The sequence below is a fragment of the Pseudomonas sp. URIL14HWK12:I12 genome (assembly GCF_003097135.1).
In the GTDB taxonomy this organism is placed as follows: Bacteria; Pseudomonadota; Gammaproteobacteria; order Pseudomonadales; family Pseudomonadaceae; genus Aquipseudomonas.
Genome location: NZ_QEQL01000007.1, coordinates 111,798 through 166,149, shown reverse-complemented (window position 1 = coordinate 166,149; position 54,352 = coordinate 111,798). Strand labels below are relative to the sequence as shown.

Annotated in this window: 59 protein-coding genes and 1 other RNA gene (2 of these 60 only partly in view); 36 read left to right on the top strand and 24 right to left on the bottom strand. The window is 63.8% G+C overall.

The annotated features are described in order from the left end of the window. From hflK to F474_RS20030, 6 genes are all read left to right on the top strand, one after another. Window positions 1-719: the end of a protease modulator HflK gene (gene hflK / locus F474_RS20055; protein ID WP_097088090.1), read on the top strand. 1,210 nt of this gene lie to the left of the window's left edge; only the last 719 of its 1,929 coding nucleotides appear in the window; its start codon lies off the left edge, out of view; its stop codon occupies window positions 717-719. A gap of 12 nt (window positions 720-731) precedes the next feature. Next, a complete protein-coding gene (gene hflC / locus F474_RS20050; protein ID WP_097088092.1) occupies window positions 732-1,760 on the top strand; it encodes a protease modulator HflC in 1,029 nt (342 codons plus the stop codon). Continuing rightward, window positions 1,757-2,794: an SPFH domain-containing protein gene (locus F474_RS20045; protein ID WP_097088095.1), complete on the top strand. Its 1,038-nt coding sequence runs from the start codon at window positions 1,757-1,759 to the stop codon at window positions 2,792-2,794. The genes hflC and F474_RS20045 overlap by 4 nt, the downstream gene beginning before the upstream one ends. Next, the gene (locus tag F474_RS20040) at window positions 2,791-4,686 is read left to right on the top strand and encodes a heavy metal translocating P-type ATPase (RefSeq protein WP_097088097.1); all 1,896 of its coding nucleotides are present in this window, start codon (window positions 2,791-2,793) and stop codon (window positions 4,684-4,686) included. Before F474_RS20045 ends, F474_RS20040 begins: the two co-directional genes overlap by 4 nt. A 97-nt stretch (window positions 4,687-4,783) precedes the next feature. After that, complete coding sequence (locus F474_RS20035) at window positions 4,784-5,437, top strand: hypothetical protein (protein WP_256577824.1); 654 nt, start codon at window positions 4,784-4,786, stop codon at window positions 5,435-5,437. A gap of 1 nt (window position 5,438) precedes the next feature. Continuing rightward, window positions 5,439-6,098: a hypothetical protein gene (locus tag F474_RS20030; RefSeq protein ID WP_097088099.1), complete on the top strand. Its 660-nt coding sequence runs from the start codon at window positions 5,439-5,441 to the stop codon at window positions 6,096-6,098. On the opposite strand, the gene F474_RS20025 is transcribed toward F474_RS20030, so the two are convergent. Together F474_RS20025 and F474_RS20020 are read right to left on the bottom strand one after the other, a co-directional pair. Then, on the bottom strand, window positions 6,059-7,111 hold the full coding sequence (locus F474_RS20025) for a DUF1176 domain-containing protein (RefSeq protein WP_097088101.1): 1,053 nt from the start codon (window positions 7,109-7,111) through the stop codon (window positions 6,059-6,061). The genes F474_RS20030 and F474_RS20025 overlap by 40 nt on opposite strands. Window positions 7,112-7,249: 138 nt before the next feature. After that, the gene (locus F474_RS20020; RefSeq protein WP_097088103.1) at window positions 7,250-8,743 is read right to left on the bottom strand and encodes a YifB family Mg chelatase-like AAA ATPase; all 1,494 of its coding nucleotides are present in this window, start codon (window positions 8,741-8,743) and stop codon (window positions 7,250-7,252) included. Window positions 8,744-9,030: 287 nt separating this feature from the next. On the opposite strand from F474_RS20020, the gene F474_RS20015 reads away from it, so the two are divergent. Together F474_RS20015 and F474_RS20010 are read left to right on the top strand one after the other, a co-directional pair. Then, a complete protein-coding gene (locus tag F474_RS20015) occupies window positions 9,031-10,170 on the top strand; it encodes a mandelate racemase/muconate lactonizing enzyme family protein (RefSeq protein ID WP_097088105.1) in 1,140 nt (379 codons plus the stop codon). A gap of 40 nt (window positions 10,171-10,210) precedes the next feature. Next, window positions 10,211-11,494: an MFS transporter gene (locus tag F474_RS20010; RefSeq protein ID WP_097088107.1), complete on the top strand. Its 1,284-nt coding sequence runs from the start codon at window positions 10,211-10,213 to the stop codon at window positions 11,492-11,494. Between the two features lies 1 nt (window position 11,495). On the opposite strand, the gene F474_RS20005 is transcribed toward F474_RS20010, so the two are convergent. Next, complete coding sequence (locus tag F474_RS20005) at window positions 11,496-12,422, bottom strand: LysR substrate-binding domain-containing protein (protein ID WP_097088109.1); 927 nt, start codon at window positions 12,420-12,422, stop codon at window positions 11,496-11,498. Between the two features lie 71 nt (window positions 12,423-12,493). After that, on the bottom strand, window positions 12,494-12,754 hold the full coding sequence (locus F474_RS20000; RefSeq protein ID WP_097088111.1) for an accessory factor UbiK family protein: 261 nt from the start codon (window positions 12,752-12,754) through the stop codon (window positions 12,494-12,496). Between the two features lie 409 nt (window positions 12,755-13,163). Between F474_RS20000 and glnK the strand changes: the two genes are divergently transcribed. From glnK to sutA, 4 genes are all read left to right on the top strand, one after another. Next, window positions 13,164-13,502, top strand: coding sequence for a P-II family nitrogen regulator (glnK, locus tag F474_RS19995; RefSeq protein WP_097088114.1), 339 nt, complete (start codon window positions 13,164-13,166; stop codon window positions 13,500-13,502). Between the two features lie 48 nt (window positions 13,503-13,550). After that, window positions 13,551-14,885, top strand: coding sequence for an ammonium transporter (locus tag F474_RS19990; protein ID WP_097088116.1), 1,335 nt, complete (start codon window positions 13,551-13,553; stop codon window positions 14,883-14,885). A 213-nt stretch (window positions 14,886-15,098) separates the two neighbouring features. Beyond that, window positions 15,099-15,521, top strand: coding sequence for a secondary thiamine-phosphate synthase enzyme YjbQ (locus F474_RS19985; RefSeq protein WP_097088118.1), 423 nt, complete (start codon window positions 15,099-15,101; stop codon window positions 15,519-15,521). Between the two features lie 78 nt (window positions 15,522-15,599). Further along, window positions 15,600-15,938: a transcriptional regulator SutA gene (sutA, locus tag F474_RS19980; RefSeq protein ID WP_097088120.1), complete on the top strand. Its 339-nt coding sequence runs from the start codon at window positions 15,600-15,602 to the stop codon at window positions 15,936-15,938. 58 nt (window positions 15,939-15,996) lie between these two features. Here the strand turns inward: sutA and F474_RS19975 are convergent, their stop codons facing one another. The 6 genes from F474_RS19975 to F474_RS19950 are packed head-to-tail and all read right to left on the bottom strand — an operon-like array spanning window position 15,997 to window position 20,583. Next, on the bottom strand, window positions 15,997-16,698 hold the full coding sequence (locus F474_RS19975; RefSeq protein ID WP_097088122.1) for an HAD family hydrolase: 702 nt from the start codon (window positions 16,696-16,698) through the stop codon (window positions 15,997-15,999). Next, window positions 16,695-17,597 carry a tyrosine recombinase XerC gene (gene xerC, locus F474_RS19970; RefSeq protein WP_097088125.1) on the bottom strand — a complete coding sequence of 301 codons (903 nt, stop codon included), beginning with the start codon at window positions 17,595-17,597 and terminating at the stop codon, window positions 16,695-16,697. Before xerC ends, F474_RS19975 begins: the two co-directional genes overlap by 4 nt. Window positions 17,598-17,599: 2 nt before the next feature. After that, window positions 17,600-18,328: a DUF484 family protein gene (locus F474_RS19965; RefSeq protein WP_097088128.1), complete on the bottom strand. Its 729-nt coding sequence runs from the start codon at window positions 18,326-18,328 to the stop codon at window positions 17,600-17,602. Window positions 18,329-18,341: 13 nt separating this feature from the next. Next, on the bottom strand, window positions 18,342-19,172 hold the full coding sequence (gene dapF / locus F474_RS19960) for a diaminopimelate epimerase (protein WP_097088130.1): 831 nt from the start codon (window positions 19,170-19,172) through the stop codon (window positions 18,342-18,344). Between the two features lie 4 nt (window positions 19,173-19,176). After that, window positions 19,177-20,424, bottom strand: a complete 1,248-nt coding sequence (gene lysA, locus F474_RS19955; RefSeq protein ID WP_097088132.1) for a diaminopimelate decarboxylase — start codon at window positions 20,422-20,424, stop codon at window positions 19,177-19,179. A 9-nt stretch (window positions 20,425-20,433) separates the two neighbouring features. Further along, the gene (locus F474_RS19950; protein WP_097088134.1) at window positions 20,434-20,583 is read right to left on the bottom strand and encodes a lipoprotein; all 150 of its coding nucleotides are present in this window, start codon (window positions 20,581-20,583) and stop codon (window positions 20,434-20,436) included. 182 nt (window positions 20,584-20,765) lie between these two features. Between F474_RS19950 and cyaY the strand changes: the two genes are divergently transcribed. Next, complete coding sequence (gene cyaY / locus F474_RS19945; RefSeq protein ID WP_097088136.1) at window positions 20,766-21,098, top strand: iron donor protein CyaY; 333 nt, start codon at window positions 20,766-20,768, stop codon at window positions 21,096-21,098. Beyond that, complete coding sequence (locus F474_RS19940; RefSeq protein WP_097088138.1) at window positions 21,099-21,311, top strand: DUF1289 domain-containing protein; 213 nt, start codon at window positions 21,099-21,101, stop codon at window positions 21,309-21,311. Here the strand turns inward: F474_RS19940 and F474_RS19935 are convergent. From F474_RS19935 to argH, 4 genes are all read right to left on the bottom strand, one after another. Next, entirely contained in the window at window positions 21,295-24,135 is a 2,841-nt protein-coding gene (locus tag F474_RS19935) for a class I adenylate cyclase (protein WP_097088141.1), read from the bottom strand. The two genes, F474_RS19940 and F474_RS19935, sit on opposite strands and share 17 nt — an antisense overlap. Before the next feature lie 77 nt (window positions 24,136-24,212). After that, window positions 24,213-24,458 carry a TIGR02647 family protein gene (locus F474_RS19930; protein WP_097088144.1) on the bottom strand — a complete coding sequence of 82 codons (246 nt, stop codon included), beginning with the start codon at window positions 24,456-24,458 and terminating at the stop codon, window positions 24,213-24,215. 41 nt (window positions 24,459-24,499) lie between these two features. After that, window positions 24,500-24,766, bottom strand: coding sequence for a hypothetical protein (locus F474_RS19925; protein ID WP_097088146.1), 267 nt, complete (start codon window positions 24,764-24,766; stop codon window positions 24,500-24,502). A gap of 48 nt (window positions 24,767-24,814) precedes the next feature. Continuing rightward, complete coding sequence (gene argH / locus F474_RS19920; protein ID WP_097088149.1) at window positions 24,815-26,215, bottom strand: argininosuccinate lyase; 1,401 nt, start codon at window positions 26,213-26,215, stop codon at window positions 24,815-24,817. Window positions 26,216-26,329: 114 nt separating this feature from the next. Between argH and F474_RS19915 the strand changes: the two genes are divergently transcribed. The 8 genes from F474_RS19915 to rsd all read left to right on the top strand — a co-directional run bounded on the left by F474_RS19915 (window position 26,330) and on the right by rsd (window position 33,465). Further along, window positions 26,330-27,394, top strand: coding sequence for a sensor histidine kinase (locus F474_RS19915; RefSeq protein WP_097088152.1), 1,065 nt, complete (start codon window positions 26,330-26,332; stop codon window positions 27,392-27,394). After that, window positions 27,391-28,137, top strand: a complete 747-nt coding sequence (locus F474_RS19910; RefSeq protein ID WP_097088155.1) for a LytTR family DNA-binding domain-containing protein — start codon at window positions 27,391-27,393, stop codon at window positions 28,135-28,137. The genes F474_RS19915 and F474_RS19910 overlap by 4 nt, the downstream gene beginning before the upstream one ends. Before the next feature lie 87 nt (window positions 28,138-28,224). Next, complete coding sequence (gene hemC / locus F474_RS19905; RefSeq protein WP_097088159.1) at window positions 28,225-29,163, top strand: hydroxymethylbilane synthase; 939 nt, start codon at window positions 28,225-28,227, stop codon at window positions 29,161-29,163. Next, window positions 29,163-29,921 (top strand): uroporphyrinogen-III synthase, encoded by a 759-nt coding sequence (locus F474_RS19900; RefSeq protein WP_097088162.1) that lies wholly within the window; start codon window positions 29,163-29,165, stop codon window positions 29,919-29,921. Before hemC ends, F474_RS19900 begins: the two co-directional genes overlap by 1 nt. A gap of 14 nt (window positions 29,922-29,935) precedes the next feature. Continuing rightward, complete coding sequence (locus F474_RS19895) at window positions 29,936-31,030, top strand: uroporphyrinogen-III C-methyltransferase (protein ID WP_097088165.1); 1,095 nt, start codon at window positions 29,936-29,938, stop codon at window positions 31,028-31,030. Next, entirely contained in the window at window positions 31,027-32,253 is a 1,227-nt protein-coding gene (locus F474_RS19890; protein ID WP_097088168.1) for a heme biosynthesis HemY N-terminal domain-containing protein, read from the top strand. Before F474_RS19895 ends, F474_RS19890 begins: the two co-directional genes overlap by 4 nt. An 89-nt stretch (window positions 32,254-32,342) precedes the next feature. Continuing rightward, a complete protein-coding gene (locus F474_RS19885) occupies window positions 32,343-32,831 on the top strand; it encodes a disulfide bond formation protein B (protein ID WP_097088170.1) in 489 nt (162 codons plus the stop codon). A 160-nt stretch (window positions 32,832-32,991) separates the two neighbouring features. Next, window positions 32,992-33,465, top strand: coding sequence for a sigma D regulator (rsd, locus tag F474_RS19880; RefSeq protein ID WP_097088471.1), 474 nt, complete (start codon window positions 32,992-32,994; stop codon window positions 33,463-33,465). 9 nt (window positions 33,466-33,474) lie between these two features. On the opposite strand, the gene F474_RS19875 is transcribed toward rsd, so the two are convergent. Further along, a complete protein-coding gene (locus tag F474_RS19875; protein WP_097088172.1) occupies window positions 33,475-34,134 on the bottom strand; it encodes an FKBP-type peptidyl-prolyl cis-trans isomerase in 660 nt (219 codons plus the stop codon). Between the two features lie 188 nt (window positions 34,135-34,322). Between F474_RS19875 and F474_RS19870 the strand changes: the two genes are divergently transcribed. After that, on the top strand, window positions 34,323-35,108 hold the full coding sequence (locus tag F474_RS19870) for an AlgP family protein (protein WP_097088174.1): 786 nt from the start codon (window positions 34,323-34,325) through the stop codon (window positions 35,106-35,108). Here F474_RS19870 and F474_RS19865 read toward each other — a convergent pair. Next, a complete protein-coding gene (locus tag F474_RS19865; protein ID WP_097088176.1) occupies window positions 35,105-35,548 on the bottom strand; it encodes a TIGR02444 family protein in 444 nt (147 codons plus the stop codon). The genes F474_RS19870 and F474_RS19865 overlap by 4 nt on opposite strands. A 50-nt stretch (window positions 35,549-35,598) precedes the next feature. Between F474_RS19865 and F474_RS19860 the strand changes: the two genes are divergently transcribed. Together F474_RS19860 and F474_RS19855 are read left to right on the top strand one after the other, a co-directional pair. Next, complete coding sequence (locus tag F474_RS19860) at window positions 35,599-37,509, top strand: ATP-binding cassette domain-containing protein (protein WP_097088178.1); 1,911 nt, start codon at window positions 35,599-35,601, stop codon at window positions 37,507-37,509. 20 nt (window positions 37,510-37,529) lie between these two features. After that, window positions 37,530-38,162, top strand: coding sequence for a LysE family transporter (locus tag F474_RS19855; protein WP_097088181.1), 633 nt, complete (start codon window positions 37,530-37,532; stop codon window positions 38,160-38,162). Here the strand turns inward: F474_RS19855 and elbB are convergent, their stop codons facing one another. Beyond that, window positions 38,163-38,825 (bottom strand): isoprenoid biosynthesis glyoxalase ElbB, encoded by a 663-nt coding sequence (elbB, locus tag F474_RS19850; RefSeq protein ID WP_097088183.1) that lies wholly within the window; start codon window positions 38,823-38,825, stop codon window positions 38,163-38,165. Between the two features lie 61 nt (window positions 38,826-38,886). Next, on the bottom strand, window positions 38,887-39,471 hold the full coding sequence (locus F474_RS19845) for a DedA family protein (protein WP_097088186.1): 585 nt from the start codon (window positions 39,469-39,471) through the stop codon (window positions 38,887-38,889). 263 nt (window positions 39,472-39,734) lie between these two features. Between F474_RS19845 and ppk1 the strand changes: the two genes are divergently transcribed. After that, window positions 39,735-41,939 (top strand): polyphosphate kinase 1, encoded by a 2,205-nt coding sequence (gene ppk1, locus F474_RS19840; protein ID WP_097088189.1) that lies wholly within the window; start codon window positions 39,735-39,737, stop codon window positions 41,937-41,939. A 57-nt stretch (window positions 41,940-41,996) separates the two neighbouring features. Here the strand turns inward: ppk1 and ppx are convergent, their stop codons facing one another. Next, on the bottom strand, window positions 41,997-43,499 hold the full coding sequence (gene ppx / locus F474_RS19835; protein WP_097088191.1) for an exopolyphosphatase: 1,503 nt from the start codon (window positions 43,497-43,499) through the stop codon (window positions 41,997-41,999). A gap of 193 nt (window positions 43,500-43,692) precedes the next feature. Between ppx and trxA the strand changes: the two genes are divergently transcribed. The 6 genes from trxA to F474_RS19805 all read left to right on the top strand — a co-directional run bounded on the left by trxA (window position 43,693) and on the right by F474_RS19805 (window position 49,318). Continuing rightward, entirely contained in the window at window positions 43,693-44,019 is a 327-nt protein-coding gene (trxA, locus tag F474_RS19830) for a thioredoxin TrxA (protein WP_165830351.1), read from the top strand. Between the two features lie 234 nt (window positions 44,020-44,253). Continuing rightward, the gene (rho, locus tag F474_RS19825) at window positions 44,254-45,513 is read left to right on the top strand and encodes a transcription termination factor Rho (RefSeq protein WP_097088194.1); all 1,260 of its coding nucleotides are present in this window, start codon (window positions 44,254-44,256) and stop codon (window positions 45,511-45,513) included. Window positions 45,514-45,617: 104 nt separating this feature from the next. Continuing rightward, window positions 45,618-47,084 (top strand): 4-hydroxy-3-polyprenylbenzoate decarboxylase, encoded by a 1,467-nt coding sequence (ubiD, locus tag F474_RS19820; RefSeq protein ID WP_097088198.1) that lies wholly within the window; start codon window positions 45,618-45,620, stop codon window positions 47,082-47,084. Next, the gene (locus F474_RS19815; protein ID WP_097088201.1) at window positions 47,084-48,052 is read left to right on the top strand and encodes a CDP-6-deoxy-delta-3,4-glucoseen reductase; all 969 of its coding nucleotides are present in this window, start codon (window positions 47,084-47,086) and stop codon (window positions 48,050-48,052) included. The genes ubiD and F474_RS19815 overlap by 1 nt, the downstream gene beginning before the upstream one ends. Before the next feature lie 127 nt (window positions 48,053-48,179). Continuing rightward, a complete protein-coding gene (locus F474_RS19810; protein WP_097088204.1) occupies window positions 48,180-48,830 on the top strand; it encodes a gamma-glutamylcyclotransferase in 651 nt (216 codons plus the stop codon). A 77-nt stretch (window positions 48,831-48,907) separates the two neighbouring features. Beyond that, complete coding sequence (locus F474_RS19805; RefSeq protein WP_097088206.1) at window positions 48,908-49,318, top strand: flagellar basal body-associated protein FliL; 411 nt, start codon at window positions 48,908-48,910, stop codon at window positions 49,316-49,318. A gap of 14 nt (window positions 49,319-49,332) precedes the next feature. Here F474_RS19805 and F474_RS19800 read toward each other — a convergent pair whose 3' ends face one another. Then, entirely contained in the window at window positions 49,333-49,782 is a 450-nt protein-coding gene (locus F474_RS19800) for an EVE domain-containing protein (protein ID WP_097088209.1), read from the bottom strand. Window positions 49,783-49,978: 196 nt separating this feature from the next. Between F474_RS19800 and F474_RS22725 the strand changes: the two genes are divergently transcribed. Beyond that, on the top strand, window positions 49,979-50,119 hold the full coding sequence (locus F474_RS22725) for a hypothetical protein (protein ID WP_165830350.1): 141 nt from the start codon (window positions 49,979-49,981) through the stop codon (window positions 50,117-50,119). A 23-nt stretch (window positions 50,120-50,142) separates the two neighbouring features. On the opposite strand, the gene F474_RS19795 is transcribed toward F474_RS22725, so the two are convergent. The 4 genes from F474_RS19795 to F474_RS19780 all read right to left on the bottom strand — a co-directional run bounded on the left by F474_RS19795 (window position 50,143) and on the right by F474_RS19780 (window position 51,510). Next, window positions 50,143-50,745 carry a 5-formyltetrahydrofolate cyclo-ligase gene (locus tag F474_RS19795; protein WP_097088210.1) on the bottom strand — a complete coding sequence of 201 codons (603 nt, stop codon included), beginning with the start codon at window positions 50,743-50,745 and terminating at the stop codon, window positions 50,143-50,145. A gap of 32 nt (window positions 50,746-50,777) precedes the next feature. After that, a non-coding RNA gene (gene ssrS / locus F474_RS19790) (6S RNA) lies at window positions 50,778-50,955 on the bottom strand. A 31-nt stretch (window positions 50,956-50,986) separates the two neighbouring features. Continuing rightward, window positions 50,987-51,304: a cell division protein ZapA gene (locus F474_RS19785; RefSeq protein ID WP_097088212.1), complete on the bottom strand. Its 318-nt coding sequence runs from the start codon at window positions 51,302-51,304 to the stop codon at window positions 50,987-50,989. Continuing rightward, the gene (locus tag F474_RS19780; RefSeq protein ID WP_097088215.1) at window positions 51,301-51,510 is read right to left on the bottom strand and encodes a TIGR02449 family protein; all 210 of its coding nucleotides are present in this window, start codon (window positions 51,508-51,510) and stop codon (window positions 51,301-51,303) included. Before F474_RS19780 ends, F474_RS19785 begins: the two co-directional genes overlap by 4 nt. 161 nt (window positions 51,511-51,671) lie before the next feature. Here F474_RS19780 and F474_RS19775 point away from each other — a divergent pair, with 161 nt between their 5' ends. The 3 genes in view from F474_RS19775 to ubiH are tightly spaced (at most 24 nt apart) and all read left to right on the top strand, a layout consistent with a single transcriptional unit that may run on beyond the window. Beyond that, window positions 51,672-52,226 (top strand): YecA family protein, encoded by a 555-nt coding sequence (locus tag F474_RS19775; protein ID WP_097088217.1) that lies wholly within the window; start codon window positions 51,672-51,674, stop codon window positions 52,224-52,226. Between the two features lie 24 nt (window positions 52,227-52,250). Further along, window positions 52,251-53,579 (top strand): Xaa-Pro aminopeptidase, encoded by a 1,329-nt coding sequence (pepP, locus tag F474_RS19770; RefSeq protein ID WP_097088218.1) that lies wholly within the window; start codon window positions 52,251-52,253, stop codon window positions 53,577-53,579. Further along, window positions 53,576-54,352 carry the 5' portion of a 2-octaprenyl-6-methoxyphenyl hydroxylase gene (ubiH, locus tag F474_RS19765; RefSeq protein ID WP_097088220.1) on the top strand. Its footprint extends 420 nt past the window's final position, so the window shows 777 of its 1,197 coding nt (coding positions 1-777); its start codon is at window positions 53,576-53,578; its stop codon lies off the right edge, out of view. Before pepP ends, ubiH begins: the two co-directional genes overlap by 4 nt.

Here is a 54,352-nt window from a genome sequence, read left to right as displayed (position 1 = left end):
ACAACACCCAGGTGATTGCCAGCAGCAGCGGTGCGCAGCAGAACTTCCAAGTGGTGAACATGGACGTGCGCTTCATCTATCGCATCGGGCTAAGCGATGCCGATGCCCTGGCTGCGACCTACCACAGCGCCGACGTACCGCAGCTGATCCGCGACACCGCCAGCCGCGTGCTGGTGCACAGCCTGGCCTCCAGCACGCTGGATGGCCTGCTCGGGGAGGATCGCCAAGGGCTGTCGGCGCGCATCGGTGAGGCGGTGCAGGCTGACCTGCGCAAGCTCGGCAGTGGCGTGGAAGTGCTCGCTACCGTGGTGGAAGCCATCCACCCACCGGCCGGGGCCGCCAATGCCTACCATGCGGTGCAGGCTGCCCAAATCAGCGCCCAGGCGCTGGTGGCCCGTGAGCGGGGTGCCGCTGCCGAGCAGATGAGCCAGGCGCAACTGGTCGCCTTCGACGTCAGCACCCAGGCTGAAGCTTCGGCCCGTGAGAACCATGCCGCCGCCCAGGCCGCCGACCGCACCTTCGAGGCCGAGCGCCAGGCATACGCAAGCGCTGGCCAAGCGTTCATCTTCGAGCGCTACCTGGCGCAGCTGAGCCAGGGCCTGGCCCAGGGCCAGCTGCTGATACTCGATCACCGCCTCGGAGGCGGCACTGCGCCGACCCTCGACCTGCGCACCTTCTTCGCCCCGGTGGACGCCACGCCATCGCGCGCCGTTCGTTAAGGAGTGGCTGACTTGAGCAACCCGACCCACACCCACGATGACCACCACGGCCATCATCATTCCCACCACGGCCATCACCATCACCACCACCACGGCGCACCCGCGCACGCCGGGCCCTTGCCCTGGGGCCGTTTCGCCATCGCCTTCGCGCTGGTCGCGTTCGCCGCCATCGCTGCGAGCCTGGTGCAGGTGCGCTCTGGCGAAGCGATGGTGGTGACTCGCTTCGGCAACCCGCAGCGGGTGCTGTTGGAGCCGGGCCTGGCCTGGCGCCTGCCCACGCCGCTGGAGGCCGCGGTGCCGGTGGACCTGCGCCTGCGCAGTACCTCCAGCGGCTTGCAGGACGTCGGCACCCGCGATGGCCTGCGCATCATCGTGCAGGCCTATGTGGCCTGGCAGGTACCGGCCGACCAGGACGCAGTGCAGCGCTTCATGCGCGCCGTGCAGAACCAGCCTGACGAGGCCGCGCGGCAGATCCGCACCTTCGTCGGCTCTGCCCTGGAAACCACCGCCGCAAGCTTCGACCTTGCCAGCCTGGTGAACACCGACGCCAGCCAGGTGCAGATCAACGCCTTCGAAACCCGCCTGCGTGACCAGATCGAAAAAGCCCTGTTCGACACCTACGGCGTGCGCGTGCTGCAAGTGGGGGTCGAGCGCCTGACCCTGCCCTCGGTGACCCTCAACGCTACGGTTGATCGCATGCGCGCCGAGCGTGAAACCATCGCCACCGAACGCACCGCCGAAGGCAAGCGCCAGGCCGCACAGATTCGCTCACAGGCAGAGCGCGACGCGCGCGTGCTGGAAGCGGACGCCTCGGTGCAGGCCGCCGACATCCAGGCCCAGGCCAAGGTGCAGGCCGCGCAGATCTACGGCAAGGCCTACGCCAGCGCGCCACAGCTTTACAACTTGCTGCGTTCGCTGGATACCCTCGGCACCATCATCACCCCCAGCAGCCGCCTGGTGCTGCGCACCGACGCCGCGCCGTTCCGTGCGCTGGTCGAAGGGCCGGCGGCTGGCGACGGCAAGGCGCCTGTGCAGCCATGAGCGAGCTTCGTGAGCGGGGCACAGGCCCCTGGCAGCAAGCGACCCGGCTGGCGTTCATCGGCCTGTACCTGGTGACGTTGCTGGCGGCGCTGGCCTGGCTGTTCTCCAACGTGCGCCAGGTCGCGCCACAGGACCGCGCGGTGGTGCTGCGTTTCGGCGCCATCGAGCGGGTGGCTGGCGCAGGCCTGCTGATGGCCTGGCCGCAGCCGGTGGAGCAAGTGATCACGGTGCCCGGCCCCGAGCGAGTGCTGCAACTGCACGTGCAGGGCCTGCAACGCAGCAACGCCGCCCGCGATGCCGAGCTCAAGGCCAGCTACGTGACCCCGGTAAGCGATGCGCTGGCCGGTTCGGGGTACCTGCTCACCGGCGATGCTGGCGTGGTGCAACTGGACTTGCAGGTGTTCTACCGGGTCACCGACCCGCGGGCCTGGGTGCTGCAGGGTGATCATGTGCTGCCGGCGCTGGACCGTGTGATCACCCGTAGCGCCATCGGCCTTGCCGCGGCCCGCGACCTGGACACCATTCTGGTGGCCCGGCCGGAAATGCTCAGCCAAGGCAACCAGGCCGCCGAGCGCCGCGAACGCCTGCGCGCAGACCTGGTGCAGAGCGCCAACCAGCGCCTGCGCGAGCTGGAGGCCACCGGCCAGGGCCTGGGTGTGACACTGGAGCGGGTGGATGTGCAATCCAGCCTGCCGGCCGACGCCGTGAGTGCGTTCAACGCTGTGCTGACCGCTACGCAGGAGGCAGACAAAGCGCTCGCCACCGCCCGCAACGATGCCCAGAAAACCTTGCAAGCCGCCACCCAGAAGGCCGACCGCCTGCTGGCAGTGGCCCATGCCCAGGCCAGCGAACAGGTGGCCCAGGCGCAGGCCGCCACTGCCACCATCACAGGCCTTGCCCACAGCGACGACCCCGGCCTTGCGCTGCGCCTTTACCGGGAGCGCTTGCCGGCGATTCTCGGCAAGGCCGGCTCGGTCACCACCGTCGACCCCCATGACGACAGCCGCTTGATCCTTCAGGGAGCCGACCGATGAGCGCCCACGTACATGCCGCGCCCCTGCTCAGCCAGGGCGAGCAACGCCGCGCTGCGCGGCAACTGACCCTGGCCATGCTCGCGTTGGGCCTGCTGTTGCTGGGCCTGGGCTGGCGTGCCTGGGCCGCTGACCAGGCGCAGGTCGGTGATTGCCTGCTGGGGCTGGCCTCGCTGCTGGTGGCGGTGCCGGTGCTGCGCTCTGCCTGGTTCAGCCTGCGCCACCCCAGCCTGCATGGCATCACCGATCAGCTCATCGCGCTGGCGATGATCGGCGCCTGGGCCAGCGGAGACCTGCTCACGGCCGCATTGCTGCCGATCATCATGATCTTCGGCCATGTGCTCGAAGAGCGCAGTGTCATCGGCTCGCAACAGGCCATCGAGGCCCTGGGCCAGCTCACTCGCAGCCAGGCACGGCTGTTGGCCGACGGTGGCATCCGTGAGGTAGACAACAGCACCTTGCAGGCCGGCGACCAGGTCGAGGTCCGAGCAGGTGATCAGGTCCCTGCCGATGGTGTGGTGCGCAGCGGCCAGGCCAGCCTCGACACCGCCACCCTAACGGGCGAGTCGGTGCCGCAACGTGTGCGCGAAGGCGAACGGGTGCTGGCCGGCAGCATCAACCTCGATGGCCTGCTGCGCGTAGAGGTCACGCGCACTGGCAGTGATTCGACGCTGGGCAAGGTCATCGCCCTGATGCAGAGCGCCGAGCGCGCCAAGCCGCCGATCACCCGTTTGCTCGAGCGCCATGCCGGGGCGTATCAAGTGTTGGTGCTGCTGGTGGCGGCGGTGACCTGGTTCGTCACCCAGGACGCCCAGGCCATGCTCGCGGTGCTGGTGGCAGCCTGCCCCTGCGCGTTGGTGCTTTCGGCACCGGCCACCGCTATTGCCGGGGTCGCCGTGGCCGCGCGCCACGGCATTCTGATTCGCGGCTCGGCCTTCCTCGAAGAGCTGGCCGACCTTACCAGCGTCGTGCTGGACAAGACCGGCACGCTCACCCACGGCACCCTGCGCCTGCAAGGCATTGAGGCACAACAGGGCGATACCGGCGCCTTGCACCAGCTCGCGGCAAGCCTTGGCCACGCCAGCAGCCACCCGGTCAGCCGTGCGTTGGCGAGCCTGGTGCCCCATGACCGGCTGCTGGTGCTGGAAGGTATCGAGGAGCGCCAGGGGCTTGGCGTGGTCGCCAGCACCGAGCAGGGTATAGCCGCCTTGGGCCGCCCCGAGCTGTTTGAGGCGTTGGGCGTGACCACCGCGCCCGTCCCCGAGCATGATGGCCCCCTTGCAGGGCTGGCCCTGGGCGGCCGCTTTCTTGGCTGGCTGCTGCTGGCCGACACGCCCAAGGCTGAGGCGGCACAGGCACTGGCGCAGCTCACCGCATTGGGCCTGGGCCGGCAGTTACTGCTGACCGGCGACCGCCAGAGCGTGGCCGACCGTGTCGCTGCGCAGGTAGGCATCCAGGCCGTGCAGGCCCAGGCGCTGCCCGAAGACAAGCTCAACCGTGTGCTGGCCGAGATCGACCAGGGCTTTCGCCCAATGGTGGTCGGTGATGGCATCAACGATTCGCTTGCCCTCAAGGCGGGCGTGGTGGGGGTGGCCATGGGCGCCGGCGGCGCCGACATCGCCCTGGCCTCGGCCGATATCGTGCTGATCGGTAGCGACCTGCGGCGGCTCGGTACCTGCGTACGCCTGAGCCGCCAGTGCCGGCGCACCCTGCACGCCAACGTGATCATCGGCATCGGCTGGACATTGGCCATCGTCGCCTTCGCGGCCTTCGGCTGGCTCGGGGCGGCAGGGGCGATGATTGCCGCCGTGCTGCACAACCTGAGCACCTTGCTGGTGCTGGGCAATGCCGGGCGCCTGCTGCGCTTCGAGGAGCCTTTGGGCGAAGGCTTGTGAGCACCGTGGATATTGTTGTGAGTATCGGCCCGGTAGCTGCCGGGCCAGCAGGCAGGGCCGGATAATCACGGGTTTAAAGCCCATCCGAGGATGCCCCATGACCACCCCGCAGCAGCCTGACCCGCTTTCCGGCCTGGCTTCAACGCTCAGTGCCGAATACGACCAGTCCCGGGAGGCCCAGCACGACCGCGTGCTTGCCGAGCTCAAGCAGGTCGTCGAGCAGGTGCCCGAGCAGACCGAGCTGACCAACTCGCGGCGCTTTCTGATCGTTGGCCCACTGCTGATTGCGTTCTCGTTGGCCGGCGCGTTCGTGAGCATGCAACAGGGTAAAACCGGGATGACGATCGGTGCCGTGGTGTTGGCATTGTTGTTTGCTTTCCTCACCTGGCAGCACCGTGACGCCGGCAAGCACCCCTTCCTGCGCCTGACCCGTCGCCAGCTGTTCCACGATCTGCTCAGCGCGCCGGTGGAGTTGGCCGATGTGATCGACATCGGCGTTCACGAAGGCGGCTGGTTGCTGGTGCAGAATCTCGCCCTCGACCCAGCAGCCCCCCTGCCGACCCATCGCCCCTGCAAAGTGCTGTTCGGCAACCAGGCCATGGCGCTCAGAAAGCCCAGGCCGCACATCCTGATCCAGTCCGCTGGGCTGATGGTTGGCGGCCAGAAGCTCCAACCCGAAGATGCAGGCGCCTTGCTCAATGCCTATGTGATGGCCGCCAAGGCGCAGCGCCAACTCGACGCGATGCGCTGAGGTGGATGACCTCACGCGAGAGGCGCATCTGGAGAGCCTGCAGGCGGCAGCCGAAGGCCCACAGCACAGCTGCGAGTTGCGCGAACGCTGCCGTGTGCAGGCCTGTTTGCTGGGGCTGGCCGCTGTTGTGCCGTTTGCAACCGGTGCATGGCTGCTCTGGGCCAACCACGTCTTTGCGCACTCCATCCTGGTGTGGGGCCCGGCCTGGTTGCTGATCGCCGCCGCAGGCGCGGGCCTGGCCATCGCCTGGGCACTGGGGCGGCGGCACGGCAGCGTGGTGCTGGCGCTGACGCCTGACACCATAGCGTTTGCCAACTCCCCGGCACCGGCCCCGCTGCACAGCTTCAGCGAGCTTTTTGTGGACCAGCGCCACCTGCACAGCACCCTGGCCTTCACCGTCTACGCGCCCACGGGCGCGCCTGCACTGCGGCCGCGGTGCTACAGGTCGCTGGCCGCGCCGCACGCCTGGCCCATTGCAGGCGGCCTGCAGATCAAGCTGTGGTATGTGTGCCTGACGCTCGATGGCGAGCCGCTGGATCACCAGCAGGTCGCCTATCTCATCCATGACTACATCGAGGCGGCCCAGGCCAGGCGTACCCTGGGCCAGTTGTTTCCAGGCGTTCAGCGGCTTGGCGAGGTGCGCCACAGCACCGGCCAATAGGCCTCGGCCAGGCCCATGCAGGCGCTCATCTGGCGAGCATCGGCCAGCGCGAAGCCGCTACCGTCGAAGCGCCAGCGAATCGAGGTGCCGCACCCGCCCATGCCCATGGCCATGAACTCGCTGGTGAGCTCGCCGCGTGCGGGATCGAAGCTGAAATCACCGCCTGGTTCGTCGTCTGCCACCGGGGTGGGCTGCGGAAGGTCGACCTTGCGTGCCTGCTCCGGATGCTCCAGCGGCGCCAGGTAGAGGCTGTAGGTGCAGTTGTAGGCGGCGCAGCCGGTCTTGATCAGTACCAACGCCTGGCTGGCGTTCAGGGCGTAGGCCTGTGCCTGGGCTGGGGTGCCCTCGTCCAGGGTGTTTTCCCAGTCTGCGCGAGTCGCGGCGATGACTGTTTCGCCGAGGCGCTGGGCCGTAGCGGCGTTCAGGGCAGGGGCGGGGTGCCACGCCGGCAGCGAGGGCGCCGCCGGTGCCGCCGGTACGTCGCTGGTGGGCTTATCGCCCGGGCGCAGCAGCGCCGTTTGCGTGCCCACCCGGCCTTGCACGGCGTCCATCTGCAGCAAGGCGGCGCTCATTCCGCTGAGTGAAGCCAATGCTTGGCCGTCTTGGGTGCGAAGCACCAGGTTGTGCCCGTCACGCAGCTCCCTGATCAGCGCCATCGCCTGCGAACCGGTGGCAGCGAACTGTTCGGGCACGTCGCCTTCATGCAGTTCGCCTGGGCCGAACGCGGTGTTGAGCGGTTTGCCGTCCAGCAGCGGTTGGGCCTTGGCCGCCCCCGTGTCGAATACCCCGATGCGCAATGCACCCTCAGGCCCTGCCTCGCGGCTGATGCGCAGGCTGAAGGTCGCATGGCCCGTGTCATCGCGCTGCTGCACAGCGCCGATGGCGGTGCAGGTGCGGGTGTTGTCGCAGCCGATGAGCCAATCCTTGTAGGTGCTGTACAGCGGTGGCTCGTTGGCGGCAACGGCGGTGTTGGCGGCCAGGGCCAGCAGAAGGGCGAATGGTATGCGAGGCATTGGGGCAGGCCTGTGTCGGGAAAGGCCGTTATTAGGTCAGGGCAGCGCTGCGTTGCCTATGGCCAAGGTCGAGGGGCACAAGCGAATCCACACTGCGCACAACCCCTCTGCCACTGTGGGCGCTGCTTGCACAGGCTGCTAGCCGGCTGCGGGCCGGTATTGCAGAGCCTCGGCGACGTGGGCGCGGGCAATCGAAGCCTCGCCGTCCAGGTCGGCCAAGGTACGGGCCACCTTCAGCAAGCGATGGGCTGCGCGCAGTGACAGCGTAAGCCGCTCGCACGCTGCTTCCAGCCAGTGTTCGTCGGCCTGTCGCAGTTGGCAGTGCTTGCGTAGCCCGGGCAGGTCGAGAAAGGCGTTGGCGCAGCCCTGGCGTTGCAGTTGCAGCTCTCGCGCGTCGCACACCCGCCTGGCGGCCTGGGCTGTGCTTTCGCCGTCGCCCGAGGTGGGGTTGAGGCTGGTGGTTTCGCGGGCGACGGTCAGGTGCAGGTCGATGCGGTCGAGCAAGGGGCCGGAGAGTTTGTTGCGATAGCGCTCGATCTGGTCGGGGCTACAGCGGCAGCGGCCGGTGGTATCGCCCAGGTAGCCGCACGGGCACGGGTTCATCGCTGCCACCAGCTGAAAGCGCGCAGGAAAGCGGGTTTTGTCTCGCGCGCGGGCGATGATGATCTCGCCAGACTCCAATGGCTCGCGCAGCACCTCCAGAACCTTGCGGTCGAACTCGGGGAGTTCATCGAGAAACAGCACGCCATGGTGGGCGAGGGTGATCTCGCCGGGTTGCGGCCGGCTGCCGCCGCCCACCAGGGCGGCGCCGGAGGCCGAGTGGTGAGGGTGGCGAAACGGCCGCTGGGGCCAGCTGCTCAACGGCACGTAGCTGGTGACCGACTGGATTGCCGCGACTTCCAGCGCCTCGTGCTCGGCCAAGGGCGGCAGCAGGCCCGGCAAACGGCTGGCCAGCAGTGTTTTGCCCGTGCCCGGCGGCCCGCTGAACAACAGGTTGTGCGACCCCGCCGCCGCCACTACCAAGGCACGCTTGGCGGCCGGCTGGCCTTGCACTTCGTTCAGGTCAGGGTAGGGGCGGGGCAACAGCAGCAGCCCATCGGAACGGAACAAGGGCAGCTCCTGCTTGCCATTGAAATGCGCCACCAGCTCGATCAGGTGCTCGCTGGCGAGGACTTTCAACCCGTTGGCCAGTGAGGCCTCTTCGGCGTTTTCACGGGGCACCACCAGCGTCCGCCCGGCATCCCGCGCGGCCAGTGCCGCCGGCAACACGCCCTGCACTGCGCGGATGGCGCCCGACAGCGCAAGCTCGCCCAGGCATTCGATGTCGGCCAGTGCCGCGAGTGGGATCTGCCCGCTGCTGGCCAGGATGCCCAGCGCGATGGCCAGGTCGAAGCGGCCGCCGTCTTTGGGCAGGTCTGCCGGGGCCAGGTTGAGGGTGATGCGCTGGGCGGGGAAAGACAGGCCTGCGTTGATGATCGCGCTGCGCACGCGGTCTTTGCTTTCCTTGACTGAGGTTTCCGGCAGGCCCACCAGCGTGAGAGAGGGCAGGCCATTGGACAGGTGTGCCTCGACCAGCACCGAAGGGGCGCTGACGCCGACCTGGGCGCGGCTGTGGGCGATGGCGAGGGGCATCCGTGCCTCCTGGGTTAGCGGTTGTGCGGTGCAACGTTAGCCCAGCGGCGGCGACGCTGCCGCAGTGGAATGTCAGGGGATGTTTCCCTGTGCCCAGCGTTCTTTTCCGTGAGAGGCACCAGGTGCTCAGGGCGAATTCACGTTGGCCGGTGTTCGGCTGACCTGGTTGGGCCATGCCTGGCCTGTGGCTTTCGGCTCGGGAAAAGATCAGTTCGGTATTGGCCAAATCAGCACTTGTACGATAACGTATGAGAATTGATTTCCAATTATTTCAAGAACAATCTTCCATGAAAATCACTGCCATTGAGTTATTGCGGCTGCGCGTTCCCTTCAGCGCCGGAACCGACACCCGCGAGCATCCCGCTATCGCTAGGGCCGATGACCGATTCAACGCTGCTTCCCCCCGGCACAGCGCGATGGAAAGCCTGATCGTGCAAGTGCACACCGACTGCGGCCTGACAGGCTGGGGCGAGGCTTTCGGCCATGGCTCCAACCCGGTCACCTTCGCAGCGTTGCAGCAAGTGATCGCGCCCATGTTCATCGGCCTGGACCTCGCCGACCGTGAAGCAGCCCTGGAGGCTGCGCGCAAGGCGGTGCACGGCTTCGGCAGCACCGGGCCTATGGTGTATGGCTTGTCGGGAATCGACATCGCCCTCTGGGACCTTGCCGCCCAAGCCGCCGGGCAACCCCTGTGGCAGTTCCTGGGGGGTGAGCTGCGCGAGCTGGAGTTGTACGCCAGCCTGGTCAGCTACGGTAACGACCCGGCTGCGGTGGGCTATCACGTAGGGCGTGCCAGGCAGGCGGGTTTCACCAAGGTGAAGTTGCATGAAACCCAGTACCCGGCCGTGCTGGCTGCCCGGCAGGCGTTGCCGGCCAGCGAAGGGCAACTGATGGTGGATGTGAATTGCCCTTGGGGCGAAAGCGAAGCCTGCCAGGTGGCCAGGGACTGGCGTGAGCTTGGCCTCGCCTGGTTGGAAGAGCCGGTGTGGCCGCCTGACGATGCACATGCGCTGGCACGGGTTCGCCGGCAAGGCACGCGGCTCTCGGCAGGCGAGAACGCCGCCGGGGTAGAGGGCATTCAGGCGCTGCTCGACCACCAGGCGGTCGATGTCATCCAGCCCAGTGTGGCCAAGGTGGGCGGGATCACCGCAATGCTGGAGGTGTTCAAGCGCGCCCAACGCACGGGCACCAACGTGGTGCCGCACTGTTTCTACTTCGGCCCGGGCCTGCTGGCCGTGGCACACCTGTGCACCTTGCTGCCTGCCGATGTGCCGGTGGAGGTGCCGTTCATAGAGTTTGAAGCACTGCTGTATCCAGAACTTGCCTTCACGCCGCGCCTTCGGCTGCCCGAGCGCCCCGGATTGGGGTTCGCGCCGGATGCACAGGTTCTGCAGCGCTATCGCATCGACCACGCCCGGGTAGGCTGACTGCCCGGGCCGCCAACTCCAATAACAAAGGCCCACGCTTATGTTCACTCACTATCGCTGGCGCATCGCTGCACTGCTATTTGGTGCGGGAATGCTCAACTACCTGGACCGCGCCGCCTTGTCAGTCGTAGCACCGATGGTCAAGCAAGACCTGGGGATCGACGATCTGCACATGGGCTTTATCTTTTCCAGTTTCTTCATCGGCTATTGCGCGCTGTGTTTCATTGGCGGGTGGGCGGCCGACCGATTCGGCCCGCGGCGTGTTTTCACCTGGGCAGCCGGTACCTGGTCGCTGTTCTGTGGCTTGACTGCGACCATCACCGGCTACGCCCAGTTGCTGGTCTACCGCGTGATGTTCGGAATGGGTGAAGGCCCGATGGGCACTACGACCAACAAGGCCATCACCCACTGGTTTCCTCGGGAGGAGGCGGGCCGGGCCATCGGCCTGACCAACTGCGGCCAGCCACTGGGCGCTGCGCTGGCGGCGCCTGTGGTTGGGCTGGTCGCGTTGCAATACGGCTGGCGCGTGTCGTTCGTCGTGATCGCGGCGCTGGGCCTGGTGTGGCTTGCCGCCTGGTTGCGCTGGTTTCGCGACCACCCGGCCGATCACCCTTCGGTCAGCGCCGCCGAACGTGAGTTGATCGAGAACAGCAGGGCGCGTGCCGTGACCGAGGAGGCTGAAGACACCGACCGGGGCCTGGCCCATTACATCTTCTCGGTGCCGGTTCTGGCAGTGGCGATGGCGTTTTTCTGCTTCAACTACGTGCTGTATTTCTTTCTCACATGGCTACCCAGTTATCTCATGGACGCCCAGCATCTGGACGTGAAAAGCATGAGCATCGTCGGCACCATTCCTTGGCTGGGGGCGGCGGTGGGCTTTCTGGGCGGCGGTATCGTGACCGACTGGCTGGGCCGGCGGCTCAATAATGTGATCGTCGCGCGCAAGGTGATGCTGACGCTAGGGCTCGGGGTTGCCGCGTTATGCGTACTGCTGGTCAATCAGGTGTCGAGCCTGAGCGCTGCGGTGGCGTGTATCACCGTATCGAGCGTGTTCCTGTTCGTTACCCCACAGATCTGCTGGGCGTTGATTCAGGACATCGTGCCGAAGAACCGTGTGGGTGGCACAGGTGGTTTCGTGCACTTGCTCGCGAATCTGGCCGGCATCGCCTCGCCCTCGATCACCGGGATGCTTGTGCAACTGGGCGGTGGCTATGCCTCGGCGTTCCTGGCTGCTGCGCTGGTGGCCGGCGTCGGCATGCTGGTGGTGCTGCTGGCAGTGCGCGCCCGCGGGCGGGCGATGCCGGCGCCTGCCGCGCAGCATTGATTCACGGCGCGGTGAGGTCGCTCCCGCGGTCTCCCATGTAGAACTCCAGCCGCGACCTTAGCCAGCGTTCGGCCGGGTCGCTGTCGGTGATGCTGAGCCATACCATCGACAGCTCCAGTGGCGGGGTGTCGAACGGCAGTGGCTCCACATACAGGTTGCCCCAACCCAACATTGCAGTGGCTGCGTAGTCGGGGCAGCCGGCGAGCAGGTCGGTGCCGGCAAGGATGGCCGGCAGTGAACTGAACTGCGGCACCGAAAGCACCACGTGGCGGGAGCGGCCAATCTCATCGAGCCATTCGTCGGCGATGCCGCGGGTATTGGCTGTGTGCGACACCACCACGTGCGGCCGTGAACAGTACTCGTCGAGGGTCAAGGGCGCATCGGACGAGTCAGCGCGCAGTACGCGCGCGTACATACGCCGCAGCAGTTTGCGCTTGGCGTTGGCTGGCAGGCCACGAGTTTGCGAGATGCCCACGGTGATGTCGCCGGAGGCCAGCAGATCCGGGATGCGCCAATAGTCGACGTGCTGCACCACTACCACCACGTTCGGTGCTTCGGCGCGCAAGGCCCGCAACAACGGTGGCAGCAGGCCGAACTCCACATCATCCGACAGCCCGATGCGAAACGTCATGGTGCTTTCAAGCGGTTCGAAGTCGTGGGAGAGGCTTAGCGCAACGGACATGGCGTCCAGTGCAGGGGAGAGGTGCTTGATGATCTCGCCGGCCCGCGCGGTGGGCTCCATGCGGTGCCCCACGCGCACGAACAGCGGGTCGTTGAACAGGTTACGCAGCCGATTGAGCGCAGCGCTCACCGTGGGCTGGCCGAGGAAGAGCTTTTCGGCGACGCGGGTGACGTTGCGCTCCAGCATCAGGGTTTCGAACACCACCATCAGGTTGATGTCGGCCTTGCGCAACTCGTTGCGGTTCATCCTAGCTCCGGTAAACACCCTGAAACAGGCGTGAGTGTAGGGAGCGCATGGCCCGCCCGTCCAGCGCGCCTTTAGTCGGGGCGTTGCGCCTGCGCCGCCTCAAGCTCGGCGAGCCGGGCTTCGAGTGCCTCGACCTTGGCGCGAGTACGGGCAAGTACCGTCATCTGGCTGTCGAATTCGTCGCGGCTGACCAGTTCAAGCTTGCTGAATGCGCTCTGCAGCAGTGCGTGCAACTGGCTTTCGATTTCCGCACGCGGTGCGCTGGCGTCACCGCCGAGCAGGCGTGCGGCTTGCCCCGCGAGGGAATCCAGAAAAGCTTTAGGGGCGAGCATGGTGTTTGTCCTCACGATTGAGCGCAGCAGTCTAGCATGGGTAGAACGAGCCCCCGCTTATCGGCATTGCACCGTTTTTGGGCGCAGCGCTCAGCCGCCTCGCACCAGGCTTGTGCGCCGCGGCCAAGGGCGGCTCTGGCCTGGCGTAACGCTAGGCCGGCAAAGGCCCCTGCAATGCGGTTTTTAGGGAACTGGCAAGCTTTCTGCTTATGCCTGCCTGACCCTGCACTGAAGCAGCCTCACAAGGGAACGCAGTGCGCAGGCGGAGCGAATACTGTTTCGTCAGAAGCGGTCGCTGGCAAAGGCTTCAGGGTGAAGCCGCTTAAGCGTTACAAAGCCAGGCACTGCGCTTAGACTTGAGCCGGGTTTGTTTTCCTGGGGCAAGTCCACCAATTCGGGAGAGAGTTTCATGAAGCTAGTCACTGCCATCATCAAGCCGTTCAAGCTCGACGACGTTCGCGAGTCGCTGTCTGAAATCGGCGTGCAGGGCATCACCGTCACTGAGGTTAAAGGCTTCGGCCGCCAGAAGGGCCATACCGAGCTGTATCGCGGTGCAGAGTACGTGGTCGACTTCCTGCCCAAGGTGAAAATCGACGTTGCCATCGGCGATGACCAGCTCGATCGCGTGATCGAGGCCATCACCAAGGCCGCCAACACCGGCAAGATCGGCGACGGCAAGATCTTCGTGGTGCCGCTGGAACAGGCGATCCGTATCCGTACCGGCGAAATCGGTACCGACGCGATCTGACCTCGACCGCCGACACACACAACTAAAAAAGCCCCAGGAGTAAACAACATGACTCTGCGTCGAATCGCAGGGCTAGGCGCCCTGTTGTCTGCAGTTTTACCAGGCATCGCCCTGGCCGACGAGGCCGCGGCACCGGTGCTCAATTCCGGCGATACCGCCTGGATGCTCACCTCCACCGCGCTCGTGCTGTTCATGACGATCCCGGGGCTGGCACTGTTCTACGGCGGCATGGTTCGCTCCAAGAACATTCTCTCGGTGATGATGCAGTGCTTCGCCATCACCGGCCTGATCTCGATCCTGTGGTTCGTTTACGGCTATTCGATGGCCTTCGACACCACCGGCATGGAGCAGGGCGTAGTCAACTTCAATTCCTTCGTCGGCGGCATGGCCAAGGCCTTCCTGGCTGGCGTTACCCCGGCGAGCATCACCGGCCCTGCGGCGCTGTTCCCTGAAGCGGTGTTCGTGACCTTCCAGATGACCTTCGCCATCATCACTCCAGCCCTTATCGTGGGCGCCTTTGCAGAGCGCATGAAGTTCTCGGCGATGCTGGTGTTCATGGGCGTGTGGTTCACCCTGGTCTACGCACCGATCGCGCACATGGTCTGGAGCGGTAACGGCGGCCTGCTGTGGGACTGGGGCGTACTGGACTTCGCCGGCGGTACCGTCGTGCACATCAACGCCGGTGTCGCCGGCCTGGTGGCGTGCCTGGTACTGGGCAAGCGCAAAGGCTACCCAACCACCCCGATGGCGCCCCATAACCTGGGTTACACCCTGATCGGCGCGGCCATGCTGTGGGTTGGCTGGTTCGGCTTCAACGCAGGCTCTGCTGCTGCCGCCAACGGCACCGCCGGCATGGCAATGCTGGTTACCCAGATCGCGACCGCCGCTGCCGCCTTGGGCTGGATGTTCGCCGAATGGGTCGCCCACGGTAAGCCAAGCGCACTGGGCATCGCCTCTGGTGTAGTTGCGGGCCTGGTAGCCATCACCCCAGCCGCCGGTACCGTCGGCCCTGTCGGTGCCCTGGTCATCGGCCTTGCGGCAGGCGTGGTGTGCTTCTTCTGCGCAACCACCCTCAAACGCAAGCTGGGCTATGACGACTCCCTGGACGCCTTCGGCGTACACGGCATCGGCGGTATCCTGGGTGCGCTGCTGACCGGCGTGTTCGCTGCACCTTCGCTGGGCGGTTTCGGTACCGTTACCGATGTCGCTGCACAGCTTTGGGTGCAAGCCAAGGGTGTCGGTTTCACCGTGATCTACACCGCCATCGTCACCTTCGTCATCTTGAAGGTGCTGGACCTGGTAATGGGCCTGCGCGTCAGCGAAGAAGACGAGTCGGTTGGCCTGGACCTGGCCGAGCACAACGAGCGCGGTTACAACCTGTAACCAACCGTTTGCGAAAAAATGCCCGGCTTGCCGGGCATTTTTTTGTCTGCGATGTGTCGATGAGGGTGTAGGGGGTGCCCTGAAACGCCCATATGGCAAGGGTTTCAGTGATTTTCAGGGTGCCTGTGCCTGTAGGATTTTTTGCCAAGCGTTCAAGCACTTTGCTTTTTTTCACAGCGCGCTAGAATGCGCCCCGAGCAACGGGAGAAAGCCATGTGGCATCAATCGACGATTACCCTCAAGCCACGCTCTCGGGGCTTTCATCTGGTAACCGACGAATTGCTGGCGGGCATGCCTGAACTGTCGCGCTGCCGTGTCGGTCTGCTACATCTGTGGCTGCAGCACACCTCGGCTTCATTGACGGTGAACGAAAACGCCGACCCGGCAGTGCGCCGGGATTTCGAGCGCTTCTTCAACCGCCTGGTGCCGCAGGGCCAGCCTGGTTATGAGCATAACGATGAGGGCGACGATGACCTCCCGGCGCACTTCAAGGCCAGCCTGCTGGGCTGCGAACTTACGCTGCCCGTGCGCGAAGGTCGCCTGGCAATGGGCACCTGGCAAGGGGTGTATCTGGGTGAGCACCGTGACCACGGTGGGGCTCGGCGGGTGATCGCGACCCTGAACGGCGAAGGTTAAAATTTTTGAACCGGCAGGCCTCACAAAGGCCTGCCAGAGCTATAAACACTCGGCTTTGGCGAGTCATGAGGTAGGACAATGAGCGACGACGATCTGGAACAAGACGATCTGGAAGTGGGTGACGAGGACGATACCGAGGAAGGTGGCCTGGAGGCTGGCGCCGAGGACGTTCCTGCCGAGGACGACAGCAGCGATGACGGCGATGCGCCGGCGCCTGCCGGTGGCAAGGGCAAAAAGGCCCAGGTCACTGTCGACGAGCTGCCGAGCCTTGAGGCCAAGCAGAAAGAGCGCGATGCCTTGGCCCGCGCCATGGAAGAGTTCCTTGCCCGAGGCGGCAAGGTGCAGGAGGTAGAGCCCAACGTGGTTTCCGACCCGCCCAAGAAGCCTGATAACAAATACGGCAGCCGCCCTATCTAAGGCGCTGCCTCGCCCTTGAAAAGCCCGTCGTCGTCGCGGGCTTTTTCTTGGGTGGTGGTCAGCCCTGCTGCCAGCGTTCCAGCAACGCCGGTAGCTCGGCCAGGCTGGCGATCTGTGCGTCAGGCAGAGCGCCGGCTTCCCATGGCAGGCGCCGCGGGTTGTACCACACTGCCCGCAGGCCAGCTTGCTGGGCTCCCGCAATGTCGTCGCAAGGGTTGTCGCCTACATGCACCGCGTGGCATGCATGGGTGCCTGCACGGCGCAAGGCTTCCTCGAAGGGGGCAGGGTCGGGTTTGCCGACCCCGACGTCCTCGGCGCACAGCGCGAAACTGAAATAATCCGCCACACCCAGCCGGCGTACGTCTGCGTTGCCGTTGGTGAGGGCGGCCAACCGGTAGCGGTTGGCGAGCTGCTCAAGGGTCGGGTACACCTCAGGGAAAAAGTCGACCTGGTGCCGCGCATGCAAAAAGGTTTCGAACGCGCTGTGCGCCAGTGTTTCGGCTTCGGCCTGAAGGTAGCCTGCCTCCAGCAGGCCATGGAACAGCACGCGCCGGCGTAATTCGCTGATGCGGTGTTTCAGGCTTGGCTCTGCGCTGACCAGCCGTTGCCGAATCGCGAACAGCGCTTCTGGGGGGAAGGCCCCGATCCGCGGCGCGTGCTCAGCCAGCCACTGGCGCAGCACCCGTTCGGCGTTCTCGATCACCGGCGCGGTGTCCCACAGCGTGTCATCCAGGTCGAACGTGACCAGCTCGATGTTCATCCGTCTTGCTCCTTGGTGCCGCGGCGTGCCCTGGGGTGCGCTTTATCGTAGACCGAAGCCAGGTGCTGGAAGTCCAGGTGCGTGTAGATCTGTGTGGTGGTGATGTCGGCGTGGCCGAGCATCTCCTGAACGGCACGCAGGTCCTGGGAGGACTCCAGCAGATGGCTTGCGAAGGAATGGCGCAGCATGTGCGGGTGCAGGTGCTGGCCAAGTTCGCTGATGCCGGCCTTCTGCAGCATCGCCTGAATGCCGCGCGGCCCCAGCCGCCGGCCCTGCTGGCTGACGAAAAGCGCACCGTCGGCGGGCCGTGCCATGCCGCGGTAAGCTAGCCAGCGGCGGATCGCTTCCTGCGCCTTGCGCCCCACCGGTACAACCCGTTGTTTGCTGCCCTTGCCCAGCACCTGCACCAGGCCGGCGTTCAAGTCCAGAGCGTCTAGGTCGAGCCCTGAAAGCTCTGACAGCCGCAGCCCCGAGGAATAGAACAACTCGAGCACGGCGTGGTTGCGCCGGCCCAGGAAATCTTCCTCCACGGCACCCTCGAGCAATTGCTGTGCGCGGTCGGTATCGAGCACCTTGGGCAATTTGCGTTCAGCCTTCGGTGCGCTCAGCCCCATCGCCGGGTTGTGCTCGCACAGCCCCTCGCGATTCAGCCAGCGGTAGAGGCTGCGGACTGACGACAGTAGCCGCGCCAAGCTGCGCGGGGCTTGCCCCTGCTGGTGCAGTTTGGCGACCAGCCGTCGCAGTTGCGCGGTGGTCAGGGCTTGCCACTGCGTGACCCCAGCCGGCTCGCACAGGGTGATCAGCTTGCCGAGGTCGCGGCGATAGGCGTCCAGCGTGCTGGGCGAGCTTTGCCGCTCGGTGCGCAGGTAGTTGCAGTAAGCATCCAGCTGCGCCTGCATGGTCAGCGCACCGAGCGCAGGGTATGGGTGAAGTGCGGCAGCACCCGGCCTAGCACTTCGGCGATGTAGTTGAGGAACAACGTGCCCACCGAGCTTTTGTAGTGGTTCGGGTCGGCGCTGCCGATGGCCAGTACGCCATGCAGACCTTGATGCGACAGCGGCGCCAGGGCCGTGGAGCCGATTTCGGTGGCCGGTTTTTCGCCGAACAGGAAGGCCAACTCATGAGGCCGCAGCGAACCGCTGACCGGTTTCCCTTCGTTGAGCAGCCCGCCAATGGCCTGCTGGGCCTCTGCCAGCGGTACCGAGCGGCCGACCGGCGTGGGCAGCTCACTGAACAGGATCAGGCTGACGAAGGGCACCTTGAAGTCTTGGCGCAGGCTGTCGTCCACACTCATCACGACCTCTTCGAGGCTGGTGGCGTCGAGCAAGGCGAGGATCAGCCGGCGGGTCTTGTCGAACAGCCGGTCGTTGTCACGGGCAACGTCCATCAGCTGCGCCATGCGCTGGCGCAGCTCAGTGTTGCGCTCGCGCAGCAGTTTGAGCTGATGCTCGACCAGCGACACGGTATCGCCACGGCGGTGGGGGATGCGCAGGTCGGCCAGCAGCTCTTCGCGGCCGACGAAAAAATCCGGGTTGGCGTGCAGGAACTGGGCGACCGCGTCGGCCCCGGGCGCCAGCGGCGCGCCTTCGTGGGAGGGCTTGCGTGCGGTGGCGCGGGGTTTGTCGGTCATGGTCTCACTCGCGTTAGAGGCGTACTTGGCCTTCGAAAACCCGGGCAGCCGGGCCGGTCATCATCACGGGCTGGCCAGGGCCTGCCCATTCCAGGGTCAGGCGCCCGCCGGGCAGCTCCAGCTCCACGGGCGAGTCCATCCAGCCCTGGGCGATCGCCGCCACGGCCGCGGCACAGGCGCCAGTACCGCAGGCCTGGGTTTCCCCAGCGCCGCGCTCCCACACCCGCAACTTGCCATGGTGCCGGTCGAGCACCTGCAAGAACCCCGCATTCACCCGTGCAGGGAAGCGCGGGTGATGTTCGATCTTCGGGCCGAGCTCTCGAACAGGGGCGCTGTTAACGTCTTCCACGCGCAGCACCGAGTGCGGGTTGCCCATCGACAGCGCGGCGATTTCCAGAACCTGGCCGTCGACGTCAAGGCTGTAAACCGGGGCCTGGGCAGGGGCCTGGAACGGGATATCGGCCGGGACGAAGCGCGGCGGGCCCATGTCGACGCGTACCTGGCCATCGTTGCGCACGTCGAGCTCGATGACGCCGCTCTTGGTTTCGACACGGATGCGTTTCTTGGTGGTCAGGCGCTTGTCGAGCACGAAGCGGGCAAAGCAGCGCGCACCGTTGCCGCATTGTTCCACTTCCGAACCGTCGGAATTGAAAATGCGGTAGCGGAAGTCGACCTCGGGGTTGGTCGGTGCTTCGACAATCAGCAGTTGATCGAAACCCACACCGGTATTGCGGTCACCCCACTGGCGCGCATGCTTGGGCGTGACATGGGCGTGTTGGGTGACCAGGTCGAGCACCATGAAGTCGTTGCCCAGGCCATGCATCTTGGTAAAGCGCAGCAGCATCGGTTCACTCCGGCAACAGGCTTTCGCCGGCGTACAGTTCGGCCACGGTTTCACGGCGGCGCACTTCGAATGCCTGGCCACCGTCGACCAGCACTTCAGCGCAGCGGCCGCGGGTGTTGTAGTTGGAGCTCATTACGAAACCATAGGCACCGGCGGACCGAACGGCCAGCAGGTCGCCTTCCTCAAGTGCCAGCTCGCGGTCCTTGGCCAGGAAATCCCCAGTCTCGCAGATTGGCCCCACCAGGTCGTAGGCCTTGGCCTGGCCCTGGCGCGGTACCACGGCATCGACGCCCATCCAGGCCTGGTAAAGCGCGGGGCGGATCAGGTCGTTCATGGCCGCATCGATGATGGCGAAGTTCTTGTGCTCGGTGTGCTTGAGGTATTCGACCTGGGTCAGCAAAACCCCCGCATTGGCGACGATGAAACGGCCCGGCTCGAACACCAGGGCCAGGTCGCGGCCTTCGAGGCGCTCGCGCACTGCTTTCATGTAGTCGCCGGCTACCGGTGGCTCTTCGTCGCGGTAGCGCACGCCCAAGCCGCCGCCCAGGTCCAGGTGCTTGAGGTGAATGCCGCACTCGGCCAGCCGATCGACCAGCAGCAGGAGGCGGTCGAGGGCATCGATGAAGGGGGCCAGGGTGGTCAGCTGCGAGCCGATGTGGCAGTCGACACCGACTACTTCCAGGTTGGGCAGGTGCGCGGCACGTACATAGACCGCCTCGGCGTCGGCGATGTTGATGCCGAATTTGTTTTCTTTCAGGCCCGTTGAGATGTACGGGTGGGTGCCGGCGTCGACGTCCGGGTTCACCCGCAGCGACACCGGGGCGCGCACGCCCATTTCGGCGGCGACTTCCTGAAGGCGCTCGAGCTCGTTGGTGGATTCGACGTTGAAGCAGTGCACGCCCACTTCCAGTGCGCGGCGCATGTCGGCGCGGGTCTTGCCGACGCCGGAGAACACTACGCGGTCGGGCCGCCCGCCCGCGGCCAGCACGCGCTCCAGCTCACCGCCGGAAACGATGTCGAAGCCGGCACCCAGGCGAGCCAGTACATTGAGCACGCCTAGGTTGGAATTGGCCTTGACCGCAAAGCACACCAAATGCTCGGTACCGCTCAGAGCATCGGTGTAGGCACGATACTGGCCTTCGATGTGAGCGCGGGAATAGACGTAGGTTGGAGTGCCGAAACGCTCTGCGATCTGGGTAAGCGCGACGCCCTCCGCGAAGAGCTGGCCTTCGCGGTACTGGAACGGGTTCATGGAAATCCCTTAGAAAGTACGCTGATGCGTGTGCGAGCTGGGTTGTTCGACGGTGGACTTGCTGCCGTCCGGCAAATAGAGCGGGCCCTTCTGGCCACAGGCGGACAACAGGCAGGCCACGGCCAGCAACGCGGCGAACGAGGCGATCAGACGCTTCATGGGAAATCCTTTGTGCAAATCGGCAATTGCGCCCGAGTATACCGGTGCACCACGCCCTTGCCTACGCAATGGGCGCCCGCCTGGCGGGGCGGCCGGGGGCGGTGGCTGGTCAGATAGTCTTTGCAATCGCCTGCGCCTGCTCGTATCGTGCCGCGCTTGCGCCAACAACCGAAGGTGAGCACATGAGTTTGACCGAAGCCCGCTTCCACGACCTGGTCGATACGACCCAGCAGAACCTGGAAGACCTTTTCGACGACAGCGGCCTGGACGTCGATATGGAAAACTCCGGCGGCGTGCTGACCCTGCGCTTCGAAGGCGGCAGCCAACTGATTTTCAGCCGCCAGCCCGCCTTGCGCCAGTTGTGGTTGGCCGCTCGCTCCGGGGGCTTTCACTTCGACTACGACGCCGAGTCGGGCAAGTGGATGTGCGACAGCACCGATGAGTTGCTCAACGAGATGCTGGTGCGCATTGTCTTCGAGCAGGCCGGTGAAAAGCTCGACTTCGACGAGATCTGAATGGCCAGCGAAAAACCGCTCTACATCAATGCCAGCAATGCCGTTAAATCACCCTGCGTGAGCCTGTGCCGGCTCGACGAAGAGCGCTTTTGCCTGGGCTGCTTCCGCCATGTGGAGCACATCCGCCAGTGGCGGGCGGCAAGCGACGAGCAGCGCCGCGACATCTGCGATCAGGCGGCACAGCGCAAGGCGCAGCTCAGTCCAGTGCCGTGAGCGCGGCATTGATCGCCCGCTCGAGGTCGGCCTTGTAGCGCAGGTAAACGTTGCTCGAAAACCCCTGCTCATGGCCCAGAGCCGACAGGTCCAGGTCAGTGATGTAGCAGCGGTAGCGCTGGGCCGGGCTGCGCTGGCCAAGGATTTCCTGGGCCACCACCTGATAGAGCGCGCTGCCGTGCTCCAGCTCGCTGAATTCCTTCTGGTTGCAATAAAGCACCACGCGGGTCTGCTCCGAGGAGCTCTTGAACATGATCGCCTGCACGTCGAAAAACGGCGTCATGTCGGTGTCGGCCGGCAAGGCCAGGCGCGCCACGGTGCGCGCGCGATTACCCTGGCCTGCCTGTAGCCGGTAGAACAGGGTCTCCAGGTGCTGAGGGCTGGCCAATGCCCCGCGTGCCTCGCGGCGCTCAACGACCGAGCGCAGAAAACGCCGCAACGGCTGCAGCAGGCTGGCTTCGTCGTGAAAGGGCAGGCGCTGGCGCCATAGCGAATTGAACTCGTCCAGCACGTACAGCTGTGCTTCGTCGCCCTGAGCGAAATAGAACACCTGAACGCAATCGGGGTGCGCATGAGGCAGGATCAACGCCAGGTCCTGGTCTTCCAGCGCATGGGGGTCCAGGTGCAAGGGGCTGTAGCGTTTGAGTGGCCGGGAGAGGTAATCGAGCAGCACCGCCAGGCTGGGCAGTGGGAAGTGCCGCACCTGCCCGGGGGTAAGCTCCAGCACATGGTAGTGTTGCTGGATCTGGATCAGATAGCGATGGCCCAAGCCTCGGTTGAGCAACGTCTGTGCAGTGCTGAACAGCTCCTCGACCCGGGCCGAGATAGCGGCCGCGCGGTTCTGGCAATAGCAGCGCACGCTGACCTTGGGCGCCGGCCGGCCTTCCGGCAGGCCGTTGAGAAAATCGCGCAGGCAGTCGAGCAGCGCATGGCGCCCGTCGAAACGGCTGACGGTGACCTCGTTCCAACTGTTGACGGTCACTTGGTCCAGGGTGAGCACCAGGTTGTCGCGGGCACCGGCGTAGCTGAGCGAATCGGTGCGCTCGGTGGTCAGCAGGATGTTCAGCTCGCGGTGGTGCTTGAGCGGGTCTATTCCGACGTTCACCAGCAAGAGCACTTCGGTGGCCACCGCAGGCTGTAGCAACTGCTCGTCTTCGACCTGCGGCATCGGCAGCGGGATCAACTGCTGCAACGCCCCGAGCAGGTTGAACAGCTCGAAGTCGTTCACATCGCTGGTACCCGGGTGCAGGGCAAGGCGGGTGCTGCTGTCGATCACGCCGTTGCGATGGCCCCAGGCCAACAGGTCGACCAGGCAGTGGCTGCGCTTGAAGGGTGCAAAGTGCTCCCATTCGAGCACATTGAGGTTGCCGTGAAACAGGGCCCATTGGGTCTGCCCGGCCTCTCGCCGGTTGGGCGCCTGAATCAATGTGAGCGTGTCCTCGGAGAGGTCAGGGGCGATGCCTGGGTTGATCAGCTCGATCTTGCCGGCACGGCGCTCGAAGGTGGCGTACAGCCGCCGGCCCAGCACGTTCAGATCCTGGCGTTTGGCAGGGCTGGTGCTGGGATGCAGGCGGGCGAAGCCTGTCAGGAACCGGTAACTCTGATTGAGTGCGGCCACTAACCCCCGGCGCTCCAGCGTTACCTGGCGCACCTTCCAGGATGCGCGGCCGTCGAGCACTGCCAGGTGCCGGTCATCCCAGCCCCACTCGGTGACCAGCTTCTCCATTACCGGCCGCTGCCACCCCTGGGCGCGCCCGCGGGCCGGAGCACTAAGGCGCCGGTTGACCTTCAGGTAGAACGCCCGGCGCACCAGCTCCAGCCGCCCGTGATCGCCGGTGCCTTGCAGGTAGGTTTCGATACGCCGGTAGGCCATCAGGTAAGGGTCCAGCTCATCGGGTGCGATGCGGTTCTCGAATATCGCTTGCTTGTAGTCAAGGCCAAGGCAGCGTACGTGCGGGTGTTCGGCGGCGTACAGCTCGGTGAGTAGCAGCTTGATCACCGATTTGAAGGGTGAATCGATGCCCTTGAACAGCTGCCAGAGCCCTGCGCCGATGAACTCTCCAGGGGGGATGCGCGACAGGTTGCCCAGGTCCAGCACCTCTTCTTGGCGAATGAAGCGCTTGCCCAGAAGTGTCTGAGTGAAGTGCTCGTAACGCTGTTCTTCATAGGCAGGCACCAACCACCACAATGGCGTGCGCCCGGCAATCCACAGGGCGGTGCGGTAGAACTCGTCCAGCAGCAGGTAATGTTGGGTCGTGCCGCTGTCGTCGGAGCTCAGGCGGTTGTCACGGTCTTCCCGAACGAAACGCTCACAGTCGATCAGAAAAAAATGGGCCTCGGCGCCCAGGCTTTGAGCCCAGGCCTCCAGCAGGCGGCATTTTTTCTCCAGTTCCTGAAGCGCACCGGCTTCCAGGCCCGGGGCGTGGCACACCCACATGTCCATGTCGCTGCTGTCGTCTTGCGCCAGTGTGCCCAGGCTACCCATCAGGTAAAGCCCGAGGATGGGTGCAGGTGCATTGCGGCGGGCCTTGTAGGCGAAAGATCGGGCCAGGCGCTGGCCTTCGGCGAGTACTTCTTCGCTGGGCTCGTAACCACTGATGCCTGCCGGGGTGAACCCGGATACGTAGCCCGGCAACAGCGGATGGTTGACATGAAACAACAACGGCAACAGCACCAGCACCTGCTTCTGCCGGGTGGAAAACCCTTCGCAGGCACGGGCCAGGCGTACATTGCTCGCCGCCAGAAAGCGCGCGCGCACGGTCGCCAGAGCCTTGCGGTCGATACCGTCGTCAAGATCCGGGCGAATGTCGTGATGGCGGGTCATGTAGCTCTCGGTCGGTGGCCGACGATAACGGTTACCTTTGAAGCGTTATCGGCAGCCACCGGCGGAGTTTGAGGCGCTCAGGCTGCTTCCTGTTGCTCCAGGATGCTGAGCAGGCTTTGCGCGTGCTCTGCGGCCTCCAGCCCCAGGTGGGTCAGGTAACCGCCATCGGCCTGGCTGATCAGGCCCTTGGCGTGCAGGCGCCGAGTGGCGGCGACCAGCTCGGGCGAGGCATCGTGATGAACCTTCAACCCTTCCTGGCTGTTGCCCAGGTTGAAATGGGCGAGCATCTGGACTTCTGCAAGCAGTTCGGCATGTAACGTCATGGCAGCTCCGGTGTTGTTGTTTTCAGGAGCAGTGTAGACGTTCAACGGCTTTCAGGAAGCTCGGGCAGGCCGCGTAGCGCCGTTTCGTACCATTGGCTGTCGAAGGGTCGATCGGCCTCGAGCATGTCGTCGATCTCCATGGCCAGCACCTGGGCCATCAAATCGAGCGCTTCCTCTGGCTCGTAGCCCACCAGCGTGAGCTTGTTGTACACCGCCTTGGCAGCGGCCGGCTCGCCGGTTTCGATCTGGTTCTCGATGGCCTGGATCAGGGTGTTCTCGACGAATTCGTCTTCGGGCTGTTCGCTCATGGTCGGCTCCTGGCGTGAAAGGCCCGCGACCGTGGCCGCGGGGGAGGGTCATGCGTTACGGCTGGCCAGCAAGGCCTGGCCCCGGATCACGGCGGCCTGCACCTGAGCAGGGGCGGTGCCGCCGATGTGATCGCGAGCATTGACCGAGCCTTCGAGGGTGAGCACTTCAAACACGTCCTGTTCGATACGGTCGCTGAAACGGCGCAGCTCCTCGAGGCTCATTTCAGCCAGGTCCTTGCCGCTGTCGACGCCATACTTGACCGCATGGCCCACGATCTCGTGGCAGTCGCGGAAGGGCAGGCCGCGGCGCACCAGGTAGTCGGCAAGGTCAGTGGCGGTGGAGAAGCCACGCAGGGCCGCTTCGCGCATGTTGGCGTGGCGGGGCTTGATGGCGGGCACCATGTCGGCGAAGGCACGCAGCGAGTCGCGCAGGGTGTCGGCGGCGTCGAACAGCGGTTCCTTGTCTTCCTGATTGTCCTTGTTGTAGGCCAGCGGCTGGCCCTTCATCAAGGTGAGCAGGCCGGTGAGGGCGCCGAATACCCGGCCACTCTTGCCGCGTACCAGTTCAGGCACATCGGGGTTTTTCTTCTGCGGCATGATCGAGCTGCCTGTGCAGAAGCGATCGGGCAAATCGATGAACTGGAACTGCGCGCTGGTCCACAGCACCAGCTCCTCGGAAAACCGCGACAGGTGCATCATCGCAACGCTGGCGGCTGCGCAGAATTCAATGGCGAAGTCGCGATCCGAGACGCTGTCGAGCGAATTGCCACCGATGGCTTCGAAACCCAGGAGCTCACAGGTGACTTCGCGGTCGATCGGGTAGGTGGTGCCAGCCAGGGCCGCACTGCCCAGGGGCATGCGGTTGGTGCGCTTGCGGCAGTCGACCAGGCGCTCGTGGTCGCGGCTGAGCATCTCGAACCAGGCCAGCAGGTGGTGCCCGAAGGTGACCGGCTGGGCAGTTTGCAAGTGGGTGAAGCCCGGCATGATGGTGGCTGCTTCGCGCTCAGCCAATTCCAGCAAGCCTTTCTGCAGGCGGGTGATTTCGGCCAGGATCAGGTCGATCTCGTCGCGCAGCCACAGGCGGATGTCGGTGGCTACCTGGTCGTTGCGGCTGCGGCCGGTGTGCAGCTTCTTGCCCGTGATGCCGATGCGGTCGGTCAGGCGCGCCTCGATGTTCATGTGAACGTCTTCGAGGTCGACGCGCCATTCGAACTGGCCGGCTTCGATCTCGGCCTGGATGGTTTTGAGCCCGTCGATGATGGTGTCGCGTTCGGCCTCGGTGAGCACGCCGACTTGCGCCAGCATGGTGGCGTGGGCGATCGACCCCATGATGTCATGGCGGTACAGGCGCTGGTCGAAGGAAACCGATGCGGTGAAACGGGCGACGAAGGCGTCCACGGGCTCGCTGAAGCGGCCGCCCCAGGACTGGTTGGTCTTTTCAAGGCTCATTGGTCTGGCTCGGTGAAGGCTCGAAAGGAAAGGGCTGCATCATAGCAGGGTTGCCGGCGCGGGCGGGGCATGAGAGAAGATCGGTACCGACTAACGCCCGCGCAGGAGGCAGCGATGCACACGGAAGCGGCCACCCCCCCGCACAGGGAGTTTTTCCTGCCTGAATTGTGTGCGCCTCGCGCCTTGCTGCTGTTGATCGTGCTGGCCGAGCTGCTGGTGCTGGTGCTGGTGCTGTCGGAATCGATGGCAGCGGGCTTCAACTGGGTGCGCCTGGCACTGACCTCGCTGTTCGTGCAGTGGATCGTGCTGCTGTCGGCGGCGGCGTTGTGCAACCTGCGCCCGCGCTTGGCGAGGTTGCATCCGGGGGCGGCCGGCGCCTGGTGCTGTTCGCTCGTGGTGGCCCTGACGCTGGCGGGCACCGCCTTCACCGATTACTACCAGCTCAGCAGCCCGCAGGCCCCAGAAGGGCTCTACCGTTATTTGCGCCATGGCGTGATCGCGCTGATCATGTCGGGCCTTTTTCTGCGTTATTTCTATCTGCAAAGTCAATGGCGCCACCAGCAGCAAGCCGAGCTTCGCGCTCGCCTGGAAGCCCTGCAGGCGCGCATCCGCCCCCACTTCCTGTTCAACAGCCTAAACAGTATCGCCAGCCTCATCGCGCTGGATTCGGCCAAGGCCGAGCAGGCGGTTCTGGACCTTTCCAGCCTGTTCCGGGCCAGCCTTGGTACGCCCGGGAGCCTTGTGCAGTGGGGGCAGGAGTTGGCCCTGGCACGTCGTTATTTATCAATTGAGCAATATCGCCTCGGCGAGCGTCTACAGTTGGAGTGGAAGATTGGCGGCGTGCCCGAAGATGTGCCGATCCCCCAATTAACGCTCCAGCCGCTACTGGAGAATGCCTTGATCCATGGAATCGCCCCGCGCATTGAAGGCGGCCTGGTCAGTGTCGAAGCGCAATACCACGGGGGGGAATTCAGCTTGTGCATCACCAACCCCTACGATGAAGCCGCCGCCGCCCGGGTACCGGGCGGTACGAGGCAAGCGCTGGCGAATATCGAAGCCAGGCTCGGGGCACTTTTTGGCCCCAGGGCGAGTCTGAGCGTGGTACGCCGTGACGGTCGTCACTCCACTTGTCTACGCTACCCTTGTGCGAGACTCACGCAGGAATCCGGCCCTTTATGAATGTCCTGATCGTTGATGACGAACCATTGGCCCGCGAGCGCCTGACCCGGATGGTCAGCAATATCGAGGGCTATAGCGTTCTGGAACCCAGCGCCTCCAATGGCGATGAAGCCCTGACGCTGATCGACAACCTCAAGCCTGACGTCGTGTTGCTCGACATCCGCATGCCGGGGCTCGATGGCCTTCAGGTTGCAGCTCGCCTGTGCGAGCGCGACACCCCTCCGGCGGTGGTGTTCTGCACTGCCCATGACGAATTCGCCGTTGATGCTTTCCAGGTGAGCGCTGTGGGCTACCTGGTCAAGCCGGTGAGCGCCGATGACTTGACCGATGCATTGAAAAAAGCCGAGCGCCCCAATCGTGTACAGCTCGCCGCGCTTACCCGCCCTGCCTCCGAAAGCGGCACGGGGCCCCGAACCCATATCAGCGCCCGCACCCGTAAAGGTATTGAGCTGATCCCGCTGGACCAGGTGATCTATTTCATAGCTGATCACAAATACGTGACCTTGAGGCATGTGGGTGGCGAAGTGCTGCTCGACGAGCCGCTCAAGGCGCTCGAAGACGAATTCGGTGACCGTTTCGTGCGTATCCACCGCAATGCGCTGGTGGCGCGCGAGCGCATCGAGCGCCTGCAACGCACGCCCCTTGGCCATTTCCAGTTGTTCTTGAAAGGCTTGGGCGGCGACGCGCTGACCGTCAGCAGGCGCCACGTCGCGGGCGTGCGCAAGATGATGCAGCAGCTTTGACGCAGCGCAGGGTGCAGAGCGGGGGGCCTCCGCCCCGCAGGGCCTGAGCTGGTATGATCCTGGCCTTTACTCGTCATGGATCATCACATGCCTAGTCGCACCCTCCGTATCGCCACGCGCCAGAGCGCGTTGGCACTCTGGCAGGCCGAATACGTCAAGGAGCGCCTGCAGCAGGCACATCCAGGCCTGGTGGTCACATTGGTACCCATGGTCAGCCGAGGCGACAAGCTTCTGGATTCGCCCCTGGCAAAAATCGGCGGCAAGGGGCTGTTCGTCAAGGAGCTTGAAACCGCTCTGCTCGAAGGCACTGCCGACATCGCCGTGCATTCGATGAAGGATGTGCCGATGGACTTCCCCGAGGGCCTCGGGCTTTTTTGCATTTGCGAGCGTGAAGACCCTCGTGATGCATTCGTTTCCAACACCTATGACAGCCTCCACGCTCTGCCTGCCGGTAGCATCGTCGGCACCTCCAGCCTGCGCCGCCAGGCTCAACTGCTCGCGGCGCGGCCTGATCTGTCGGTGCGCTTCCTGCGTGGGAACGTCAACACTCGCCTGGCCAAGCTCGATGCTGGGGAATACGACGCCATTATCCTGGCTGCCGCGGGCCTGATCCGCCTGGGCCTGGGTGAGCGTATTCGAAGCAACCTGAGTGTCGAGGCCAGCCTGCCTGCCGGCGGCCAGGGCGCGGTCGGTATCGAATGCCGCACTGCCGACACCGACCTGCACGCCCTGCTCGAACCGCTTCACCACCTGCCGACCGCCGTGTGCGTGACCGCCGAGCGCGCTATGAACAAAGCCCTCAACGGTGGGTGCCAGGTGCCTATCGCTTCCTACGCAGTGCTGGAGGCGGGCGAGCTCTGGCTGCGCGGCCTGGTCGGCGAGCCTGGGGGGGAGCGTTTACTGCAGGCTGAAGGGCGGGCGCCTCAGGCACAGGCGCAGGGTTTGGGCGAGCGCATTGCCCAGGCCCTGGTCGAGCAAGGTGCGGGCGAGATTCTCGCGGCCATCTACGGCCAGGGCGAAGGCTGATGAGCCCTTGGCGGCTGCTGGTCACCCGTGCCGAGCCCGAAGCCAGTGAGCAATGCCGAGCCCTGGCAGCGCAGGGCGTATTTGCCAGTGCGCTGCCGACGCTGGAGATTCAGCCGCTGGCGATGAGCGATCAGCAGCGTCGGCTGCTCGCACAGCGTTATGACGCAGTCATTGTTGTCAGCAAGGCCGCCGCCCGCCTGTGCCTGGCTCACTTGAGCGGGCAGCCGCAGCCTGCCGAGCATTGGTTTGCGGTAGGTGAGGGTACTGGCCGGCTGCTGGCGGGTGCCGGGCTTGGCGCGCATTGGCCATTGCGCGGCGAAGACAGCGAAGCCCTGCTGGCTTTGCCTGAGTTAACCTGCGCCCTGGCTCACCCCTGCCCGAGAGTGTTGATCGTGCGCGGGCAAGGCGGCCGGGAGCTATTGGCCGGCACCTTGCGTGAGCGCGGGGCCCATGTGGATTATCTGGAGCTTTACCGGCGGGTTTGCCCTGCCTATGCCCTTGGCGAACTGGCCGCCCGCGCGGCAGCGGAACGCTTGAACGGGCTGGTGGTCAGCAGTGGGCAGGGTCTGGAACACTTGCATGCCCTGGCCGCCGAGCAGTGGCCAGCGCTTGCGGGGCTTGCGCTGTTCGCGCCGGGCGAGCGCGTCGCTGCGCTAGCGCGCCAGTTGGGTGCGCGGCAAGTGATCGACTGCCGGGGCGCCAGTACCGCAGCATTGGTGTCGGCCCTGGCGGCGCACAGCCCAGGCGCCACCTCATGAGAAAGGATGGATAAGTGAGCGAAAAACAATTGAGCGAACAGCAGGCGCCCTCCAGCGCCGAGCAAACCCCGGTACCGGCCAAACCCAGCGGCGGCAAAGGGCTGGCCGCTTTCGCACTGCTGGTGGCAGCCGTAGGCGTGGCCGTGGCCGGGTGGGGCGTTTGGCAGTTGCACACGCTCACACAGAGCCACCAGCGCCAGTCTTCCCAGATCGAGACGCTCAGCATCCAATCGCAGACCCTCAAGCAAAGCGAACAGCAGCTTGACCAGCGCCTGGCCCAGTTCCCCTTGCCGCAGGAGCTCGAAGAGCGACGTCAACTGGTCGCCCAGCTTCAGGGCGATCAGCAACGCATCAGCCAGCGCCTGGAAACCGTACTGGGCTCCAGCCGCCAAGGCTGGCGCCTGGCAGAGGCCGAGCATCTGCTGCGCTTGGCCGCGCTGCGGTTGTCAGCCTTGCAAGACATCACCAGCGCCACCGCGCTGGTGGAAGGGGCCGACCAGATCCTGCGCGAGCAAGACGACCCGGCCGCGTTCGCCACCCGTGAGCAACTGGCGCGCAGCTTGGCTGCGCTCAACAGCGTCGACCAGCCTGACCGCACGGGGCTGTTCCTGCAACTGGGCGCCTTGCGCGATCAGGCCGCGCAGCTTTCTGCGCTGGCCCCGGCATTCCAGGCCCAGGAGCAAGGCCAGCCTGTGCAGGCCGCCGACGACGGTTGGATGCACTGGCGCAAATACTGGCAGCGAATCTCCGGTTTCTTCCGCGTTGACTTCAACCCTGACGACAACCTGCGGCCGTTGTTGGCCGAGCAGGGGTTGGGCCAGGTTCGCATGGCGCTCAGCCTGGCGCTGGAGCAGGCCCAATGGGGCGCGCTCAATGGCCAGCAGGCGGTTTACCAACAAGCCATGAAACAGGCTGGCGATATCCTCGGCGCCGCCTTCAACCAAGAGAATGTGCAAGCGCGTAACCTGAGCGCCCAGCTGGCCAAGTTGGCCAAGGCGCCTGTGCAGGTGCAGACCCCCGACCTGGGCCCAAGCATCAAAGCGCTGCAGGCCTACCTCGCGCAGCGCCAGGCGCCTGAGCCTTCGACTCAGCGGGAGGCCAAGCCATGAAGCGGCTGTACGCGATCGTCTTCGTCGCGGTGCTGCTGGCGCTAGTGATCGGCCTGGGTATCGCCAAGCATCCCGGTTACGTGCTGATCGATTATCCCCATGTGTTTCGCTACGAGTCCGGCCTGTGGTCCACGCTCGCTGCGCTTCTGGCCATAGGGTTGGTGGTGCTGTTGGTGACCGGGTGCGTGCGCTTGTTGCTGACTTCTACCAAGGTGGTCAACCCGTGGTCGCGGCGTAATCGCCAGCGCCGCGTACAGGCCGCCGTGTCCCGGGGCCAGGTAGAGTTGGCGGAGGGGCGCTGGGCCAACGCCCAACGCCACCTGAGCATTGCCGCCGAGGCAGAGCGCTTTCCGTTGTTCTACTACCTGGGTGCAGCGCGTGCGGCCAACGAGCTAGGCGAATACGAACAAAGCGATGCCCTTCTGGAGCGTGCACTTGACCGTCAGCCTGGTGCGGAGCTTGCAGTCGCGCTGAGCCATGCACAACTGCAGGTTGATCGGGGTGAGCCAGAGGCTGCGCTGGAAACCTTGAGGTTGATGCGCGAACGCTACCCCAACAACGTGCAGGTGCTGCGCCAACTCTATAGGTTGATGCATGAGCGCGATGACTGGGCCGGGCTCATTCGCCTTATGCCAGAATTGCGCAAGGCCAAGGCGCTGCCGGCTCGGGAGCTGGCTGCTCTGGAGCAACAGACTCTGCGCGAGGGCCTGTTGATCGCCCCGGTAGAGGGGCAAAACCAACGCGACGCACTTGAGCAGTCATGGAATACCTTGAGCACTGCTCAACGTCAGGAACCCGCCTTGGTGCTGGCCTACGCTGACCAATTGCGGCGAGTGGGTGCCACCGCTGAAGCGGAGGCGGCACTGCGCATGGCACTCAAGCGCCAGTACGACAGCCGCCTGGTGCGATTCTATGGCCTGGTGCGTGGCCAAGACCCTCTCAAACAACTGCAATTCGCCGAAGGCTGGGCGAAGGAACATGCCGATGACGCAGGGTTGATGCTCACCCTTGGCCGGCTGTGCTTGCAGAACAGTCTGTGGGGCAAGGCGCGGGATTACCTGGAAGCCAGCCTGCGCCTGCAGCGGCACCCTGAAGCGTGCGCTGAGCTGGCTCGTTTGTTGGGTCGCTTGGGCGACACTGAGCGTAGCAACCAGTTGTTTCAAGAAGGCCTCGCCTTGCTCGACGAACGCCTGTTGGCGCTGCCGCTGCCGGCTGCCCGTTGACTTTCAGAGCGCTCTGACTCGGGCGCTCTTGAAAGCGGCGAGGGCTTTCCTTACCGTTGCCCTCCAGTTTCCGGCCTTCAGGTTCAGACATGCCGTTGGTTCGTTCGCGCTCACCGTTCATCCTGGGTTTTCTGATCGCTGCATCAGCATTGGGCGCGGCGTTTTATCTGGAAGAAATCGCTAACCTGGCCCCTTGTTCGCTCTGCATCGTGCAGCGGGTGTTCATTGGTGCTGTAGGTGCGTTGTGCTTTCTGGGCGCCTTGTGCGTGCCCGGCCGCCGGGTTGCCCGCCGGTATGCACTGGCCAGCATCCTGTGCTGCTCGCTGGGGGCAGCTTCGGCTGTTCGACAGCTCTGGCTGCAGAACTATGCCAACCCCGCCGATGCCATGTGTTTTTCAGGCGTCTGGCACCTGCTGACTTCCCTGCCAATGGCCGACGCCGCAAAGGCATTGGTGCTGGGGACGCCTGATTGCGCGAATGTGACCTGGACGCTACTTGGTATGAGTTTGCCGGAATGGAGCCTGCTTACCTACTGTGGTCTGGCGATGCTGGCCATCATGGCGTTCGTTCGACGCTGATGGCTGTTTGCTGGCCATCAAACGAACGTATGAAGTTATTGATCCGCATCGCTTGATGGCACAGGCGAGCGGGCATACTCTCGCAAAAAGTACTGGACGGCGGCGCCGTTTCGAGGCGTTTTTCGCCAGCGGCATCAAGGCCCATAGGGAAGAAAAGATCATGTTGGAAAGTTGTCAGAATGCCCAGGAACGCTGGGGTGGGGTGCACCTGTTGATCGACCGTTGGCTGCAGGAACGCCAACAACTGATCCGCACGTTCAATTCACTGGTCGAGATGCCCGACGAGCATGTCTTGAGCCGCGCGCAGTTGAATGAGTTCTGCGGCAGCCTGGTCGATTATTTTTCGGCTGGCCACTTTGCCGTGTATGAGCAGCTGATTGGTGAGGCCAGGGCATTCGGCGACGACGCTGCCGTGGAGCTGGCTGAGCGCATCTGCCCGCGCCTTGAGGCCCTCACCGAACGTGCGCTCACCTTCAATGACCATTGCGAGAAGTGTGATTGCTCCGACCTGCCTGACATCCTCGCTCGCCTTGAGGAGCTGGGCAATGCGCTGCATGAGCGCTTCGAGCTTGAAGATTGCCTGATCGAGGTGCTGCATACCGCGCACAAGCAAGAGGATGCCGAGCCGGCCTGAGGCCGGCCCTCACTGCGCGAAGTCGAGCAATTCGATTTCAAAGCTCAGGGGGGTGTAGGGTGGGATCAGGCTGCCGGCCCCGTCTGCGCCATAGGCCTGGGCCGAAGGCACCACGACCCGCCACTTCGCTCCCTTGGGCATCTGGAGCAGTGCCGTCTTCCACCCGTCTATCACGCTGCCCAGCCGGAACCACTGCGCGGTGTCGCTTTGATCGAACACAGTGCCGTCCGGCAGGCGGCCGACGTAGCGCACCTGTACCTTTGAGCCTGCCGAAGGCTTGCCGCCATTCCCGGGCGCAAGTTCGGTGACCAGCACCCCGCCTTCCAGCTCACGCACGCCCGCCTTGGCCCGCTCGTTCGCCATGAAGCGCCTTTCTGCCGCCATGGCTGCCTCGACCTCGCTGCCCTGCGGCGCGCTAGCCTGGCTGTCGTGATCGGCCAGCACCTTGCGCATGCGCTCTTCGCTCAGCGCCAGCGGCTGTTGGTCGTAGGACTGGCGCAGTGCTTGAACCAGAGTGTCCATGTCCAGCCCAGGCATGTCCTGGCGCAAGCGTTCGCCCAGGCTTGCACCTACGCTGTACGCCAGGTCATGGGAAGAAGGGGCGGGCGCATCCTGGGCAAACGCCTGCACCGAACCCAAGCAAAGTATCAACGACAGGCACCGCTGCATGGTAAGGCTCCGTTATGGGACATCAGGATTATGGCCGTAGGTGGTAGGTGAGTAGAACCCATTGGCAAGGTACAGGCGTAAACTCTTAAAACTCATTTAATTGTGTGCAAAATCCCGCCACGTCATCTAGCCGCTGTCATGGTGGAGGTCTAACATGGCCGTTGTCCATGTCCGCCAGGAGGAAAGTCATGTCGGCTAAAAAGAAGCCTGTAAACACTCCGCTGCACCTGCTCCAGCAACTCACTGGTAACCTGCTCGAAACGCTGGAGGGCGCGTGCTCCAAGGCGCTGGCCGATGCGGAGAAGCTGCTCGCCAAGTTGGAAAAGCAACGCGTAAAGGCTCAGGAGAAACTTCACAAGTCGCGTGGCAAGATTGAAGACGCCGCCGCTGCTGGCAAGAAAAAGGCCCAGTCCAAAGCTACCGCTGCGGTGCAAACACTCGAAACCTTGCTGGAAGACCTTCAAAGGCATCAAGGCGAAACGCGCCAGTACATCGCTAACCTCAAACGTGACTCTCAGGAAAGCCTGAAGCTTGCCCAAGGTATCGGCAAGGTTCGCGAGGCCACCAACAAGGCGCTTGAGCAACGGGCTGCCAAGCCTGCGGCACCCCAGGCCGCCGGGCGCGCGGTGGCCGCTCGCAAGCCCGCTGCTGCCAAGCCGGCGGTAGCCAAGCCGGCAGTAGCCCAGCCTGTGACCCGTGCACGTAAACCGGCAGCCTCAAAGGCCACCGCCGCAAAGCCGGCTGCAACGGTTAAAAAGCCTGTCGCAAGCAAAGCCGCGGTGGCCACTGCCAAACCAGCACCTGCTGCTCGCAAGCCTGCCGCCGCCAAACCCGTTACGGCAGCCAAGCCCACGGCCCGCAAGCCTGCAGCCAAACCGGCTAGCTCTACTGCCAAGCCCGCCGCTGCACCTGCAACCGTGGCCCAGCCAGTCGCTGCCCCTGCCGGCAGCGAGCCTTCAGGCGGCGCTGCCTAAAGCGTCTCGAACAGCGCCTGGGCGGTATCGGTATCGATGCCCTCCAGGCTGCTGGCCAACCAGGCCTCCAGGCTAGAGGTGGCGGATTCCGGCCACTGCGCCAACGCCTCCAGGCGCATCAACAGTTCTCTCTCGGTTTCCAGCTCCAGTGCCTTGACCTGCTCGCGCCACTGCGCCACGGCAGCATCCTCGGCTGCCAGCCCCTTCCACTGGCTACGCACCGATCTCAACGGTGCGATCACGTCGCTGTGCCAGTCGTTGGCCAGGCCCGCCAGCGCTTGCGCGCGTTCGGTTTGCCAGGCAACGCCGCGCAGCCCAAGCCAGGCAGCGCAGAGCACCAGGCACACATTCCCGCCCGCAGCCTGCAAGGCCATGCAGGCGGCTTCCACCTCGGGGCGGGCGTACCACTGCTGTGCAAACGCCCATAGCCCTTTGTTCATCACACACCCCACGCCACTGCGCCGCGAAACTGGTAGACTCCGGCGCCATTATGATCCGAATCCAGAACCTTACCTTACAGCGCGGCCCCAAGCGTTTGCTCGAAGGCGCCGACCTGACCCTGCACGCCGGCCAGAAGGCCGGGTTGATCGGCGCCAACGGCGCGGGCAAGTCTAGCCTGTTCGCTTTGCTGCGCGGTGAACTGCATCCCGATTCGGGTGACTGCGACCTCCCCGCGGACTGGCGCATCGCCCATATGCGGCAAGAGGTCGATGACCTGGAGCGCGTGGCGGTGGAGTACGTCCTCGACGGCGACCTGCACCTGCGCCAGGTACAGCGCGAGCTTGCTGCGGCCGAGCAGGCCCAGGACGGTACCGCCCTGGCGCGCCTGCACGCCCAGTTCGATTCAGCCAACGGCTACACCGCCAATGCTCGGGCTCGCAAACTGCTGGCGGGGCTGGGCTTCAGCAACGAGCAAATGGAGCGCCCGGTAGGCGACTTCTCCGGTGGCTGGCGGATGCGCTTGAACCTGGCCCAGGCACTGATGTGCCCTTCGGAGCTGCTGCTGCTCGACGAGCCGACCAACCACCTTGACCTGGACGCGATCCTCTGGCTCGAAGATTGGCTCAAGGGCTATCCCGGCACACTGCTTCTGATTTCCCACGACCGCGATTTTCTGGATGCAGTAGTCGACCACGTCGCCCATGTCGAACAGGCCAAGCTCACGCTCTACCGCGGCGGTTATACCGCCTTCGAACGTACCCGTGCCGAACGCCTGGCGCAGCAGCAGCAGGCGTTCGAGAAGCAGCAGGCCCGCCGTGCGCACATGGAGAAGTACATCGCCCGCTTCCGCGCCCAGGCCACCAAGGCCCGGCAGGCCCAGAGCCGCATAAAGGCACTGGAGCGTATGGAGGAGATCAGCGCCGCGCACGTCGACTCACCCTTCGAGTTCGGCTTCCGCGAGGCGCTGAAGATCTCCAGCCCGCTGCTGGACCTGTCAGAAGGCCGGCTGGGTTACGGCGACAAGGCCGTGCTGGAGAAGGTCAAGCTGCAACTGGTGCCGGGCGCGCGCATCGGGCTGCTTGGGCCTAACGGCGCGGGCAAGTCGACGCTGATCAAAACCCTGGCTGCCGAGCTTGAGCCTCTGAGCGGCCGCTTGCTGCGCGGCGAGAACCTGGTCGTCGGCTACTTTGCCCAGCATCAGTTGGACTCCCTGGACGACAAGGCAAGCCCACTGCTGCACCTGCAGCGCCTGGCCCCTACCGAGCGCGAACAGACGCTCAAGGACTTCCTGGGCGGTTTCGATTTTCGTGGCGCGCGGGTCGATGAGCCGGTGCTGAATTTCTCCGGCGGTGAAAAAGCCCGACTGGCATTGGCGCTGATCGCCTGGGGCCGGCCCAACCTGTTGCTGCTCGACGAACCGACCAACCACCTCGACCTGGAAATGCGCCTGGCATTGACCCTGGCGTTGCAGGAGTTCGGTGGGGCCGTGCTGGTGGTGTCGCACGATCGCCATTTGCTCAAGAGCACCACCGATCAGTTCTTGCTGGTTGCAGAGGGTCGAGTGGCAGACTTCGACGGCGACCTGGACGACTATGCTCGCTGGCTGGCGAGCTATCGCCAGAGCCTTGCGCCGGCATCGGCCCAGCCGGCTGGCGAAAAAACCGACAAGAAAGCTCAACGCCAGGCTGCCGCAGCCTTGCGGCAGCAGCTAGCGCCCCACAAGAAGCAGGCCGACCAGCTTGAAAAGGAACTGAGCAAAGTGCAGGCAGAGCTTGCCAACGTTGAGGCTGCGTTGGGTGACAGCGGCGTATACGATGCCGCGCGCAAAGATGAGCTGCGTGAGCTGCTGGCAGGCCAGGCGCGCCTGAAGGCGCGTGAAGGCGAGCTTGAAGAGGAGTGGCTGCTGGCATTGGAGACCCTCGAGGCCATGCAGGCAGAACTGGAAACATTGAACGGCTGACCCACGCAAAGGAGCGGCACATGGCACTGCAAACGTGGTTGGGGTTTTTCGTAGCCTGTTGGGTGATCAGCCTCTCGCCGGGCGCCGGTGCGGTGGCGTCGATGTCCTGTGGCCTGCAATACGGCTTTGTGCGGGGTTACTGGAACGCGCTGGGCCTGCAATTGGGCCTTCTGCTGCAAATTGTGATCGTCGCCCTCGGGGTGGGCGCACTGCTGGCCACCTCGGCGGCAGCCTTCACCGCCATCAAATGGTTCGGTGTGGGGTACCTGTTATACCTGGCGATCAAGCAATGGCGAGCGGTACCGGAAGACCTCGATGAGGGCGTAGCCCTGCGCCCGATCGGCAAACCCCTGGCGTTGGTGTTCCGTGGCTTCCTGGTCAATGCCAGCAACCCCAAGGCGATTATCTTCATGCTCGCGGTGTTGCCTCAGTTCGTCGACCCGCATGCGCCGTTACTGGGCCAGTACGTCATTATCGCGGCCACCATGGTCACCGTCGACCTGATCGTGATGGCGGGCTATACCGGCCTTGCATCCCGCGTTCTGCGCCTGCTGCGCACGCCCGCCCAGCAACGGCGGATGAACCGCACGTTTGCCGGGCTGTTCGTTGGCGCAGCGACCTTGCTGGCGATGGTGCGGCGCGCACCGGCGTAATCAGGCCTGTGCTTGGGCAAGCTCGATCACACGATCGACCAGCTTGTTGATGCCCGCAGCCGCCTCGGTGATCGATTGGGCCAACATGTAGGCGGGGGTGGTTACCAGCTTGCGCTCGGTGTCTTCGACGATTTCATCGACCGCACAGCACTGGTGAATTGCCCCCATCTGCTCCACCGCCTTGGCGGTTTCAGCATCGTTGCCGATGGTGCAGGTCACGGTCGGGCCATAGATCTTGGCAGCGATAGCCGGTGAAATACAGATCAGCCCCACAGGCTTGCGCTCTTCGGCGAAGGCTTCTGCTAGTGCCAGCAGGTCTGCGTTGACACTGCACTGTGCGCCCTCCAGGGCGAACGTGGACAGGTTTTTCGCCGAGCCGAAGCCGCCCGGTACGACAAGGGCATCGAAGTCCTCGACGCGGGCCTTTTTGAGGTCCTTGACTTGCCCACGGGCGATGCGTGCAGCCTCCACCAGCACATTGCGTTGCTCGCCAGTCGGCTTGCCAGTGAGGTGGTCGACCACCTCGAACGGAATATCCGGCGCGAAGCACTGCACCTGGCAGCCGCGCTGCGCCAGGCGCAGCAGGGTGAGTACGCTTTCGTGGATTTCGGCGCCGTCGTAGACGCCGCAGCCGGAGAGAACGACGGCGATGCTTGCAGACATGGTGATGCTCCTGAAGGGCTTTGAGGATTGATCTCATTCGCCGCCCAGCGTTCCACCCGCCTCAGTGTTCGTCTTGCTGCTCAGCCTTGCGCGCGATGCGCGAAGCCTTCCAGCGCCGGCTGATCCACAGCAGTGCACCGAACACCAGCAGGGCGCCCAGCACCCATAGCTCGTATTTCTTGACGCTGCCGAGAACGCCTTCAAGCACCGACCCGAAATGGTAGGCGGCCTGGGCCAGCACGATTGCCCAGACGATCGCGCCAATGCCGTTGAGTATCAGGTAGCGCCTTGGCGGGTAGCCGGACAAGCCGATCGCCACGGGCATCACGGTACGCAGCCCGTAGACGAAACGGAAACTGAGCACCCACAGGTCAGGGTGCTTGCGTATATGCTCCAGTGCGCGATCACCCATGGTTTGCCAGCGTGGCTTGCGTGCCAACAGGCGGCGGCCATGGCGGCGGCCGAGGAAATACCAGAGTTGGTCACCGGCATAGCTACCCAGGAAGGCAACCACCATGACCAGGTTGATGTCCATGTAGCCACGGAACGCCAGGAACCCGGCCAGCACGAGAATTGTCTCGCCTTCGAAGAAAGTGCCGAGGAACAGGGCCAGATAGCCGAAATTCTGTAGGAAATGTTGGAGCATTTTCTAGGTGCTGGCGAAATGAACGCGCAGCCTAACCCTTACGGGGATTTCATGAAAGTGTCGAGATGTGTCAACACATGAACAATTAACCTGGCGCAGTGGGGATTTGCGCTCAAATGTTGTCATGGCAATGTCATACAATCGTCTTATAACAGGTCGCATTTCTCATTCGCGCAGCCTGCCAGCCCGCCGCCGGGCTTGGGCGGCTTTGGCTTGCGTGCATGATCATCTGTTCAAGGGCTATGGCCCTACAGGGAATTCGCATGAATAATGAAGCGCTGAACGATACCGCCGTCCAAGAGGCCACTGCTGTGTTGGAACCCGTTGTCGAGCCGCCTGCCGAGGTACCCGTCGAACCCACCGAGCCTGCCCCGCCTGCGCCGGTGGTGCCAAGCCTGGACGACAGCAGCCTTTATATCCATCGCGAGCTGTCTCAGTTGCAGTTCAACATTCGCGTGCTGGAACAGGCGCTCGATGAAAGCTACCCGCTGCTTGAGCGGCTGAAATTCCTGCTGATCTTCTCCAGCAACCTGGACGAATTCTTCGAGATCCGTGTCGCGGGCCTGAAGAAACAAATCAATTTCGCCCGTGAGCAAGCCAGCGCCGACGGTATTCAGCCGCACCAGGCGCTCGCCCGGATCAGCGAGCTGGTGCACGTTCAGGTTCAGCGCCAGTACGCAATCCTCAACGACATTCTTCTGCCCGAGCTCGAGAAGCATCAGGTGCGCTTCATTCGCCGCCGCTACTGGACGCCGAAGGTCAAGGCGTGGGTGCGCCGTTATTTTCGCGACGAAATCGCGCCGATCATCACGCCTATCGGCCTGGACCCGACCCACCCCTTCCCGTTGCTGGTCAACAAAAGCCTGAACTTCATCGTCGAGCTCGAGGGGGTCGATGCGTTCGGCCGGGACTCTGGCCTTGCTATCATCCCAGCCCCTCGGCTCTTGCCGCGCATCATCAGGGTACCGGAAGAGGTGGGCGGCTCGGGCGACAACTACGTGTTCCTGTCGTCGATGATTCACGCGCATGCCGACGACCTGTTCCAAGGCATGAAGGTCAAGGGCTGCTATCAATTCCGCCTGACCCGCAACGCAGACCTGGCGCTGGACTCCGAAGACGTCGAAGACCTCGCCCGCGCGTTGCGCGGTGAATTGTTCTCGCGCCGCTACGGCGACGCGGTGCGGTTGGAGGTGGCCGATACCTGCCCTAAACAGCTCTCCGACTACCTGCTCAAGCAGTTCAGCCTGAGCGAGTCGGAGCTGTACCAGGTCAACGGCCCGGTGAACCTGACCCGCCTGTTCAGCATCACTGGGCTGGACAGCCACCCGGAGCTGCAGCACGCACCGTTCACCCCGGCCATCCCGAAGATTCTGCAGAACAGCGAAAACCTGTTCAGCACCATCCGCAAGCAGGACGTGCTGCTGTTGCACCCGTTCGAATCGTTCACCCCGGTTATCGACTTGCTGCGCCAGGCTGCCAAAGACCCGCACGTGCTTGCAGTCCGCCAGACGCTGTACCGCAGTGGCGCCAATTCCGAAATCGTCGATGCGCTGGTGGACGCCGCCCGCAACGGCAAGGAAGTGACTGCAGTGATCGAGCTGCGCGCGCGCTTCGATGAAGAGTCCAACCTGCAACTGGCCAGCCGCCTGCAAGCTGCCGGGGCAGTGGTGATCTACGGTGTGGTTGGCTTCAAGACCCACGCCAAGATGATGTTGATCCTGCGCCGGGAGGGTGGTGAGATCACTCGCTATGCGCATCTGGGCACCGGTAACTACCACGCCGGCAATGCACGGCTCTATACCGACTACAGCTTGCTCACCTCCGATGATGCGCTGTGCGAAGACGTCGGCAAGCTCTTCACGCAATTGATCGGCATGGGCAAGACACTGCGCATGAAGAAGCTCCTGCATGCGCCGTTCACCCTCAAGAAGGGCATCCTGGACATGATCGCCCGGGAAACCCAGCTCGCTCAAGAGGGCAAGCCGGCGCACATCGTCGCCAAATGCAACTCGCTGACCGACGCCAAGGTGATTCGCGCCCTCTACAAGGCCAGCCAGGCAGGGGTGCGCATCGACCTGGTGGTGCGCGGCATGTGCTGCCTGCGGCCAGGCATCGCAGGGGTGTCGCACAACATTCAGGTGCGGTCGGTGATCGGCCGGTTCCTCGAGCACACCCGTATCTACTACTTCCAGAACGGTGGAGAGGAGCAGCTATACCTTTCCAGCGCCGACTGGATGGAGCGCAACCTCGACAAGCGGGTGGAAACCTGCTTCCCGGTCGAGGGCAAGAAGCTGGTCACGCGGGTCAAGAAAGAGTTGGAAGCGTACCTGACAGACAACACCCATGCGTGGATCCTGCAGCCTGACGGCACCTACAGCCGGCAGACGCCCACCGGCAACCAGAACCCCCGCAACGCCCAGGCGGCGCTGCTCGACAAGCTGAGCTTGCAGGCGCTTATCGTGCGATAGGTAGCCCCAGGGCCGGCGCGCCGTCAGGCGCCGCCGACCCGCTGCCGGCGGTGGGCCTCAGTGGACGGTCAGCAGGAAATCCACTCGCGCCAGCCACTGTGCTTCTTGATCGAAGTCAGCCTGGGTCAATTGATTTTCGCTTAGCCAGCCTTCGGGAAACCTTACCTCCAGGCTGTTGCCATCGGCCTTCAGCTCGACCGTGGGCATCTGCTGCGTGCCACGGATGTGGTGGAACAGGATGGCGAAACGCAGCAGCACGCACAGGCGAATCAGCTGAATGCCTTCGTCGCCGAATTCGGCGTACCGGTCCTTGGGAATGTTGCGCCGATGGCCGCGCACCAGAAGGGCGAGCATCTGCTGGTCTTCGCGGGAAAAGCCGGCAAGGTCGGAATGCTCGATCAGGTAGGCGCCGTGCTTGTGGTAATGGTAGTGGGCGATGTCCAGGCCCACTTCGTGAACCTTGGCCGCCCAGCTCAGCAGGTCGCGCCAGGTGCCGTCCTCAAGCGCCCAGGTGGCGGCCACCTGATCGAAGGCGTGCAACGCCTTGCGCTCGACGCGTTCGGCCTGGTCGCGGTCGACGTGGTAGCGGTCCATCAGCGAATTGAGTGTGCGCTCGCGCACATCCTCGTGCTGATGGCGGCCCATCAGGTCGTAGAGCACGCCTTCACGCAGGGCACCTTCGCAGTGGTCCATGCGCTGCACCGTCAGGGCGTCGAAAATCGCTTCGAGAATCGCCAGGCCCGCTGGAAAGATGCTGCGGCGGTCGGGCTTGATGCCGTCGAAGTCGATTTTCTCGACATCGCCGAGCTTGAACAGTTTGCGCTTGAGCCAGGCCAGCCCCTCGGGGGTGATCTCGCCGGTGGTCTGGCCGGCTGCCTTGAGCACTGCGCCAATGGCCCGGATGGTGCCGGATGACCCGATGCCTTCATCCCAGCCCAGGCGGTGCACGGCCGTTTCGATATTCATGATCTCGAGGCGTGCGGCGGTGTAGGCCTGTGCATAACGCGCCGGCGTGATCTTGCCGTCGCGAAAATAACGCTGGGTAAAGCTCACACAGCCCATCTGCAGGCTTTCGCGCATCAAAGGCTCGAAGCGTTGGCCAATGATGAATTCGGTGCTGCCACCGCCGATGTCGGCCACCAGTCGCTTGCCTGGGGTGTCGGGCAATGTGTGGGATACGCCGAGGTAGATCAGGCGCGCTTCTTCTCGGCCAGAGATGACTTCCACCGGGTGGCCCAGGATCGCCTCGGCACGCACGATGAACTCATTGCGGTTGCGCGCTTCGCGAAGGGCGTTGGTGCCGACGATACGCACGGCGCCCAGGGGCAGCCCGTTGATCAGTTGTGCGAAGCGCTTGAGGCAATCCAGGCCCCGTTGCATGGCCTCTTCGCTGAGCAGGCGCTGCTCATCGATGCCGGCAGCCAATTGTACTTTTTCACCCAGCCGCTCAAGGATGCGAATATCGCCTTGATGCGGCTTGGCGACCACCATGTGGAAGCTGTTCGAGCCGAGGTCTATCGCTGCGACCAGGGACAGGTTCTTGACTTTTAAAGGTGGCATGGCAGGGCTTTCTCAATGGGCCAGGCGGCCATCCTGCCACTTTCTGGCGGCAGCGCCAATGCATCACGCAGGGGAGTATGCGTTGTATCAACGGTGTCGATAGTGACTGTCAATCATCGAAGCCTTCCGGCTGCAGGCTTGGCCGGCTATGATGCTTACACTTTTTTCAGACATGTTGACCACGGAGACACTCATGAGCGACAAAATCAAGCACGTCACCGACGCCAGCTTCGAAGCTGATGTGCTTAAAGCACAGGGCCCTGTGCTAGTCGATTATTGGGCTGAATGGTGCGGCCCGTGCAAAATGATCGCCCCTGTACTGGACGAAATTGCCTCTACTTATGAAGGCAAGGTTACCGTCGCCAAGCTTAACATCGACGAAAACCAGGAAACGCCAGCCAAGCACGGCGTGCGTGGCATCCCGACGCTGATGCTGTTCAAGAATGGCGAAGTGGCTGCCACCAAGGTCGGTGCATTGTCCAAGTCCCAGTTGGCCGCGTTCCTCGACGCCAATATCTGACTGCCGTAGTTGGTCGAAATATAGCCTCGCAAAATGCGGGGCTATTTTCGTTTGCAACGCTGGACGCGCCTATGCTCCGGTGTTAAATTCGGGTTCGCGCTGTTATCTTCAGTGCCCTTCGCAAGTCGCCGCCGACACATTCCAAGTCGAATACCCGCGATCCAGTCGCCTCCCCGGCGCGGCCTTTCCTGAGCCCAATGCTTAATCCCTCCATCCAGAACTCGTCACTCCTCTATGAACCTCACTGAACTCAAGCAAAAGCCGATTACCGATCTGCTCGAAATGGCCGAACAGATGGGCATCGAAAACATGGCCCGTTCGCGCAAGCAGGATGTGATCTTCTCCCTGTTGAAGAAGCATGCCAAAAGCGGTGAGGAAATCTCCGGTGATGGCGTGCTGGAAATCCTCCAGGACGGCTTCGGTTTCCTGCGCTCTGCCGATGCCTCTTACCTGGCCGGCCCGGATGACATCTACGTATCCCCCAGCCAGATCCGCCGGTTCAACCTGCGGACTGGCGATACCATCGTCGGCAAGATCCGCCCGCCGAAAGAAGGCGAGCGTTACTTCGCCCTGCTCAAGGTCGACTCGATCAACTTCGACCGCCCTGAAAACGCGAAGAACAAGATCCTGTTCGAAAACCTGACGCCGTTGTTCCCTAACCAGCGCCTGAAGATGGAAGCTGGCAACGGCTCCACCGAAGACCTGACCGGCCGTGTGATCGACCTCTGCGCACCGATCGGCAAGGGCCAGCGCGGCCTGATCGTCGCACCGCCCAAGGCCGGTAAGACCATCATGCTGCAGAACATCGCAGCCAACATCACCCGTAACAACCCCGAGTGCCACCTGATCGTTCTGCTGATCGACGAGCGCCCGGAAGAAGTGACCGAAATGCAGCGCACCGTGCGCGGCGAAGTGGTTGCCTCCACCTTCGACGAGCCACCGACCCGTCACGTGCAAGTGGCCGAAATGGTCATCGAGAAGGCCAAGCGCCTGGTCGAGCACAAGAAAGATGTGGTCATCCTGCTCGACTCGATCACTCGCCTGGCACGTGCCTACAACACGGTAATCCCGAGCTCCGGCAAGGTACTTACCGGTGGTGTCGACGCCCATGCGCTGGAGAAGCCCAAGCGTTTCTTCGGTGCCGCGCGTAACATCGAGGAGGGCGGCTCGCTGACCATCATCGCCACCGCGCTGGTCGAAACCGGCTCGAAGATGGATGAAGTCATCTACGAAGAGTTCAAGGGCACGGGCAACATGGAGCTGCCGCTGGACCGCCGCATCTCCGAGAAGCGCGTCTTCCCCGCCATCAATATCAATCGCTCCGGCACTCGCCGCGAAGAGCTGCTGACCGCCGACGACGAGCTGCAACGCATCTGGATCCTGCGCAAGCTTCTGCACCCGATGGACGAAGTTGCCGCAATCGAGTTCCTGATCGACAAGCTCAAGCAAACCAAGACAAACGACGAGTTCTTCCTGTCGATGAAGCGCAAGTAAACACTGCGTACCGCTTCGAAAAATGGCGCCCCTGTCGGGCGCCATTTTTTTTAGGCGCTGCCAACAGGTAGGATATAGCCCTCAATCTGTCAGTGGCGTGGCCAATGGAATTCAAGGACCTTCGGGACTTCGTGCAGCAGCTGGAACAGCGCGGCGCTCTCAAACGCATTCAGGTGCCGGTGTCGCCGGTGCTGGAAATGACCGAAATCTGCGACCGTACGCTGCGCCGCAAAGGGCCCGCGCTGTTGTTCGAAAACCCGGTGGGCCACTCGATGCCGGTGCTGGGTAACCTGTTCGGCACCCCGGAGCGAGTTGCGCTGGGCATGGGGGCTGAAGACGTTGGCGAGCTGCGTGAAATCGGCAAGCTGCTGGCCTTTCTCAAGGAGCCGGAGCCTCCGAAGGGCCTGCGCGACGCTTGGTCGAAACTGCCGATCTTCAAAAAGATCATTTCCATGGCACCCAAAGTGCTCAAGGATGCACCCTGTCATGAAGTGGTGCTGGAAGGTGACGAGGTCGACCTTGGCAAGCTGCCGATCCAGCACTGCTGGCCGGGCGACGTAGCTCCGTTGATCACATGGGGGCTCACCGTTACCAAGGGGCCCAACAAGGACCGGCAGAACCTGGGTATCTACCGCCAGCAGGTGATTGCCCGCAACAAGGTGATCATGCGCTGGCTCAGCCACCGGGGCGGTGCGCTGGATTATCGCGAATGGTGCGAGAAGCACCCGGGGGAGCCCTTCCCGGTGGCGGTGGCACTGGGTGCCGACCCCGCCACGATTCTCGGTGCGGTCACGCCGGTTCCCGATTCGCTCTCCGAATATGCTTTCGCCGGCCTGCTTCGCGGGCACCGCACCGAGCTGGTCAAATGCCGTGGCAATCAGTTGCAGGTGCCGGCCAGCGCAGAGATCGTGCTCGAGGGGGTGATCCACCCCGGCGAAATGGCTCCCGAAGGCCCTTATGGCGACCATACCGGTTACTACAACGAAGTTGACACCTTCCCGGTCTTTACCGTCGAACGCATCACCCATCGGCGCAACCCCATTTACCACAGTACCTATACGGGCAGGCCGCCGGATGAGCCGGCGATTCTGGGCGTGGCACTCAATGAGGTGTTCGTGCCGATTCTGCAGAAGCAATTCCCGGAGATCACCGATTTCTACCTGCCCCCGGAAGGTTGCTCCTACCGGATGGCGGTTGTGACGATGAAAAAGCAGTACCCGGGACATGCCAAGCGCGTGATGTTGGGGGTCTGGTCGTTTTTGCGTCAGTTCATGTACACAAAATTCGTTATCGTCACTGACGATGACATCAATGCCCGCGACTGGAACGATGTGATATGGGCCGTGACCACGCGTATGGACCCCAAGCGCGACACGGTCATGATCGACAACACACCGATCGACTATCTGGATTTTGCGTCTCCAGTTTCCGGGCTCGGCTCCAAGATGGGGCTCGATGCCACTCATAAATGGCCGGGTGAAACCAGCCGTGAGTGGGGGCGTGTGATAGTCAAGGACGACGCGATCACTCGGCGCGTCGACGAACTCTGGAACCAGTTGGGAATCGACTGATGCGCGTGACCTTGCAGCCCTCCGGGGCGGTATTGGAGGCCCTACCGGGCGAAACCATCCTGGCGGCGGCCCAGCGGCTGGGTCATGAATGCCCTAATAGTTGCCGCAACGGTAACTGCCACGTGTGCACGGCGCTGTTGGTGGAAGGCCGCGTGCGGCAGGGCGGCGAGGTGCGGGACCACGGTGAGTTCTATGCCTGCATCGCGCAGCCGCTGGAAGATTGCGTGGTCTTGTGGGACGGCGTGCTGGCGATGGGTGCGCTGCCGGCGCGCGCCTTCGGTTGCCAGGTCATCGAATGCGCGGAGGTCGGGGGTGATGTCTGGCGGGTACGCCTGCGCGCCCCGGCGGGCAAGCTGCCTCGGTATCACGCCGGGCAATACCTGATGATCGAGCGAGACGGTGGCGGCCAGTCGGCGTTTTCCCTGGCCTCGGCGCCCCACAGCGGCCGTGAGCTGGAGCTGCATGTACTGGGCCGCGAAGCCAGTGCACAGGCATTGCTGGCGCAGCTACAGCGTGAGGGTACCGCTCGTGTACATCTGCCTTACGGCGACACGCACCTGGCTGAGCTGCCAGGCGGCCCGCTGGTGCTGATCGCCGCTGGCACGGGTATGGCGCAGATGCAGAGCCTGATCGAGCATTGCCGCGAGCAGGGTTTCCATCACCCAGTCCATTTGTACTGGGGCGTTCGACGGCCTGAAGACTTCTATCAGCTAGAGCACTGGGCGCAGTGGGAAAGCACGCCTAATCTGCATTTGCACAAAGTGGTCAGCGACCTGTGCGGTTGGGAAGGGCGCTGCGGCCTGCTGCATGAAGCCGTGCGTGAGGATATTGCGCAGTTGTCGGGCGTGCATGTCTACGCCAGCGGCTCACCCAACATGATCTATGCCACCTTGGACGCTTTGGTCGAAGCGGGCATGGACGCGCACCAGATGCGCGCCGACGTTTTTGCCTACGCACCCCGTGCCTGAATAACCTTATAGCGCGCAGGTGCTTGCCAGGCAGGCAAGCACTGCCGTACGGTAAAGCCAGGGGAACTTGCTTTGGCTTGAAGTGTATAGCGCCAGCCGCTATGCACGGGGATATTAGGTTCGCGTCATGTCGTCCATCGAACCCACAGCGCTGTGCCGCCCAGCTTATCCACCGGTACTGGATTTCGGCCCGCAACTGACCGATGAACAACTCACCTGCTCGCTCCAGCAGACCATGCGCCTGCACCAGGGCGGCCCGGTGTGGCTCTTCGCATACGGCTCACTGATCTGGCGGCCCGAATGCAGCAGTGTCGAGCGCAGGCGGGCGCGGGTGTTCGGCTATCACCGCGGGCTTTACCTTTGGTCGCATGAGCACCGCGGTACGCCTGCTCAGCCAGGCCTGGTGTTCGGGCTGGACCGGGGTGGCTCGTGCAGTGGCTTCGCCTTCCGCCTGCCTGAAGAGGGTCTGGAACAGGCGTTGTTGGCGCTGTGGCGCCGCGAGATGCCCTATCCCTCTTATCGGCCTCACTGGCTCAGCTGCCGACTGGAAGGCGGGCAGCGTATAAGGGCCTTGGGGTTTGTGCTCGAGCGCCATCTGCCCTGTTACGCAGGCAACCTTCCCGACGACCTGTTACTACAGATACTGGCAAGTGCCAGCGGTCGTTATGGCACTACCCGTGACTACGTCGAGCAAACCATTGCCGCACTGCGTAGCCACGCGATGCCTGACCTGCTGCTCGAATCACGTATCAAGCGTTGCCTGGCTGCTAAGGCTTGAGCACCGGCTGCCGATAAGCTCCTGTATGTTTGTGCGCCTGCCGCTATGCTTGGCGCATCTATCAAGGAGCCAACCACGTGAAAGCCTGGACCCTGTTGTTTCTCGCTCTGGCGCTGCCGGCCGGCGCCTTCGCCGAAGAAGGCGGGAAAGAAGCCAATGCCAACAAAGTGACCTATTACAGCTTCAACCCTCCCTTCGTGGGCAATTACGCCCTCGACGGTAGCCCGCGCCTGCACGTCTACAAAGCCGATATCGCCGTCAAGATCACCGGTGCCGAGGCAGAGGCTGCGGTCAAGCACCACGAGCCGTTGATCCGCAATCAGTTGGTGCAGCTGTTCACCCAGCAGACCGCCGAAGCCATGAGCACCATGGAGGGTAAGGAAAAGCTGCGCCAGGAAGCGCTCAAGCAAACCCAGCAAGTGCTTAACGACGAGGAAGGCAAACCGATCGTCGAAGACCTCCTGTTCAATAACCTGATCGTCCAGTAGGGCACCAAAGCTGCTTAGCCTAAGGCCAGCACCGCCTGCCACTGCGCCTCGGTTACAGGCATCACCGACAAGCGGCTGCCTTTTTGCACCAGCGGCAGCTCGGCAAGGGCGCTTTGCTGTTTCAGCACGGCCAGCCCGATCAAATGTTTGAAAGTACGGACATGCTCGACGTCCAGCGCGCTCCAGGGGTTCTTTTGCGCAGTGGCTTTAGCGTCGTGGTAAAGGCTGGAGGGGTCGAGTGCGGCAGGGTCGGGGTAGGCTGCCGTGCGGATGCGGGTAATGCCCGCAATGCCCGGTTTCGGGCAGCTGGAGTGGTAGAAGAAGAATGTGTCACCCGGCTGCATCGCCCGCAGGAAGTTGCGTGCCTGGTAGTTGCGCACGCCATCCCAGCGCGCGGTGCCAAGCTGTGCCAAGGCGTCGATGGACAACTCATCGGGTTCTGATTTCATCAGCCAATAGGCCATGCTGGAACGTCCTTTGCTTCGAAATAGTGAGCGTACTGGCAGGGCACTTTGCCAGCTTGAAAATAACCGACGATTGGTCGGAAACTGCATTTGCGCCTAGGGAACTCTTGGCGGAGAATGCGCGCGCTTTTGGATCAACTGAACCATGAGGGTGAAGTTGGCAATGATCTTCTGTATGCCTGGAGGGGGGCAAACGATGCGTCGTAAACCGGATATGTTGTGGGTTTTGGTCTTGTTGTTCGGTTTGGGCATCGTCACCACCGGGTATGCGCAGAGCCTTTGGGGCAAAAGCGGCGAGGGGCGCCTGGAAGCCACCTACGCCGTTCCGCTGCGCTAAGCGGGCGCCGTTGCGTACGGCGCCTATGCCAAGTACCAGCGCTGGTCGGTCAGGGTGCCGGCCAGCGGTACGTCCCAACTGGCCTGGGCCAGTTTGTCCACGCGCTGGCATTCATGCGCCAGCCCCAGCAGCAATGGTTTCTGCCATTGCTGCCGGCGAGCCCTGTAGGCCAGGCTCCTGTCGTAGAAGCCGCCGCCCATCCCCAACCGGCCGCCGGCATCGTCAAACCCCACCAAAGGCAGCAGGATCAGGTCCAGCGCCCAGATGGCGCGTTGCCGCCTCGGTGTAATGATCGGCTCCGGGATGCCGAAACGGTTGCGGCGCAGGCGCTCACCGGCGTCGATACGCTGAAATCGCATATGGGTACGCGGCCAGGCACTTAGCACCGGCAGGTAAGTGCGTTTGCCTCGTCTCTGTGCCGCGCGCAGCAAGGGGCGAGGGTCGATTTCACCATCGTTGGGCAGGTACAGGGCAATGTGTTTTGCGCGGCGGAACAGCGGATGCTGGGCCAGTTGCCGGTATAGGCCTTGGGCGGCCTTGCGCTGCTGGGCAGGGCCGAGCGCCTTGCGGGCATTGCGTAGTTGCCGGCGCAGTTGACCACGGGAAAGCGAAGCTGCTTCGATCATGGGCAGGACGGCCCGAGCCAGGTTCGAGAATGGGGCTCCCCGACGAACCGCTGTCGGTGTAGCCCTTGAACCCGAAAGTTCAAGGTGGAGGTTACAGCAGGCTTTAAGGCTTTCCGTCGAGCGGACATGCACACCAGCCTAGCGTGTAACTTCCGTGGTTGTGCGTATCGGCTCAGGGACATAACCGACTGGCGCATACTTCAGGGAGCGATAAAGAGTATATCGCAATGCGCCACGAGATTCAGCCCTTGGGTGGCTCCTGGTCAGGTGCCAATGCCAGGTCGACGCGCTCGAGCAAGCTGCGCACCTGGTCGCGGGTGGCGCCGCTGGCCGGCAGGTCGGGGCTGTCCTTGCGGTTGAGCAGGTCGTGGGCGATGTTCAGGGCAGCCATCACCGCAATGCGCTCGCCGCCGATCACTTTGCCACCACTGCGGATCTCACGCATCTTGCCGTCCAGGTAGCGGGCAGCGGCCAACAAGTTGCCGCGCTCCTGCGGCGGGCACATGATCGAATATTCCTTGTCGAGGATCTGCACAGTCACGCTATTGCTCGAACTCATGAATCTTGCTCCAGGGCCTTGAGGCGGGAAATCATCGATTCCACTTTGCGCCTCGCGATTTCGTTCTTTTCGATCAGTTGGGCGCGCTCTTCACGCCAATGCTTCTCTTGCGCAAGCAATTGGCTGTTCTGCCGCTTGAGGTGCTCGACGCGGTCGATCAGGCGTTCGAGCCTGTCCATCAATTCTTGCAGGTCGTTCTGTTCCATGGGGTGCGAGGCAGTCCTGAAAATGGGGCGTCCGAACGAATGAAGACCTGAGGATGGCCATGGCGTTCCACCTTGGCTCCGGTCATGGTCTTGGCTTACCTGCCGGTGTAGGATACAGGGCCATTATTCTAGACATTGCGCTGCCTTGCGCCTAGCTGCCCATGACGACTCCCAATTCGCCCTATCAAGCCTTCGCTACGCTGCTTTCAGCCGCTGGCCATCCCGTTTCGCCCGCTGAGCTGCATGGCCTGCTGCTGGGCCGCTGCTGCGCCGGTGCAGGCTTCGACGCCGAGGGCTGGCTGGCCGATGCGGCCGAGCTGCTGGCGGCCGAGCCTGCCGACAACATTCGCCAGGCGTTGCTGGGCCTGCTGGAGATGGTCAAGACCGAACTTACTGGCGACGACATCACCGTGGTGCTCTTGCTGCCCAACGACGATGCGCCGCTTCGCGAGCGTGCTGTCGCGCTCGGCCAGTGGTGCCAGGGCTTTCTGGGCGGCTTCGGCCTGATCGCCGGAGACCGTGCCTTGAGTAACGATGCACGCGAAGTGCTGCAAGACCTTGCCGCCATTGCCCAAGTGCAAGACGCACTCGAAGAGTCCGAAGACGGCGAGGGCGACTACATGGAAGTAATGGAATACCTGCGCGTGGCGCCGTTGCTGCTGTTCACCGAGCTGGCCAAGCCCGAGCCTACCCAGCCGAAACCTTCCTTGCACTGATCGACGGGAGTATACCGCCTGCCCATGGCTCAGATACCCAAGCCCGAATACGCGCGCCGGCGCAAGGCGCTGATGGCGCAGATGGTGCCCAACAGCATTGCGATCCTTCCAGCCGCTGCGGTGGCTATCCGCAACCGTGACGTTGAGCATGTGTATCGCCAGGACAGCGACTTCCAGTACCTGAGCGGTTTCCCTGAGCCTGAAGCGGTCATCGCCCTGATCCCGGGGCGCGAGCATGGCGAATACGTGCTGTTCTGCCGCGAGCGCGACCCGGAGCGTGAACTCTGGGATGGCCTGCGCGCCGGCCAGGACGGTGCGATCGAGCGTTTTGGTGCGGACGATGCGTTTCCCATCGCCGACATCGATGACATCCTCCCTGGCCTGATCGAAGGCCGCGACCGCGTCTACACGGCCATGGGCAGCAACCCCGAATTCGACCGCCGCCTGATGGAGTGGATCAACACCATCCGCGCCAAGGCGCGGCTCGGCGCTCAGCCGCCGAACGAGTTCGTCGCGCTCGATCATCTTCTGCACGACATGCGCCTGTACAAGTCGGCCGCGGAAGTGAAGGTGATGCGCGAGGCAGCGGCCATCTCGGCCCGGGCGCACATCCGCGCCATGCAGGCTGCTCGGCCTGGGCTGCACGAATACAGCCTCGAAGCTGAGCTTGACTACGAGTTCCGCCGCGGCGGAGCGCGCATGCCAGCCTATGGCTCGATCGTCGCGGCTGGCCGCAACGCCTGCATCCTGCACTACCAGGAAAACAACGCGGTGCTCAAAAGTGGCGACCTGGTATTGATCGACGCAGGCTGTGAAATCGACTGTTATGCCAGCGACATCACCCGCACCTTCCCGGTCAGCGGCCGGTTCTCAACCGAGCAGCGAGCAATCTACGAGCTGGTGCTGGCTGCCCAAGAGGCTGCATTCGCCCAGATCGCGCCGGGCAAACACTGGAACCAGGCGCATGAAGCGACTGTGCGCGTGATCACCGAAGGCCTGGTGCACCTCGGGTTACTGGAGGGCGAAGTGGATGCCCTGATCGAAGCCGACGCTCACCGTGAGTTCTACATGCATCGCGCCGGCCACTGGTTGGGTATGGATGTACATGACGTTGGCGAATACAAGGTCGGCGGTGAGTGGCGCGTGCTGGAGCCCGGCATGGCGCTTACTGTCGAGCCGGGGATCTACATCTCCCCCAACAACACCCGAGTCGCGAAAAAATGGCGCGGCATCGGTGTGCGCATCGAGGATGACGTGGTCGTTACCCGCCAGGGTTGCGAGATCCTTACCAGCGGTGTGCCCAAGTCAGTCGAGCAAGTCGAGGCGTTGATGGCGCAGGGCGGGGTAGCGTGAGCCGTTTCGATATCGCCATCATCGGTGGGGGGCTGGTCGGCGCCAGCCTGGCGTTGCTGCTGCAGGCACAGGCCAAGGCGCGTGGCTGGTCGATCCTGATGGTCGAGCCCTATGCGCCCGGTGACAGTTACCAACCCAGTTACGATGCCCGCAGCTCTGCCCTGGCCTATGGCTCGCGGCTGATCTACGAACGGCTTGGCCTGTGGCAGGCCATCAGTGAACGCAGCGCCGGTATCGAGCACATTCACGTGTCTGAACAGGGCCGGCTCGGTGCTGCCCGGCTGGACGCTGCGCAGCAGGGTGTTCCTGCCTTGGGCTACGTGGTCGAAAACGCCTGGCTCGGTCATTGCCTCTGGCAAGCACTGGACCCTGACGTCGTCCAGTGGCGGTGCCCGGCGCAGGTGGAGCGGCTCGAAGCGTGCGAGGGAGGCTACCGCCTGACCCTGGGCGACGAGTCGCAGGTCACTTGTGGCTTGGCCGTGTTGGCCGACGGTGGCCGCTCGAGCTTGCGCGAGCAGCTGGGTATCGCTGTGGCTACCACCGCTTACGACCAGACCGCACTGATTGCCAACGTGTCGTTCAGCCAGGGCCATGCCGGCCAGGCGTTCGAGCGTTTCACCCAGGATGGGCCGCTGGCGCTGCTGCCAATGGCTGAAGGTCGCTGCGCCCTGGTCTGGACCCGCAAACCCGCCGAGGCCAAGCGCTTGCTGGCCATGCCCGAGCGCGAATTCATCGGCCATTTGCAGCAGGCGTTCGGCTATCGCCTGGGCGCA

Coding starts and splice junctions, on each gene's coding strand:
- ppx (WP_097088191.1), bottom strand. CDS start 43,499: ATGCCACCTTTAAAAGTCAAGAACCTGTCCCTGGTCGCAGCGATAGAC.
- F474_RS19935 (WP_097088141.1), bottom strand. CDS start 24,135: ATGACCCGCCATCACGACATTCGCCCGGATCTTGACGACGGTATCGAC.
- F474_RS19915 (WP_097088152.1), top strand. CDS start 26,330: ATGCACACGGAAGCGGCCACCCCCCCGCACAGGGAGTTTTTCCTGCCT.
- F474_RS20045 (WP_097088095.1), top strand. CDS start 1,757: ATGAGCGAGCTTCGTGAGCGGGGCACAGGCCCCTGGCAGCAAGCGACC.
- F474_RS20005 (WP_097088109.1), bottom strand. CDS start 12,422: ATGAACCGCAACGAGTTGCGCAAGGCCGACATCAACCTGATGGTGGTG.
- ubiD (WP_097088198.1), top strand. CDS start 45,618: ATGGAATTCAAGGACCTTCGGGACTTCGTGCAGCAGCTGGAACAGCGC.
- F474_RS19910 (WP_097088155.1), top strand. CDS start 27,391: ATGAATGTCCTGATCGTTGATGACGAACCATTGGCCCGCGAGCGCCTG.
- xerC (WP_097088125.1), bottom strand. CDS start 17,597: ATGCAGGCGCAGCTGGATGCTTACTGCAACTACCTGCGCACCGAGCGG.
- F474_RS19800 (WP_097088209.1), bottom strand. CDS start 49,782: ATGGCCTATTGGCTGATGAAATCAGAACCCGATGAGTTGTCCATCGAC.
- F474_RS19780 (WP_097088215.1), bottom strand. CDS start 51,510: ATGGAACAGAACGACCTGCAAGAATTGATGGACAGGCTCGAACGCCTG.
- argH (WP_097088149.1), bottom strand. CDS start 26,215: ATGAGCCTTGAAAAGACCAACCAGTCCTGGGGCGGCCGCTTCAGCGAG.
- F474_RS20010 (WP_097088107.1), top strand. CDS start 10,211: ATGTTCACTCACTATCGCTGGCGCATCGCTGCACTGCTATTTGGTGCG.
- dapF (WP_097088130.1), bottom strand. CDS start 19,172: ATGCTGCTGCGCTTTACCAAGATGCATGGCCTGGGCAACGACTTCATG.
- F474_RS19975 (WP_097088122.1), bottom strand. CDS start 16,698: ATGAACATCGAGCTGGTCACGTTCGACCTGGATGACACGCTGTGGGAC.
- F474_RS19860 (WP_097088178.1), top strand. CDS start 35,599: ATGATCCGAATCCAGAACCTTACCTTACAGCGCGGCCCCAAGCGTTTG.
- F474_RS19930 (WP_097088144.1), bottom strand. CDS start 24,458: ATGACGTTACATGCCGAACTGCTTGCAGAAGTCCAGATGCTCGCCCAT.
- F474_RS20025 (WP_097088101.1), bottom strand. CDS start 7,111: ATGCCTCGCATACCATTCGCCCTTCTGCTGGCCCTGGCCGCCAACACC.
- F474_RS19925 (WP_097088146.1), bottom strand. CDS start 24,766: ATGAGCGAACAGCCCGAAGACGAATTCGTCGAGAACACCCTGATCCAG.
- hemC (WP_097088159.1), top strand. CDS start 28,225: ATGCCTAGTCGCACCCTCCGTATCGCCACGCGCCAGAGCGCGTTGGCA.
- F474_RS19855 (WP_097088181.1), top strand. CDS start 37,530: ATGGCACTGCAAACGTGGTTGGGGTTTTTCGTAGCCTGTTGGGTGATC.
- F474_RS19785 (WP_097088212.1), bottom strand. CDS start 51,304: ATGAGTTCGAGCAATAGCGTGACTGTGCAGATCCTCGACAAGGAATAT.
- F474_RS19940 (WP_097088138.1), top strand. CDS start 21,099: ATGGCCAGCGAAAAACCGCTCTACATCAATGCCAGCAATGCCGTTAAA.
- F474_RS19795 (WP_097088210.1), bottom strand. CDS start 50,745: ATGATCGAAGCAGCTTCGCTTTCCCGTGGTCAACTGCGCCGGCAACTA.
- F474_RS19870 (WP_097088174.1), top strand. CDS start 34,323: ATGTCGGCTAAAAAGAAGCCTGTAAACACTCCGCTGCACCTGCTCCAG.
- F474_RS19865 (WP_097088176.1), bottom strand. CDS start 35,548: ATGAACAAAGGGCTATGGGCGTTTGCACAGCAGTGGTACGCCCGCCCC.
- F474_RS19875 (WP_097088172.1), bottom strand. CDS start 34,134: ATGCAGCGGTGCCTGTCGTTGATACTTTGCTTGGGTTCGGTGCAGGCG.
- F474_RS19810 (WP_097088204.1), top strand. CDS start 48,180: ATGTCGTCCATCGAACCCACAGCGCTGTGCCGCCCAGCTTATCCACCG.
- glnK (WP_097088114.1), top strand. CDS start 13,164: ATGAAGCTAGTCACTGCCATCATCAAGCCGTTCAAGCTCGACGACGTT.
- F474_RS20035 (WP_256577824.1), top strand. CDS start 4,784: ATGACCACCCCGCAGCAGCCTGACCCGCTTTCCGGCCTGGCTTCAACG.
- F474_RS20000 (WP_097088111.1), bottom strand. CDS start 12,754: ATGCTCGCCCCTAAAGCTTTTCTGGATTCCCTCGCGGGGCAAGCCGCA.
- F474_RS20040 (WP_097088097.1), top strand. CDS start 2,791: ATGAGCGCCCACGTACATGCCGCGCCCCTGCTCAGCCAGGGCGAGCAA.
- F474_RS19900 (WP_097088162.1), top strand. CDS start 29,163: ATGAGCCCTTGGCGGCTGCTGGTCACCCGTGCCGAGCCCGAAGCCAGT.
- F474_RS19815 (WP_097088201.1), top strand. CDS start 47,084: ATGCGCGTGACCTTGCAGCCCTCCGGGGCGGTATTGGAGGCCCTACCG.
- F474_RS19845 (WP_097088186.1), bottom strand. CDS start 39,471: ATGCTCCAACATTTCCTACAGAATTTCGGCTATCTGGCCCTGTTCCTC.
- F474_RS22725 (WP_165830350.1), top strand. CDS start 49,979: ATGCGTCGTAAACCGGATATGTTGTGGGTTTTGGTCTTGTTGTTCGGT.
- rsd (WP_097088471.1), top strand. CDS start 32,992: ATGTTGGAAAGTTGTCAGAATGCCCAGGAACGCTGGGGTGGGGTGCAC.
- F474_RS19985 (WP_097088118.1), top strand. CDS start 15,099: ATGTGGCATCAATCGACGATTACCCTCAAGCCACGCTCTCGGGGCTTT.
- pepP (WP_097088218.1), top strand. CDS start 52,251: ATGGCTCAGATACCCAAGCCCGAATACGCGCGCCGGCGCAAGGCGCTG.
- elbB (WP_097088183.1), bottom strand. CDS start 38,825: ATGTCTGCAAGCATCGCCGTCGTTCTCTCCGGCTGCGGCGTCTACGAC.
- F474_RS20015 (WP_097088105.1), top strand. CDS start 9,031: ATGAAAATCACTGCCATTGAGTTATTGCGGCTGCGCGTTCCCTTCAGC.
- ppk1 (WP_097088189.1), top strand. CDS start 39,735: ATGAATAATGAAGCGCTGAACGATACCGCCGTCCAAGAGGCCACTGCT.
- rho (WP_097088194.1), top strand. CDS start 44,254: ATGAACCTCACTGAACTCAAGCAAAAGCCGATTACCGATCTGCTCGAA.
- sutA (WP_097088120.1), top strand. CDS start 15,600: ATGAGCGACGACGATCTGGAACAAGACGATCTGGAAGTGGGTGACGAG.
- F474_RS19990 (WP_097088116.1), top strand. CDS start 13,551: ATGACTCTGCGTCGAATCGCAGGGCTAGGCGCCCTGTTGTCTGCAGTT.
- F474_RS19890 (WP_097088168.1), top strand. CDS start 31,027: ATGAAGCGGCTGTACGCGATCGTCTTCGTCGCGGTGCTGCTGGCGCTA.
- F474_RS20020 (WP_097088103.1), bottom strand. CDS start 8,743: ATGCCCCTCGCCATCGCCCACAGCCGCGCCCAGGTCGGCGTCAGCGCC.
- F474_RS19885 (WP_097088170.1), top strand. CDS start 32,343: ATGCCGTTGGTTCGTTCGCGCTCACCGTTCATCCTGGGTTTTCTGATC.
- trxA (WP_165830351.1), top strand. CDS start 43,693: ATGAGCGACAAAATCAAGCACGTCACCGACGCCAGCTTCGAAGCTGAT.
- lysA (WP_097088132.1), bottom strand. CDS start 20,424: ATGAACCCGTTCCAGTACCGCGAAGGCCAGCTCTTCGCGGAGGGCGTC.
- cyaY (WP_097088136.1), top strand. CDS start 20,766: ATGAGTTTGACCGAAGCCCGCTTCCACGACCTGGTCGATACGACCCAG.
- F474_RS19965 (WP_097088128.1), bottom strand. CDS start 18,328: ATGACCGACAAACCCCGCGCCACCGCACGCAAGCCCTCCCACGAAGGC.
- F474_RS19950 (WP_097088134.1), bottom strand. CDS start 20,583: ATGAAGCGTCTGATCGCCTCGTTCGCCGCGTTGCTGGCCGTGGCCTGC.
- F474_RS19775 (WP_097088217.1), top strand. CDS start 51,672: ATGACGACTCCCAATTCGCCCTATCAAGCCTTCGCTACGCTGCTTTCA.